51 protein-coding genes (1 of these 51 running past the window's edge) are annotated in these 56,497 nt (G+C 72.5%); 34 read left to right on the top strand and 17 right to left on the bottom strand.

All coding sequences use genetic code 11. The annotated features are described in order from the left end of the window. The first annotated feature begins 216 nt into the window (after positions 1 to 216). The 8 genes from ACIO92_RS05640 to ACIO92_RS05675 all read left to right on the top strand — a co-directional run bounded on the left by ACIO92_RS05640 (position 217) and on the right by ACIO92_RS05675 (position 8,387). The gene (locus tag ACIO92_RS05640) at positions 217 to 1,299 is read left to right on the top strand and encodes a nitronate monooxygenase (protein ID WP_366440532.1); all 1,083 of its coding nucleotides are present in this window, start codon (positions 217 to 219) and stop codon (positions 1,297 to 1,299) included. Beyond that, entirely contained in the window at positions 1,296 to 2,039 is a 744-nt protein-coding gene (locus ACIO92_RS05645; RefSeq protein ID WP_366440531.1) for a 16S rRNA (uracil(1498)-N(3))-methyltransferase, read from the top strand. Before ACIO92_RS05640 ends, ACIO92_RS05645 begins: the two co-directional genes overlap by 4 nt. A 515-nt stretch (positions 2,040 to 2,554) precedes the next feature. Further along, the gene (locus ACIO92_RS05650; RefSeq protein ID WP_402284343.1) at positions 2,555 to 3,976 is read left to right on the top strand and encodes an ATP-binding protein; all 1,422 of its coding nucleotides are present in this window, start codon (positions 2,555 to 2,557) and stop codon (positions 3,974 to 3,976) included. Continuing rightward, positions 3,973 to 5,046 carry a tetratricopeptide repeat protein gene (locus tag ACIO92_RS05655; protein ID WP_366440529.1) on the top strand — a complete coding sequence of 358 codons (1,074 nt, stop codon included), beginning with the start codon at positions 3,973 to 3,975 and terminating at the stop codon, positions 5,044 to 5,046. The genes ACIO92_RS05650 and ACIO92_RS05655 overlap by 4 nt, the downstream gene beginning before the upstream one ends. 79 nt (positions 5,047 to 5,125) lie before the next feature. Beyond that, positions 5,126 to 5,485: a histidine triad nucleotide-binding protein gene (locus tag ACIO92_RS05660; RefSeq protein WP_351796535.1), complete on the top strand. Its 360-nt coding sequence runs from the start codon at positions 5,126 to 5,128 to the stop codon at positions 5,483 to 5,485. Between the two features lie 3 nt (positions 5,486 to 5,488). After that, positions 5,489 to 6,394 (top strand): ribonuclease Z, encoded by a 906-nt coding sequence (locus ACIO92_RS05665; RefSeq protein ID WP_401238022.1) that lies wholly within the window; start codon positions 5,489 to 5,491, stop codon positions 6,392 to 6,394. A 2-nt stretch (positions 6,395 to 6,396) separates the two neighbouring features. Next, complete coding sequence (locus ACIO92_RS05670) at positions 6,397 to 7,395, top strand: adenosine deaminase (protein WP_366440527.1); 999 nt, start codon at positions 6,397 to 6,399, stop codon at positions 7,393 to 7,395. 551 nt (positions 7,396 to 7,946) lie between these two features. After that, positions 7,947 to 8,387 carry an RICIN domain-containing protein gene (locus ACIO92_RS05675; RefSeq protein ID WP_402055266.1) on the top strand — a complete coding sequence of 147 codons (441 nt, stop codon included), beginning with the start codon at positions 7,947 to 7,949 and terminating at the stop codon, positions 8,385 to 8,387. 89 nt (positions 8,388 to 8,476) lie between these two features. Here the strand turns inward: ACIO92_RS05675 and ACIO92_RS05680 are convergent, their stop codons facing one another. After that, on the bottom strand, positions 8,477 to 9,817 hold the full coding sequence (locus ACIO92_RS05680) for an MFS transporter (RefSeq protein WP_366440525.1): 1,341 nt from the start codon (positions 9,815 to 9,817) through the stop codon (positions 8,477 to 8,479). Positions 9,818 to 10,087: 270 nt separating this feature from the next. Here ACIO92_RS05680 and ACIO92_RS05685 point away from each other — a divergent pair, with 270 nt between their 5' ends. The 5 genes from ACIO92_RS05685 to ACIO92_RS05705 all read left to right on the top strand — a co-directional run bounded on the left by ACIO92_RS05685 (position 10,088) and on the right by ACIO92_RS05705 (position 15,601). Beyond that, on the top strand, positions 10,088 to 11,206 hold the full coding sequence (locus tag ACIO92_RS05685; protein ID WP_401238030.1) for a carbohydrate kinase family protein: 1,119 nt from the start codon (positions 10,088 to 10,090) through the stop codon (positions 11,204 to 11,206). Positions 11,207 to 11,335: 129 nt separating this feature from the next. Next, on the top strand, positions 11,336 to 13,441 hold the full coding sequence (locus ACIO92_RS05690) for a PhoH family protein (protein ID WP_402284348.1): 2,106 nt from the start codon (positions 11,336 to 11,338) through the stop codon (positions 13,439 to 13,441). A 12-nt stretch (positions 13,442 to 13,453) separates the two neighbouring features. After that, positions 13,454 to 13,951, top strand: a complete 498-nt coding sequence (gene ybeY / locus ACIO92_RS05695) for an rRNA maturation RNase YbeY (protein ID WP_366440522.1) — start codon at positions 13,454 to 13,456, stop codon at positions 13,949 to 13,951. A gap of 4 nt (positions 13,952 to 13,955) precedes the next feature. Then, entirely contained in the window at positions 13,956 to 15,248 is a 1,293-nt protein-coding gene (locus ACIO92_RS05700) for a hemolysin family protein (protein WP_402284351.1), read from the top strand. Next, a complete protein-coding gene (locus tag ACIO92_RS05705) occupies positions 15,248 to 15,601 on the top strand; it encodes an MmcQ/YjbR family DNA-binding protein (RefSeq protein WP_351796562.1) in 354 nt (117 codons plus the stop codon). Before ACIO92_RS05700 ends, ACIO92_RS05705 begins: the two co-directional genes overlap by 1 nt. A 1-nt stretch (position 15,602) precedes the next feature. Here the strand turns inward: ACIO92_RS05705 and ACIO92_RS05710 are convergent, their stop codons facing one another. Further along, a complete protein-coding gene (locus ACIO92_RS05710) occupies positions 15,603 to 17,006 on the bottom strand; it encodes an MFS transporter (RefSeq protein WP_402284354.1) in 1,404 nt (467 codons plus the stop codon). Between the two features lie 196 nt (positions 17,007 to 17,202). Between ACIO92_RS05710 and ACIO92_RS05715 the strand changes: the two genes are divergently transcribed. The 6 genes from ACIO92_RS05715 (at position 17,203) to era (ending at position 22,981) form a co-directional block, all read left to right on the top strand. Then, positions 17,203 to 18,087 (top strand): helix-turn-helix transcriptional regulator, encoded by an 885-nt coding sequence (locus ACIO92_RS05715; RefSeq protein ID WP_366440519.1) that lies wholly within the window; start codon positions 17,203 to 17,205, stop codon positions 18,085 to 18,087. Positions 18,088 to 18,115: 28 nt separating this feature from the next. Further along, the gene (locus ACIO92_RS05720) at positions 18,116 to 18,478 is read left to right on the top strand and encodes a cytidine deaminase (protein WP_366440518.1); all 363 of its coding nucleotides are present in this window, start codon (positions 18,116 to 18,118) and stop codon (positions 18,476 to 18,478) included. Between the two features lie 398 nt (positions 18,479 to 18,876). Further along, positions 18,877 to 19,353, top strand: a complete 477-nt coding sequence (locus ACIO92_RS05725; protein WP_401238044.1) for a hypothetical protein — start codon at positions 18,877 to 18,879, stop codon at positions 19,351 to 19,353. A 219-nt stretch (positions 19,354 to 19,572) separates the two neighbouring features. Further along, complete coding sequence (locus ACIO92_RS05730) at positions 19,573 to 20,913, top strand: beta-xylosidase (protein ID WP_402284356.1); 1,341 nt, start codon at positions 19,573 to 19,575, stop codon at positions 20,911 to 20,913. 68 nt (positions 20,914 to 20,981) lie between these two features. After that, positions 20,982 to 22,001 carry a WxL protein peptidoglycan domain-containing protein gene (locus tag ACIO92_RS05735; protein ID WP_366440515.1) on the top strand — a complete coding sequence of 340 codons (1,020 nt, stop codon included), beginning with the start codon at positions 20,982 to 20,984 and terminating at the stop codon, positions 21,999 to 22,001. Positions 22,002 to 22,030: 29 nt separating this feature from the next. Continuing rightward, entirely contained in the window at positions 22,031 to 22,981 is a 951-nt protein-coding gene (gene era, locus ACIO92_RS05740) for a GTPase Era (protein ID WP_401238050.1), read from the top strand. 117 nt (positions 22,982 to 23,098) lie between these two features. On the opposite strand, the gene ACIO92_RS05745 is transcribed toward era, so the two are convergent. The 3 genes from ACIO92_RS05745 to ACIO92_RS05755 all read right to left on the bottom strand — a co-directional run bounded on the left by ACIO92_RS05745 (position 23,099) and on the right by ACIO92_RS05755 (position 25,742). Next, the gene (locus tag ACIO92_RS05745) at positions 23,099 to 24,271 is read right to left on the bottom strand and encodes a teichoic acid biosynthesis protein C (protein ID WP_402055282.1); all 1,173 of its coding nucleotides are present in this window, start codon (positions 24,269 to 24,271) and stop codon (positions 23,099 to 23,101) included. 145 nt (positions 24,272 to 24,416) lie between these two features. Beyond that, positions 24,417 to 24,680: a protealysin inhibitor emfourin gene (locus tag ACIO92_RS05750; RefSeq protein WP_366440513.1), complete on the bottom strand. Its 264-nt coding sequence runs from the start codon at positions 24,678 to 24,680 to the stop codon at positions 24,417 to 24,419. A gap of 21 nt (positions 24,681 to 24,701) precedes the next feature. Continuing rightward, positions 24,702 to 25,742 (bottom strand): M4 family metallopeptidase, encoded by a 1,041-nt coding sequence (locus ACIO92_RS05755; RefSeq protein WP_366440512.1) that lies wholly within the window; start codon positions 25,740 to 25,742, stop codon positions 24,702 to 24,704. Between the two features lie 320 nt (positions 25,743 to 26,062). Between ACIO92_RS05755 and leuA the strand changes: the two genes are divergently transcribed. From leuA to ACIO92_RS05770, 3 genes are all read left to right on the top strand, one after another. Beyond that, on the top strand, positions 26,063 to 27,826 hold the full coding sequence (gene leuA, locus ACIO92_RS05760; RefSeq protein WP_366440511.1) for a 2-isopropylmalate synthase: 1,764 nt from the start codon (positions 26,063 to 26,065) through the stop codon (positions 27,824 to 27,826). A gap of 263 nt (positions 27,827 to 28,089) precedes the next feature. Next, positions 28,090 to 29,421: a choice-of-anchor A family protein gene (locus ACIO92_RS05765; protein WP_401238060.1), complete on the top strand. Its 1,332-nt coding sequence runs from the start codon at positions 28,090 to 28,092 to the stop codon at positions 29,419 to 29,421. 121 nt (positions 29,422 to 29,542) lie between these two features. Next, entirely contained in the window at positions 29,543 to 30,235 is a 693-nt protein-coding gene (locus ACIO92_RS05770; RefSeq protein WP_366440509.1) for a TerB family tellurite resistance protein, read from the top strand. A 288-nt stretch (positions 30,236 to 30,523) separates the two neighbouring features. On the opposite strand, the gene ACIO92_RS05775 is transcribed toward ACIO92_RS05770, so the two are convergent. Next, positions 30,524 to 31,894, bottom strand: coding sequence for an FAD-dependent oxidoreductase (locus ACIO92_RS05775; protein ID WP_402055289.1), 1,371 nt, complete (start codon positions 31,892 to 31,894; stop codon positions 30,524 to 30,526). Positions 31,895 to 32,427: 533 nt separating this feature from the next. Between ACIO92_RS05775 and ACIO92_RS05780 the strand changes: the two genes are divergently transcribed. The 4 genes from ACIO92_RS05780 to ACIO92_RS05795 all read left to right on the top strand — a co-directional run bounded on the left by ACIO92_RS05780 (position 32,428) and on the right by ACIO92_RS05795 (position 35,093). Beyond that, positions 32,428 to 32,643, top strand: coding sequence for a hypothetical protein (locus ACIO92_RS05780; protein WP_351789314.1), 216 nt, complete (start codon positions 32,428 to 32,430; stop codon positions 32,641 to 32,643). A 227-nt stretch (positions 32,644 to 32,870) separates the two neighbouring features. After that, positions 32,871 to 33,620 carry a DNA repair protein RecO gene (gene recO / locus ACIO92_RS05785; protein WP_366440506.1) on the top strand — a complete coding sequence of 250 codons (750 nt, stop codon included), beginning with the start codon at positions 32,871 to 32,873 and terminating at the stop codon, positions 33,618 to 33,620. Positions 33,621 to 33,639: 19 nt separating this feature from the next. After that, on the top strand, positions 33,640 to 34,464 hold the full coding sequence (locus tag ACIO92_RS05790) for an isoprenyl transferase (RefSeq protein WP_351789351.1): 825 nt from the start codon (positions 33,640 to 33,642) through the stop codon (positions 34,462 to 34,464). A 44-nt stretch (positions 34,465 to 34,508) separates the two neighbouring features. After that, positions 34,509 to 35,093 (top strand): YcxB family protein, encoded by a 585-nt coding sequence (locus ACIO92_RS05795; RefSeq protein ID WP_402279813.1) that lies wholly within the window; start codon positions 34,509 to 34,511, stop codon positions 35,091 to 35,093. Between the two features lie 55 nt (positions 35,094 to 35,148). Here ACIO92_RS05795 and ACIO92_RS05800 read toward each other — a convergent pair whose 3' ends face one another. The 4 genes from ACIO92_RS05800 to ACIO92_RS05815 all read right to left on the bottom strand — a co-directional run bounded on the left by ACIO92_RS05800 (position 35,149) and on the right by ACIO92_RS05815 (position 38,306). Beyond that, positions 35,149 to 35,559: a Fur family transcriptional regulator gene (locus tag ACIO92_RS05800; protein WP_351789307.1), complete on the bottom strand. Its 411-nt coding sequence runs from the start codon at positions 35,557 to 35,559 to the stop codon at positions 35,149 to 35,151. 70 nt (positions 35,560 to 35,629) lie between these two features. Then, a complete protein-coding gene (locus tag ACIO92_RS05805; protein ID WP_366440504.1) occupies positions 35,630 to 36,523 on the bottom strand; it encodes a metal ABC transporter permease in 894 nt (297 codons plus the stop codon). Positions 36,524 to 36,525: 2 nt separating this feature from the next. Continuing rightward, positions 36,526 to 37,290, bottom strand: coding sequence for a metal ABC transporter ATP-binding protein (locus ACIO92_RS05810; protein ID WP_366440503.1), 765 nt, complete (start codon positions 37,288 to 37,290; stop codon positions 36,526 to 36,528). Between the two features lie 26 nt (positions 37,291 to 37,316). Then, positions 37,317 to 38,306, bottom strand: coding sequence for a metal ABC transporter substrate-binding protein (locus ACIO92_RS05815; RefSeq protein WP_402279810.1), 990 nt, complete (start codon positions 38,304 to 38,306; stop codon positions 37,317 to 37,319). Positions 38,307 to 38,482: 176 nt separating this feature from the next. On the opposite strand from ACIO92_RS05815, the gene ACIO92_RS05820 reads away from it, so the two are divergent. Continuing rightward, on the top strand, positions 38,483 to 39,865 hold the full coding sequence (locus ACIO92_RS05820; RefSeq protein ID WP_366440501.1) for a glycine--tRNA ligase: 1,383 nt from the start codon (positions 38,483 to 38,485) through the stop codon (positions 39,863 to 39,865). A gap of 198 nt (positions 39,866 to 40,063) precedes the next feature. On the opposite strand, the gene ACIO92_RS05825 is transcribed toward ACIO92_RS05820, so the two are convergent. Both ACIO92_RS05825 and ACIO92_RS05830 read right to left on the bottom strand, forming a co-directional pair. Continuing rightward, complete coding sequence (locus ACIO92_RS05825; RefSeq protein WP_351789297.1) at positions 40,064 to 40,651, bottom strand: TetR family transcriptional regulator; 588 nt, start codon at positions 40,649 to 40,651, stop codon at positions 40,064 to 40,066. 20 nt (positions 40,652 to 40,671) lie between these two features. Then, positions 40,672 to 41,709, bottom strand: coding sequence for an aldo/keto reductase (locus ACIO92_RS05830; RefSeq protein WP_366440500.1), 1,038 nt, complete (start codon positions 41,707 to 41,709; stop codon positions 40,672 to 40,674). A gap of 198 nt (positions 41,710 to 41,907) precedes the next feature. Here ACIO92_RS05830 and ACIO92_RS05835 point away from each other — a divergent pair, with 198 nt between their 5' ends. Further along, the gene (locus ACIO92_RS05835; RefSeq protein WP_402055300.1) at positions 41,908 to 42,192 is read left to right on the top strand and encodes a DUF6243 family protein; all 285 of its coding nucleotides are present in this window, start codon (positions 41,908 to 41,910) and stop codon (positions 42,190 to 42,192) included. A gap of 162 nt (positions 42,193 to 42,354) precedes the next feature. Here ACIO92_RS05835 and ACIO92_RS05840 read toward each other — a convergent pair whose 3' ends face one another. Further along, positions 42,355 to 43,797, bottom strand: coding sequence for an MFS transporter (locus ACIO92_RS05840; protein ID WP_402279807.1), 1,443 nt, complete (start codon positions 43,795 to 43,797; stop codon positions 42,355 to 42,357). Between the two features lie 52 nt (positions 43,798 to 43,849). Between ACIO92_RS05840 and dusB the strand changes: the two genes are divergently transcribed. The 3 genes from dusB to ACIO92_RS05855 all read left to right on the top strand — a co-directional run bounded on the left by dusB (position 43,850) and on the right by ACIO92_RS05855 (position 49,754). Then, the gene (gene dusB / locus ACIO92_RS05845; RefSeq protein ID WP_366440497.1) at positions 43,850 to 44,986 is read left to right on the top strand and encodes a tRNA dihydrouridine synthase DusB; all 1,137 of its coding nucleotides are present in this window, start codon (positions 43,850 to 43,852) and stop codon (positions 44,984 to 44,986) included. A 355-nt stretch (positions 44,987 to 45,341) separates the two neighbouring features. Beyond that, positions 45,342 to 48,053 carry a pyruvate, phosphate dikinase gene (ppdK, locus tag ACIO92_RS05850; RefSeq protein ID WP_401238084.1) on the top strand — a complete coding sequence of 904 codons (2,712 nt, stop codon included), beginning with the start codon at positions 45,342 to 45,344 and terminating at the stop codon, positions 48,051 to 48,053. Between the two features lie 687 nt (positions 48,054 to 48,740). After that, positions 48,741 to 49,754, top strand: coding sequence for a winged helix-turn-helix domain-containing protein (locus tag ACIO92_RS05855; protein ID WP_366440495.1), 1,014 nt, complete (start codon positions 48,741 to 48,743; stop codon positions 49,752 to 49,754). A 59-nt stretch (positions 49,755 to 49,813) separates the two neighbouring features. Here the strand turns inward: ACIO92_RS05855 and ACIO92_RS05860 are convergent, their stop codons facing one another. Beyond that, entirely contained in the window at positions 49,814 to 50,971 is a 1,158-nt protein-coding gene (locus ACIO92_RS05860) for an alkaline phosphatase PhoX (RefSeq protein ID WP_366440494.1), read from the bottom strand. Between the two features lie 221 nt (positions 50,972 to 51,192). Between ACIO92_RS05860 and ACIO92_RS05865 the strand changes: the two genes are divergently transcribed. The 3 genes from ACIO92_RS05865 (at position 51,193) to ACIO92_RS05875 (ending at position 53,435) form a co-directional block, all read left to right on the top strand. After that, positions 51,193 to 52,284: a hypothetical protein gene (locus tag ACIO92_RS05865; protein WP_402055305.1), complete on the top strand. Its 1,092-nt coding sequence runs from the start codon at positions 51,193 to 51,195 to the stop codon at positions 52,282 to 52,284. A gap of 165 nt (positions 52,285 to 52,449) precedes the next feature. After that, a complete protein-coding gene (locus ACIO92_RS05870) occupies positions 52,450 to 52,911 on the top strand; it encodes a group III truncated hemoglobin (protein ID WP_402279804.1) in 462 nt (153 codons plus the stop codon). Between the two features lie 110 nt (positions 52,912 to 53,021). Further along, positions 53,022 to 53,435 (top strand): VOC family protein, encoded by a 414-nt coding sequence (locus ACIO92_RS05875; protein ID WP_366440491.1) that lies wholly within the window; start codon positions 53,022 to 53,024, stop codon positions 53,433 to 53,435. A gap of 11 nt (positions 53,436 to 53,446) precedes the next feature. On the opposite strand, the gene ACIO92_RS05880 is transcribed toward ACIO92_RS05875, so the two are convergent. From ACIO92_RS05880 to ACIO92_RS05890, 3 genes are all read right to left on the bottom strand, one after another. Then, entirely contained in the window at positions 53,447 to 54,211 is a 765-nt protein-coding gene (locus ACIO92_RS05880; protein WP_366440490.1) for an SDR family oxidoreductase, read from the bottom strand. Positions 54,212 to 54,296: 85 nt separating this feature from the next. After that, on the bottom strand, positions 54,297 to 55,829 hold the full coding sequence (locus ACIO92_RS05885) for an MFS transporter (protein ID WP_402279801.1): 1,533 nt from the start codon (positions 55,827 to 55,829) through the stop codon (positions 54,297 to 54,299). 95 nt (positions 55,830 to 55,924) lie between these two features. Then, positions 55,925 to 56,497, bottom strand: the 3' portion of a protein-coding gene (locus ACIO92_RS05890) for a TetR/AcrR family transcriptional regulator (RefSeq protein WP_401238098.1). The gene runs 12 nt beyond the window's last position; only the last 573 of its 585 coding nucleotides appear in the window; the start codon falls outside the window, past its right edge — the gene reads right to left on this strand; the stop codon is at positions 55,925 to 55,927.

A 56,497-nucleotide genomic window follows, 5' to 3' on the forward strand; every position in this document is an offset into this window, starting at 1 on the left:
AGGGGCGGCATCCGGGGGACCGGATGCCGCCCCTCGCCGTGTCCGGAGCCGTGTCCGGAGCCGTGTCCGGAGCCGTGTCCGGAGCCGTGTCCGGAGCCGTGTCCGGAGCCGTGTCCGGAGCCGTGTCCGGAGCCGTGTTCGGCGGAGGATCCGCTCACTGACCGAGGAGCCGCTCATGGATTCGGCGCCGGAGCAGGGGCATGACACGATGCCCATATGTCCACCACCGCACTGAACGATCTCTCTCGGTACCCGATCGTGCAGGCCCCCATGGCCGGTGGCGCCTCCTGTCCGGAGCTGGTCGGGGCCGTCTGCGAGGCCGGGGCCCTCGGCTTCCTGGCCGGCGGCTACAAGACGGCCGGCGGCCTCTACCAGGAGATCAAGCAGGTCCGCGGGCTCACCGCCCGTCCCTTCGGCGTCAACCTCTTCCTGCCGGGGACCGGCAGGCCCGCCGACCCCGCCGCCGTCGAGGTCTACCGCCACCAGCTGGCGGGCGAGACCACCTGGTACGACACCCCGCTCGGCGAGACCGACGACAGCCGCGACGACGCCTACGACGCCAAGCTGGCCATCCTCCTGGAGGACCCGGTCCCCGTCGTCTCCTTCACCTTCGGCTGCCCCGCGCCCGAGGTCCTGGCCTCCTTCGCCCGTGCCGGCACCTACACGATCGTCACCGCCACCTCCGTCGAGGAGGCCCTCGCCGCGCAGCACGCCGGGGCCGCCGCCGTCTGCGTCCAGGGCACCGAGGCGGGCGGCCACCAGGGCACCTTCCGTGACGACCCGGCCGACGACGACGCCCACGGCACCGGACTGCTCGCCCTGCTCACCCAGGTCCGCGAGAGCGTCCCCCTGCCGCTCGTGGCGGCGGGCGGGATCATGCGGGGCGCGCAGATCGCGGCGGTCCTCGCCGCCGGGGCGGACGCGGCCCAGCTCGGCACCGCCTTCCTGCCCTGCCCCGAGTCCGGCGCCCACCGGCTCCACAAGGCGGCCCTGACCGACCCGCTGTTCACCCGGACCGCCCTCACCCGGGCCTTCACCGGACGCCTCGCGCGCGGCCTGGTCAACCGGTTCCTGCACGAGCACGGGCCGTACGCCCCCGCCGCCTACCCCGAGATCCACCACCTCACCGCGCCGCTCCGCAAGGCCGCCGCCGCCACGGGGGACGCCCAGGGCATGGCCCTGTGGGCAGGCCAGGGCCACCGCCTCGCCCGGGACCTCCCCGCCGGACAGCTGGTCGGGGTGCTGGCCGCCGAACTCGACACCGCACTCGCCCAGCAGGCCCACAGGAGCACGTCATGACCGCACCCGTCTTCGTCGTCGAGACCGTTCCCGGCCCCGGGAGCTTCCTCCTGGACGGCCCCGAGGGACGGCACGCCGTCTCCGTGAAGCGGCTCCGTGAGGGCGAGGAGCTCGTCCTCGTCGACGGGCGGGGCCGCTGGGCCGCGTGCGCGGTGCTGGCCGCCGAGGACCGGGACCGGCTGACCGTACGCGTCGACGAGGTCCACGAGGATCCCGAGGAGCAGCCGCGCGTCACCGTCGTCCAGGCGCTCCCCAAGGGCGACCGGGGCGAACTCGCCGTCGAGACCATGACGGAGACCGGGGTGGACGCGATCGTGCCGTGGGCCGCGTCCCGGTGCGTCACCCAGTGGAAGGGCGACCGGGGCCTCAAGGCGCTCGGCAAATGGCGGTCCACCGCGCGCGAGGCCGGGAAGCAGTCGCGCCGCACCCGGTTCCCCGAGGTCGCGGACCCGATGACGACCAAGCAGGTCGCCGCGCTCCTCGCGGAGGCCGACTTCGCGGCGGTGCTGCACGAGGACCGGGCGCACCCGAGCGGCGCGCTCGCCACCGCCGGACTTCCGGCGAAGGGCTCGATCGTGCTCGTCGTCGGCCCCGAGGGGGGCGTCTCACCGGACGAACTGGCCGCGTTCGAGGCGGCCGGGGCGAAGCCGTACCGGCTGGGCCGCAGCGTTCTGCGGACCTCCACGGCGGGCACCGCCGCGACGGCCCTCGTACTGGGCCGCACGGGCCGCTGGAGCTGACGGGCGCGGGGCCCGGCCGGGGGCCGGGAGCAGCGGTGCGGGGATCGGGCGCGGGGGCCCGGCCGGGCCCGCTTCGACCGGTGACCCGCCCGGCCCCGCCCGGTCGCGTGGCCGACGCCGACCAGTGGGATTCCGGCCCTGGCCAGCGGACTTCCGGCCCTGACCGGTGGGCTTCCGGTCCTGGCCAGCGGACTTCCGGCCCTGACCGGTGGGCTTCCGGTCCTGGCCAGCGGGCTTCCGGCCCTGACCGGTGGGCTTCCGGTCCTGGCCAGCGGACTTCCGGCCTGACCGGTGGTGCTTCCGGTCCTGACCGGTGGCGCGGCCCGCGCCGACCGGTGGTGCTTCCCGTCCTGACCGGTGACGCGACCAGCCTCAGCCGGTGAGGCTTCCCTGCCCCGTGAGGCTTCCCCGGCCGGTGACGCGACCAGCCCCGGCCGGGTGAGGCATCCGGCTCCGTCCCGCCCCGGCCGTACCCGGTGGACAGGGCGCTGGACGGCCTTTCTAGGCTGGCCCGCATGGCCGACGACTCCCCCCTGATCCGTAGTCTGCGCGCGGCGGTCGCCGCCGCGCCCGACGACGTACCCCTGCGCCTCCACTTCGCCGAGCTGCTCCTCGCCGAGGGCCGGAACGACGAGGCGGTCGCGGAGGCGGCGGTCTCGCTCCAGCACGCGCCGGGGGACGCGGCGGCCCGCGCGCTGATGATCCGCGCGATGGGTCTGCCCGCGACGGCCCCGGCCGCTCCGACGGCCCCGACGGCCCCGGTGTCCCCAGCGGTTCCGGTGAAGCCCACCGAGACCGAGGGCACCACTGGCCTCACGGGCACCACCAGCCCTGTGACCCCCACTGAGGAGCTCCGACCCACCAATCCCGCAGATCACACAGCCCCCACAGATCCGGCAGGCCCCACCACCCCCACCACCCCCCAGCCCCCGGACTCCCCCGCCGACGGTCCCGCCTTCGACTGGGCCGCTGCCGAGCAGCAGGTGCGGGACGTCGTAGGGCCCCGCTTCCTGACGGAGCCGCAGGCCGAGGGCGGGGACGCCCCCGCCGCCTGGGACGTCGACGCGCCCGGCGCGGTGCGCCTGGCCGACGTCGGCGGCATGGACGAGGTCAAGGACCGCCTGGAGGCCGCCTTCCTCGCCCCCATGCGCAACCCGGAACTGCGCAGGCTGTACGGCAAGTCGCTCCGCGGCGGACTGCTGCTGTACGGGCCGCCCGGCTGCGGCAAGACGTTCATCGCACGGGCCGTCGCGGGCGAGCTGGGCGCGAACTTCCTCACCGTCTCGCTCTCCGACGTCCTCGACATGTGGATCGGCGCCTCCGAGAAGAACGTCCACGACATCTTCGAGACGGCCCGCCGCCAGGCCCCCTGCGTGGTCTTCCTCGACGAGCTGGACGCACTCGGCGCCAAGCGCTCCCGCACCCACCACAGCGGCCTCCGCAACGTCGTCAACCAGCTCCTCACCGAACTGGACGGCATCGCGAGCGGCGCGGGCAACGAGGGCGTGTTCGTGCTCGCCGCCACCAACGTGCCCTGGGACGTGGACATCGCGCTGCGCCGCCCCGGCCGCCTCGACCGCACCCTGCTGGTGCTCCCGCCGGACGCCACCGCCCGCGAGGCGATCCTCCGCTACCACCTGCGGGAACGCCCCGTCGAGTCCGTCGACCTCGGCAAGCTCGTCAAGGCCACCGAGGACTTCTCCGGCGCCGACCTCGCGCACGTCTGCGAGTCGGCGGCCGAGACCGCGCTCCTCGACTCCGCCCGCAGCGGCTCCGTACGCCTGATCACCACCAAGGACCTGCTCGGCGCGGCCAAGCAGATCAAACCGTCCACGGAGCCCTGGTTCGCGGCCGCCCGGAACGTCGCCATGTTCGCCAACGAGGGCGGTCTCTACGACGACCTCCTCACCCACCTCAAGCGGAAGCGCAAGCTGTGACCGCGCTGCTGCGCGCCGAGGCCCTCTACGACACCGGCCGGTACGCCCAGGCCGGGGAACTGGTCGCCCGGCACCTGGCGACGGAACCGGAGGACGCCGAGGCGCTCGTCCTGCTGGCCCGCTGCCACCACCGGGCCGAGGACCATCCGGCGGCCCTGGACGCCGTGGAACGGGCCCTGCGCGCCGAACCCGAACTGCTGGCGGGCGTCCTGATGCGGGTCCAGATCCTGCTGGGCCTCAAGCGCTACCCGGAGGCGGAGGCCACGGCCCGGCACTCCGTCCGGCTAGCCCCGCAGCACTGGGGCACCCACTACGCCCTCGCCACCGTCCTCTCCCGGTCCGTGTCGCGCGCCCGGAACACCGAGGCGTACGAGGCCGCGCGGACCGCCGTCCGGCTGGCGCCCGAGGAGGACGCGGCCCACTTCCTGGTGGGCCTGACCGCACAGCGCCGACGTGACCACGCCACCGCGCGGCGGGCGTACGAGACGACGCTGCGGCTCAACCCGCAGAGCAGCGAGGCCCACAACAACCTGTCGCTGCTGCGGCTGCGGCGCCGCTGGTTCCGGCGCGGCGCCTGGACCCAGGCGGCCGAGGGCTTCGTCGCCTCCGCCGCGCTCGACCTCCAGGACCGCAAGGCCCGCCACAACCTGGAGGCGATGGCCTGGAACACCGTCGCCGGGGCCCGCTGGGTCGCCCTGGCGGGTTTCCTCGCCTCGGCGTTCGGGGCCGCGCCCGTCCGGGACGGCGCCACCGGCGCGGACGCCGTCGTACCGTTCGTGATCGGCGCGGCCGTCCTCCTCGGCGCCTGGGGCGGCTGGGCGCTGTGGATGTCCCGCCGGGTGCCGTCCCGGCTGCGCCGCCCGCTGCTCCTGGTGGCCCGGTCCTGCCGTCCGGTGATCGCGATGGCGGCCGCGGTGGGGCTGCTCGGGCTGTACTCGGTGGTGACGATGGCCCTGTGGTCGTTCGGCACCGGGGTGGTCGGCGGTCTGGGGACGCCGCTGTTCTGGGCCGTGATCATCACGTACTGGGTGAGCCGTTCCGCCCTGAACCGGCGGGCGCCCAAGGACTGACCGGGGGCGCGCCCGGGGGCGGGCGGCGGCCGATAACATGCGGGGGTACCAGCCGATCAGACGAGCGAGGAGCGGGGCCATGGCCGGAGAGCCGCAGGACGACTGCCTGTTCTGCAAGATCGTGGCGGGTGAGGTGCCGGCGACGATCGTGCGGGAGACGGCGACCACCGTCGCCTTCCGTGACATCAACCCGCAGGCGCCCGTGCACGTCCTGGTGATCCCGCGCCTCCACCACCCGGACGCCGCCTCCCTCGCCGCCGCCGCGCCCGAGGTCGCCGCCGACGTGCTGCGCGAGGCGGGCGAGGTCGCCGCCCAGGAGAAGGTGGACGGCTCCGGCTACCGGATCGTCCTCAACACCGGCTCCGGCGCGGGCCAGACCGTCTTCCACGCCCACGCGCACGTGCTGGCCGGCCGCGGTCTCACCTGGCCCCCCGGATAGCCCGTGTCCGTCCGCGAACTCGTCGTGCTCGGGACCGCAAGCCAGGTCCCGACCCGGCACCGCAACCACAACGGCTATCTGCTGCGCTGGGACGGCCGGGGCATCCTCTTCGACCCGGGCGAGGGCACCCAGCGGCAGATGCTGCGGGCCGGGGTCGCGGCGCACGACCTCGACCGGATCTGCGTGACGCACTTCCACGGCGACCACTCGCTGGGCCTCGCCGGGGTGATCCAGCGGATCAACCTCGACCGGGTGCCGCACCCCGTCACCGCGCACTACCCGGCGAGCGGACAGCACTTCTTCGACCGGCTGCGGTACGCCACGGCGTACCGCGAGACGGTGGACCTCGTGCAAGCGCCCGTCTCCGCCGACGGGCCGCTCGCCGTCACCGACGCCTTCACCCTGGACGCGCGGCTGCTCTCGCACCCCGTCGAGTCGTACGGCTACCGGCTGACCGAGCCCGACGGGCGCAGGCTGCTCCCCGAGCGGCTCGCCGCGCACGGCATCGTGGGCCCCGACGTCGGCCGCATCCAGCGCGAGGGCTCCCTGAACGGCGTGCCCTTCGAGGAGGTCAGCGAGGTCCGGCGCGGGCAGCGCTTCGCCTTCGTCATGGACACCCGGCTCTGCGACGGGGTGCACGCCCTCGCCGAGGACGCCGATCTGCTGGTCATCGAGTCGACCTTCCTCGACGAGGACGTCCGGCTCGCCACCGACCACGGCCATCTGACGGCCGGACAGGCCGCCGCGGTCGCCCGGGACGCCCGGGTGCGGCACCTGGTGCTGACCCACTTCTCGCAGCGCTACTCCGACCCCTCGGAGTTCGCGCGGCAGGCGCGGGCGGCCGGATTCGACGGCGAACTGAGCATCGCCCAGGACCTCATGCGGGTCCCCGTACCGAAACGACTGTGACCATGCCCGTACCCAAGGCCGAACTGCACCTCCACATCGAAGGCACCCTCGAACCCGAGCTGGCCTTCGCGCTCGCCGAACGCAACGGCGTCACCCTGCCGTACGCGGACACCGCCGCCCTGCGCGAGGCGTACCGCTTCGGCGACCTCCGGTCCTTCCTGGACCTCTACTACGGCCTGATGGCGGTGCTGCGGACCGCCGAGGACTTCACGGAGCTGGCCGAGGCCTATCTGGAGCGGGCCGCGGCGCAGGGCGTCCGGCACGCCGAGATCTTCTTCGACCCGCAGGCCCACACCGCGCGCGGGGTGCCCTTCGCCACCGTGGTCGAGGGGCTGGGCGCCGCGCTCGACCGCTCCGAGGAGCGGCACGGGATCTCCACCCGGCTCATCATGTGCTTCCTGCGCGACGAGTCCGCCGAGTCGGCGCTCGCCACCCTGGAGCAGGCGAAGCCCCACCTGGACCGGATCACCGGCGTCGGCCTGGACTCGGCGGAGGTCGGCCACCCGCCCGCCAAGTTCCGCGAGGTGTACGAGGCGGCCGGGGCGCTCGGTCTGCGCAAGGTCGCCCACGCGGGCGAGGAGGGCCCGGCGGCGTACGTCCGCGAGGCGCTCGACGTCCTCGGGGTGGAGCGGATCGACCACGGGCTGCGCTGCGTGGAGGACCCGGAGCTGGTCGAGCGGCTGGCCCGCGAGCGGGTGCCGCTCACCCTCTGCCCGCTGTCGAACGTACGGCTCCGGGTCATCGACACCCTCGCCGACCATCCGCTGCGGTCGATGATGGCGGCGGGCCTGCTGGTCACCGTGAACTCCGACGACCCCGCGTACTTCGGCGGCTACGCCGGAGACAACTTCGACGGGGTCCGCGACGCCCTCGGCCTGACCCCGGACCAGCTCCGCGAGCTGGCCCGCAACTCCTTCCTCGCCTCCTTCCTGGACGACGACGAGGAGCGCAGGGCCCGGTACCTCGCCGAGGTCGAGGCGTACGACTTCGACACCGCCTGAGGCCGTACGGGCCGGGCCCCGACCCGGACGGGACTCGGCCCCGGACAGGACTCGGCCCCTCCCCGCACCCTGTTCCCCGGCCGACCGCGCGGTGATGCCGGAGCCCGCGCGGTTGTCCCGGGGGGAGCGACGGGGTGTCCCACACGAACGGCCCCACGGGTCCACGGACGGTTCTTCCGGTACGGCGGGTCCGCCCGGGGCCGCACCTCCGGCGGCGCCGGTCCCGCACCAGCCGCCCCGGTGGGCGTGGTGGGCCGCCGGGATCGCGGTACCCCTGACGGGCGTCGTGGCGACGCTCGCGATCGGCGCGCAGCGGCCCGGCCCACCCCGCCGGTCTCGTCCGCCGCACCCCGGGAGCCGAGGCCCCGCCGGTGCCGTCCGCCGTCCCCGTCACCTCGGCGCCACCCTCCCGGCCCTCCGCGACGGACTCACCGTCCGCGTCCGCGCCACCGGCCCCGCCGCGCACCACCGCCCCATCGCCCCGGACCTCCGCGCCGCCCCGGGAACCACCCGCTCCCGGAACCGCCGTCACACCCCCCGCCGAGCGCCCGGTGCGTCTGGTCAACCACCGCAGCGGCCTGTGCCTGGCGGTGCCCGGCGCCGCGACCGGGGTCGTCCGGCTCAACCAGTTCGGATGCGGCCCGTACCCCGACCACCTCTGGCGGCTGATGCCCGAGGGACGGGACGCGGCGGGACGGCCGTTGCACCGGATCGTCAACGGCTACAGCGGACTGTGCGCCGCCGTGCCCGCCGGAAGCCGGAAGGCGGCGGCCGAGGTCGACCAGTATCCGTGCGGCGCCCACCTGGACCACCTCTGGCGGTTCGCGTACGAGCGCGGCGACACGGCGGGACGGCCCCTGTTCCGGGTCGTCAACGGCAACAGCGGGATGTGCCTCGCGGTGCCCGGGGGCAGCCGCCGGGAGACCGCGCCGGTCAACCAGTTCCCCTGCGGCCCCTACGACGACCACCTGTGGCGGGTCGTTCCCGGCTGAGCGTCCGCGGTCTGCTCCGTGTCCGCCGTCCGGTTCGTGTCCGGTTCGCGTCCGTCCCGCTTCGGTCCCTCGCCCCGCCGGGCGGGGCCTCAGCCCCGGTCGCCCGGCCTCGCCAGACCGAACCTCGCCCGTGTCGGACGCCGACGGCCCACCGGCGCCGGGACCAGCGCGACCTCCTGCTCCGGGGCGCCCATCTGGGGGACCGTCGGCGGGGTCGCCGCCGCCGTGCCCGCCAGGACCGCCGCCGGGGCGCCACCCCGGCGCCGCACCGAACCGGGCACCAGCGGACGCCCGGAGACATGCCGCGCCACCGCCGTCATCGGGACCGCGACCAGCAGCAGCAGCGCGCACAGGACCACACCCATCCCCGGATATCCGGCGCCCTCCGAGAGCAGGCTGCCGGTCACCGGACCGCACGCCACGCCGAGCGACGACGCCGAGCCGACGAGGACGGCCCAGCGACCGCGCGGGTCGAGCGAGGCGGCCAGACCCAGCAGGTACGACAGGACCACCGGGTAGACGGCGTTCCACAGGACCTCGCCGGTGGCGAACGCGACCAGGCTCCCGGCGGCCGAACTGAGCAGCACACAGCCCGCGATGAGGACCGTGCCCGCGCCGATGGGCACCGCACGGCCGAGCCGGGCGCCGAGCGCCCCCGCCGCCGTCACCCCGGCGAGCCCGGCGCCGAGCGCCACCGCGAAGACCGCGCCGACGGTCACCTCGGTGAGGCCCGCCTGAGTCACCCCGATACGACCGCTCACCCCCCACAGCGCGTTCTGCGCGAGGGACCAGCACAGGATGCCCGCGGCGAGCACGCCCCCGGCCCGGCGCCGGGGGAGCGGACCGGTCGGACCGCCCCCGCGCCCCGCTCCGTGCCCGGCCCGGGGAATCCCCGGCAGCCGTCCGGTGACCGGCCACACCAGGACGGCCGCGCAGGCGAGGGCGAGCAGCGGCGGCGTGTGGCCGCCCGCCAGGTGCGGCAGGCTCAGGTAGAGGGCGCCCGCGGTCGCGGAGACGGTGAGCAGACCGAGGGTGGCGGCCCGGTGCGGATCGCGCTGTCCGGCGATCCCGGCGGCGGCGACCGCCGTCGCGGTGCCCGAGCCGACGCCCCCGAGGACGGCGCCCGCGACGACCAGCGGCACCAGACCGGTCGCGGCGGCGGAGCCGTAACCGACCGTCATCGCGAGGAGCCCCGCGCGGGCGGCCGTGCGGGGCGCGATCCGGTCACCGCGTGCGGCCAGGGTGAATCCCGCCGACGAGGAGCCGAGGAGCAGGAAGGAGCCGACGAACCCGGCCTGCGCCGGACTGAGGCCGAGCCCGGCGGAGAGCCGGCCGACGACGGTGGGCAGCAGGTACGGGGCGAGGTAGCCGGCGGTGAAGAGGGCGACGAGGGCGACAGGGGCCCCCGGGACGCGCGGGCGCGACGACATGGGCGTTCCAGGAACTGAACGGGGAAATGAGATGGCGCCCGGTGATCCACGGGGTCGCGGCACCATGTGTATCAAGCATCCGACTGGGCGGAGAAGACACTGTCCCCCGTTTCGACCTGTGAGGTGAGTCACTATCGGTTTGGCTTCGCTCCTACGGGGTAACGCGCGACGGCCAAGTGGCGTCGCAGCCGTCTCTCCACCCCCGTCGGGCACACTGTCCAGATCAGCACCACGGTGCCGATGCACCGCACCACGACCGGGGAGTCCGCCGTGACCACAGCCAGGGGAGAGCAGCCGCAACACGACGCCGAGGTCGACCCCTTGGAGTGCCTGCGCGAACCCACCGACCCCGCCCGCGACGTCTTCCTGACCGGAACCGTCTTCCTCGACATCATCTTCACCGGCCTCGACAGCGCCCCCGTGCGCGGCACGGAGTCCTGGGCCCGGGGCATGGGCTCCAGCCCCGGCGGCGTCGCCAACATGGCCACCGCCCTCGCCCGCCTCGGCCTGCGGACCTCCCTGGCCGCCGCCTTCGGCGACGACCACTACGGCGAGTACTGCTGGGACACCCTCGAACAGGGCGAGGGCATCGACCTCTCCCTCTCCCGCACGGTCCCCGGCTGGCACTCCCCGGTCACCGTCTCCATGGCCTACGAGGGCGAACGGACCATGGTCTCCCACGGCCACCAGGCCCCCGACCTCGACAGCACCCTGCCCGCCTACCCGCCCCACGCGCGCGCGGCCGTCGCCTCCCTCGTCCCCGGACGCGCCGAGGAATGGGTCGAACGGGCCGCCCTGGGGGGCGCCAAGGTCTTCGCCGACGTCGGCTGGGACGACACCGGCCACTGGGACCTCAGGGGCCTCACCGACCTCGAACACTGCGAGGCCTTCCTGCCCAACGCCACCGAGGCGATGCGCTACACCCGCACCGACTGCCCCCGGGCCGCCGCCCGCGCCCTCGCCGACAAGGTCCGCTACGCCGTCGTCACCCTCGGCTCCGAGGGCGCCTACGCCGTCGACGGCGCCACCGGCGAGACCGCCGAGGTCCCCGCCATCCGGGTCGCCGCCCTCGACCCGACCGGCGCCGGGGACGTCTTCGTCGCCGGATTCGTCACCGGCACCCTCGCCGACTGGCCCCTCGCCGACCGGCTCGCCTTCGCCGGACTCACCGCCGCCCTCTCCGTCCAGGAGTTCGGCGGCTCCCTCTCCGCCCCGACCTGGGGCGAGATCGCCGCCTGGTGGCAGCGGGCCCAGCACCACGAGGGCCAGGACCCGGAGGCCCTGCGCGCCCGCTACGCCTTCCTCGAACGGCTGCTGCCCGCCCCCGCGCGCGCCTGGCCGCCGCGCCGCGCGGTACCCACCATCGGCTTCCGCGCCGCCCACACCTGAGCGGTCCGTACGACGAACCGCTAAACCACTACGGCCCCGTGGCACCCAGGTCGTAGGCTTGAGGATCAGAGGTTGTCGAGCGGCGAGAACCCCGCAACAGGAGGTATGCGCAGGCCACAGTGCCGGCCCATGACTCAGACACCCACAGCCCGTGACGGATCGCCCCAGGACGGGGCGCCCGGACAGGCCCGCGTCCACTTCGCCGTCCCCGCCAAGCATCCGATGGTGAGCCTGCTCGGCTCCGGCGACGCACTGCTCCGCGTGATCGAGCGGTCGTTCCCGAAGACCGACATCCACGTCCGGGGCAACCAGGTCAGCGCGGTCGGCGACGCGGCGGAGGTCGCCCTGATCCAGCGCCTGTTCGACCAGATGATGCTGGTGCTCCGCACCGGTCAGCCGATGACGGAGGACGCAGTGGAACGCTCGATCGCCATGCTCAGGGCCGGGGAGAACGGCTCGGGGAGCGACGAGGAGACCCCCGCCGAGGTGCTCACCCAGAACATCCTCTCCAACCGGGGGCGCACGATCCGCCCCAAGACGCTCAACCAGAAGCGGTACGTCGACGCCATCGACAAGCACACCATCGTCTTCGGCATCGGCCCCGCGGGCACCGGAAAGACCTACCTGGCCATGGCCAAGGCGGTCCAGGCCCTCCAGTCCAAGCAGGTCAGCCGCATCATCCTGACCCGCCCCGCCGTCGAGGCGGGCGAGCGCCTCGGCTTCCTGCCCGGCACCCTCTTCGAGAAGATCGACCCCTACCTGCGCCCGCTCTACGACGCGCTGCACGACATGCTCGACCCCGACTCCATCCCCAAACTGATGGCGAGCGGCACGATCGAGGTCGCCCCCCTGGCCTACATGCGGGGACGTGCCCAGCCCGTCTTCACCAACGTCCTGACGCCGGACGGCTGGCGCCCCATCGGCGACCTGGAGGTGGGCGACCTGGTCATCGGATCTGACGGCGAGCCGACCCCGGTGCTCGGCGTCTACCCCCAGGGGGAGAAGGACGTCTACCGCGTCAGCGCCCAGGACGGCTCCTGGACCCTGTGCTGCGGCGAACACCTTTGGACCGTCCGTACGGCCTCCGACAAGCGGCGCGACAAGCCGTGGCGGGTCCTGGAGACCCAGGACATGATCGGCGACCTGCGGGCCGCGCACGCCCACAGGTACGAACTGCCGCTGCTGACCGCACCCGTGGCCCTGCCCGAGCGCGAGGTCCCGATGGACCCCTACGCACTGGGACTGCTGCTCGGGGACGGCTGCCTGACCGGCTCGACCACGCCGTCGTTCTCCAGCGAGGACCGTGAACTCGCCGAGGCGCTGGAAGCGGCCCTGCCCGGCATCGCCGTACACGCCAAGGGAGGACCGGACTACGTCCTGAACCGGATCGCCGCCCCCGGCGACGTCATGACCACGGAGAACCCGGTCACCGGAGTGCTGCGGCAGCTCGACCTGATCGGTACGCGCTCGCACTCCACGTTCGTTCCCGACGACTACCTGTACAACACGGCCGAGGTCCGCCTCGCCGTGCTCCAGGGACTCCTCGACTCCGACGGCGGCCCGGTCACGCAGAAGGACCGCACCTGCCGGATCCAGTACACGAGCACCTCGATCATGCTCCGTGACGACGTGATCGCGCTGGTCCAGTCCCTCGGCGGCGTCGCCTACACGCGACGGCGGGCGGCGGAGGGACGGCCCCAGGGCACTGCCCTGGGCAAGCACCGCCATGACGCCCATGTCGTCGACATCCGCCTCCCCGAGGGCATCGAGCCCTTCCGGCTCGCCCGCAAGCGCGACGCCTACCGGGCTGCGGGAGGCGGCGGCCGGCCGATGCGGTTCATCGACTCCATCGAGCCCGCCGGGCGCGAGGAGACGGTCTGCATCCAGGTCGCGGCCGAGGACTCGCTGTACGTCACACAGGACTACCTGCTGACGCACAACACCCTCAACGACGCGTTCATCATCCTCGACGAGGCCCAGAACACCAGCCCCGAGCAGATGAAGATGTTCCTCACCCGGCTCGGATTCGACTCGAAGATCGTCATCACCGGTGACATCACCCAGGTCGACCTGCCGAACGGGGCGAAGAGCGGGCTCCGGCAGGTGCGGGACATCCTCGAAGGGGTCCCGGACGTCGCCTTCTCGTCGCTCACGTCGCAGGATGTCGTCCGGCACCGGCTCGTCGGCCGTATCGTCGACGCGTACGAGCAGTACGACAGCCGCAACGGGAAGTAGTACACGAGCACCATGTCGATCGACGTCAACAACGAGTCCGGGACCGAGGTCGACGAGCAGTCGATCCTCGACATCGCCCGCTACGCGCTCGCCCGGATGCGCATCCACCCCCTCTCCGAGCTCTCGGTGATCGTGGTGGACGCGGAGGCGATGGAGCAGCTCCACATCCAGTGGATGGACCTGCCCGGACCGACGGACGTCATGTCCTTCCCGATGGACGAGCTGCGCCCGCCGTCGAAGGAGGACGAGGAGCCCCCGCAGGGCCTCCTCGGTGACATCGTGCTCTGCCCCGAGGTCGCCACCCAGCAGGGCAAGGACGCGCCGACCGAGCACTCCATGGACGAGGAGCTCCAGCTGCTCACCGTCCACGGGGTGCTGCACCTCCTCGGCTACGACCACGAGGAGCCCGACGAGAAGGCCGAGATGTTCGGCCTCCAGGCGGCGATCGTCGACGGCTGGCGCGCGGAGAAGGGCCTGACCGGCCCGTCCCCGGCGCCGACCGTCTCCTGACCCGATGGACGTCTCGCTGATCCTCGGGGCGGTCGCCCTGGTCGTCGTGGCCTGGCTGGCCGCGTGCGCCGAGGCCGGTCTGGCCCGGGTCTCCAGCTTCCGCGCCGCCGAGGCCGTACGGTCCGGGCGGCGCGGGGCGGAGAAGCTCGCCCAGGTCGCCTCGGACCCCACCCGCTACCTCAACGTGGCGCTCCTCGTGCGCGTCGCCTGCGAGACGGCGGCGGGCGTCCTCGTCACGTACGTCTGCCTCGAAGCCTTCCCGGAGACCTGGGAGGCGCTCCTCGTCGCCATCGCGGTGATGGTCCTCGTCTCCTATGTGGCCGTCGGCGTCTCGCCCCGTACGATCGGCCGCCAGCACCCGCTGAACACGGCGACGGCCGCCGCGTACGTGCTGCTGCCGCTGGCCCGGATCATGGGGCCGATCCCGCAGCTGCTGATCCTCATCGGCAACGCGCTGACACCGGGCAAGGGCTTCCGCAAGGGTCCCTTCGCCTCCGAGGCGGAGCTGCGGGCCCTGGTGGACCTCGCCGAGAGCGAGTCGCTGATCGAGGACGAGGAGCGCCGGATGGTGCACTCGGTCTTCGAGCTGGGCGACACCCTCGTGCGGGAGGTGATGGTGCCCCGGACCGACCTGGTCTGCATCGAGCGGTACAAGACGATCCGTCAGGCCCTCACCCTCGCGCTGCGCTCCGGTTTCTCGCGCATCCCGGTCACCGGGGAGAACGAGGACGACATCGTCGGCATCGTGTATCTGAAGGACCTGGTCAGGAAGTCGCACATCAACCGGGAGTCCGAGGCGGACCTGGTGTCGACGGCGATGCGGGCCGCCGCCTTCGTCCCCGACACCAAGAACGCCGGTGACCTGCTGCGCGAGATGCAGCTGGAGCGCAACCACGTCGCCGTCGTCATCGACGAGTACGGCGGCACGGCGGGCATCGTCACCATCGAGGACATCCTGGAGGAGATCGTCGGGGAGATCACCGACGAGTACGACCGGGAGCTGCCGCCGGTCACGGACCTCGGCGGGGGCCGTCACCGGGTGACCGCCCGGCTCGACATCGGCGACCTCGGCGAGCTGTACGGCCTGGGGCCCGACGAGTACGACGACGAGGACGTGGAGACCGTCGGCGGTCTGCTCGCGAAGGCGCTCGGCCGGGTGCCGATCGCGGGCGCGAAGGCGGTCGTGGAGCTGCCGGACGGGCGTTCGCTGCGGCTGACGGCCGAGTCCCCGGCCGGCCGCCGGAACAAGATCGTCACCGTTCTGGTGGAACCCCTGGAACCGGAGGAGACCCCGTAGTGACCCCCGACGAGCTGCGCGCCTTCTGCCTGGACCTCAACGACGCGACGGAGGAGTTCCCGTTCACCCCGGAGACCTCCGTCTTCAAGGTCGCCGGGAAGATGTTCGCGCTCTCGGCGCTGGACTCCGAGCCGCTGCGGGTCAACCTCAAGTGCGATCCGGACGAGGCGGTACGGCTCCGCGAGGAGCACCCCGGCGTCGCGCCCGGCTATCACATGAACAAGCGGCACTGGAACACGGTGAGCGTGGGAGAGCTCCCGGACCGGATGGTCCGGGAGCTCGTCGAGGACTCGTACGACCTCGTGGTCGCCGGTCTTCCCCGCGCGGTACGGCTCCGCCTCGACCGCCCCTGAGTCACTGGCGCCGCAGTCCGAGGCCCACCAGGGCGGCGGCGCCGAGCAGGATGGCCGCGTCCAGGACGAGGACGGTGCGGACACCGCCGTACAGGTCGCCGCCGGTGGTGGCGAGGACCCCGAGCAGCGGGATGCCGATCGTGAGGCCGACCTGCTGGGTGGTGGTCACCAGTCCGGTCGCCAGGCCCTGCTTCCCGTCGGGTACGCCGGAGGTGGCGGTCAGCCCGTACGCGATGATCGCGCCGAGGTGGCACATCGACGCCAGTGAGACCGCGACGGTCGCCAGGACCGCGCCCGACTCCCGGCCGAGCCCGAGCAGCGCGGCGGTCAGCAGGCCCTGTCCGGCGAGCGAGCCGACGAGGACGCGGCGGGCGCCGATCCGGCCGATCAGCTTCGGCGCCAGTGTTCCCGCGATCACGGACATCACGCCCTGCACACCGAAGACCAGGCCGGTGGCGAACGCCGAGAGGCCCAGGGTGTCCTGGAGGTACAGGGTGAGGACGAAGACGACGGTCGACATCATCGAGAAGGTGACCAGTCCGCCCAGGTTGCCGAAGGCGACCGTGGGCCGCCGCAGCATCGGCAGCGAGACCAGCGGCGCCGCCGCGCGGGACTCGACCCGCACGAACAGCCCGAGCAGCAGTACGCCCGCCACCAGCGTGACCAGGACGTCCGCGCCGCCGAAGCCGCGCTCGGCGGCCGTGGACAGGGCGTAGATCAGGGAGAGCAGTCCGAGGGTGACGGTCACCGCGCCGGGCACGTCGAGCCGGGGCCGTTCGGGGGTGCGGGACTCGGGGAGCAGCCGGGGGGCGAGCGGCAGCACGATCGCGCTGAAGAGGGCGAGCAGGCCCATGGTGGAGCGCCAGCCGAGGGTGTCGGTCATGACGCCGCCGAGGACCATGCCGACGGTGAAGCCGAGCGAGAGCAGGGTGCCGGAGATGCCGAGCGCCCGGTCGCGCAGCGGGCCCTCGGGGAAGGTGGTGGTCAGCAGGGACATGCCGGTGGGCACGATCGCGGCGGCGCCGAGGCCCTGGAGGGCGCGGGCGGTGAGGAAGGAGGCCGGGTCCCAGGCGAAGGTGGCGAGCAGCGAGGCCGCGCCGAAGAGGGTGAGCCCGGCGAGGAACAGCTTCTTGCGTCCGTAGAGGTCGCCGACGCGGCCGAAGAGCAGCAGGAAGCCGCCCGAGGGCAGGGCGAAGGCGGTGACGGCCCACTGGAGGGCGGTCCGGTCGAGGCCGAGGTCGGCGCCGAGGACGGGCAGGGCGACGTTCAGTACGGAGAAGTCGAGCGCCACCATGAACTGGGCGGCGCACAGCACGAAGAGGACGAGCCGGGTGCGGCCGGTGAGGGCCGGGGGAGCGGGGGCGGGGTTCCGGGCGGGGGCCTCGGCGGAGGTCAGGGTCGGCATGTCCCCACCTTCGGTGTCCGGGAACAACGGTGGGGAGCGGGAACTTATCCTGTTGGCCGTACCACCAGGCACGACCGGGCACGACCGGGCACCACGAGGCACGACCAGGCACGACCGGGCACCACGAGGCACGACCAGGCACGACCGGGCACCACGAGGCACGACCGGGCATCACCACGCATCCAGGGGGAAGTACGTGGCCACCGCCGTCGAGAGCGTCACCGCGAAGCAGCACCGGCTGGGGCAGCTCCGTGAGTTCCTGATGAGCCGCCGGGCCCGGGTGAGCCCGGCCGAGGCGGGGCTGCCGGACGGCGGGCGCCGCAGGACCCCGGGGCTGCGCCGGGAGGAGGTGGCCGTCCTCGCGGGTGTCGGGGCCAGCTGGTACCAGTGGCTGGAGCAGGGCAGGGACATCACGGTCTCGCCGCAGGTGCTGGACTCGGTGGCGCGGGTGCTGCGGCTGAGCCCGGCGGAGCGGCGCCATCTGTACGTCCTGGCGGCGCTGAACCCGCCGGTCGCGGAGACCGCCCCGGAGGACCTGGACATGTGCGAGGGGCTGCGGCGGCTGATCGACGCGTGGACGCCGTTCCCCGCGCACATCATGGACGCCTACTGGAACACGGTCGTCCACAACGACGCGGCGGCGATCGTGCTGGGGATGCGGCCGGGCGTCCCGCAGAACTGCCTGGTGAGCTTCTTCACCGATCCGCTGTACCGGACGCGGGCGGCGCACTGGGCGCGGAGCGCGCCGAAGGTCGTCGCGCAGTTCCGTTCGGCCTGCTCGGAGTCCCCGGAGGACGAGGGGTTCCGGGTGGTGGTCGAGGGGCTCAAGGAGCTGAGTCCGGAGTTCGCGGAGCTGTGGGAGCGGCAGGACGTCAGGCCGGGCGGCCAGAACCGCAAGGAGCTGGAGCATCCGCTGGCGGGCACCCTGATGATGGAGGCGACCCAGCTGCGGGTCCCGGCCCGGCCGGACCTGGTGATCGTGCTGCACACGCCGCTGCCGGAGGCGCACACGGTGGAGAAGCTGGAGTGGCTGGCGTCACCGGAGGGGCGCCGGGGGGCGATGTACCCGGTCGCGGGCTGATCCCCGGGGCGGACCTATGCTCAGGGGCATGACACTCAGCAGCGAGCACGGCGACCTCGGCGCCGAGGACTTGAAGATCATCACGCTGGCGCGCAGCGCCCGCGCCCGCAACGGTGTGCCCGAGGGCGCCGCGGTGCGCGACGAGACCGGTCGGACGTACGTGGCGGGGACCGTGGAGCTGGAGTCGCTCCGGCTGAGCGCGCTGCGGACCGCCGTCGCGATGGCGGTGGCCAGCGGGGCCCGGTCCCTGGAGGCGGCGGCCGTGGTGTCGAGCGCGCAGGCCGCGTCGGACGAGGACCGGGCGGCGGTCCGGGACCTCGGCGGCCCGGAGACCCCGGTGCTGCTCGCGGGTCCCGACGGGCAGTTGCGCGCGGCGGTCACGGCGGGCTGAACGCGTCCCGTCCGGGCGCGGGTTCCCGCGGCGCGGTGCGGGACGGCCGTACGGAAGGCCGCGTGGACGGCCGTACGGGAAGGCCGCGTGAAGAACGTACGCAAGGCCGCGTGGACGGCCGTACGGGAAGGCCGCGCGCACGGTCGTGACGGACGGCCGCGCGGACGGCCCGGCCCGGCGGTGGGGCCGTACGGCGAGAACAGGACACGGAGGGGCCCGGTGGTGTGCCGGGCCCCTCCGTCTTGTGTCCTTGTGAACGATCACCGCGTCTTCTCTTGCCTTCCCCGGCGGTCTGCGTCTCAATGAACACCGGTCCGCCCGACGGACCGTCAGATCTCTCGTCCTCCACGCAGTGTCCGCACCCCTGCGTTCGTCATCGGAAGGGGTTCGAACTAGCCATGAGAAGAAGAAGCACCACGGGGACCGTCGCGGTCCTCGCCGGGGGCCTCGCCGCCGCCGGACTCGCCTTCGCCCCGTCGGCCGCCGCCGTCTCGCCCGGCTCGGCCACGGCGACGTACGACTGCGGCAGCTGGGGCGGCGGCACCGCCACCCTCGCCGCCACGCAGAGCGGCACGGCCGCGACCATCACCCTCACCTCGGGCATCACGACGCCGATCGCGGTCGGCGCCGACCAGATCGGCGCGACGCTGACGATGGCCAAGGGCGGCGGTGGCACCCGGGTCTTCACCGGCAAGAAGAACCCGGCGCTCCCCGCCGGCGGGACGGTGAAGATCGGTCCGCTCGCCGGGACCGTGGCCTCGGGCGACAGCCTCAACTCGTACTTCGCGGGTGTCGCCCTCAAGATGGTGATCTTCGGGGTCACGGTGAACTGCGACGCCGTCACCTCGCAGACGCCCGGCCCGTTCGTCTTCTAGCCGAGCACGCTCCGCCCCGGACCGGTGTCGCCCTCGGGCGGCACCGGTCTCCGTCGTGTTCCGGCTCCGGCCGTCCCGCCGGTGACCTGCGAAAAGTCCCGGCCGGGACGATCTTGACAGTATCTGACGGGACATCAGTCGATGTCTCCCGCGTGCCTTGACTTCTCTTCACCGACGGCCGTCAATGGCGCCCACTCATTCCTCAGGAGGGGGCACACCATGGCACTCACCCGATCCCGGGCGGCCGTCCGAAGACGGCGCTGGACCGCCGTCCTCGGCGCCACCGCCCTCGCGTTCGCGGGCGGCGGCGCGCTCGCCACCCCCGCCGGTGCGACCAGCAGTTCCGTGGAGGTGCAGTACCAGACCCGCTGCATCCCGCCGCCGATCGCGGGCATCCCGCCCATCCAGGGCACCACCACCGCCCTCGTCTCGGTCGACAAGAGCAGCCCCAAGGTCGGCGACGTCGTGACCGTCACCTACACGATCACCAAGCCCGCCGCGTCCAACCCGGTCGACCTCGCCCTCCCGGCCGACATCATGACGCCCAGCGGCAAGGTCGTCCTCGGCGGCGCCCAGAGCGGCGCCGTCACCGTCACCGGCCCCAAGAAGAACCCGCCGGTCCCCGGCAAGGGCTCCTTCCCGGCCTTCTCCATGACCGGCACCTTCACGGTCACCCAGGCCGGAACGATCACCCTGTCGCCCGGCGACTACAACATCCACACCAGCTACATCATGGAGCTGGACACCCCCTGTACGGTCCTCGACCCGCCCGCCCCGGTCTCCGACACGGTCACCGCGAGCCCGGTGACCAGCCCCAACACCCGGGCCCTCCAGCTGGAGACGCCCTCCGGCGCCCCCGGCGTCCGGGTCACCGTCAACGGCTCCCGCTTCACTCCGCTCACCGACGTCACCGTCGTCGGCCGCGCGGGAGCGGCCGAGACCGCCGACCGGATGACCGTCACCACCGACAGCGAGGGCTCCTTCGCGGCCCGCCTCAAGGTCAACGACAAGGCGACCACCGGGATCGTGGCCTACGAGGGCGCCTCCTGGAACGCCGAGAAGGGCGCGGGCCCGGCCGCCTACACCGTCGTCGACGACACCCCCGATCCGCCGGGCAGCCAGCGGATCACCGCGTCCGTCACGGCGGGCGAACTGTCCATGACCCAGGCGGGCGACGCCGTGCAGCTCTCCGCCGTGGACTTCGGCCAGGGCGGCGCCGCCACCGGCAACCTCCAGACCGTGACCGTCAAGGACTTCCGCGGCGGCCCCGCGGGCTGGTCCCTCACCGGCAAGGTCACCGACTTCACCGGCCCCGGCGGCTCCCTCGGCGCCGGGAACCTCAGCTGGACCCCGTCCTGCACCGCCAAGGCGGGCAGCCCCAGCACCTGCGCGGCCGGGTCCGCAGGACCCGTCGGCAGCGGCGGCGCGACCCTCGCCTCCACCCCGAACGGCGCCCTCACGGGCGGCGAGTTCACCGTCGACGCGGGCCTCTCCCTCGACGTCCCGGCGTTCACCGCGCCCGGATCGTACGCGGGCGTGCTCACGCTGACCCTGTCCTGACCGCACGGCGGGCCGGGCGCGCACCCGGCCGGTCCGCCGCCGATCCGCACCCCGGGAGGTTCCGCACCGTGCGCGTCGAACCGTACGTCCTCCGCGTCAAGCCGTACGCCCTCCTCCTGAGCGCCCTCCTCCTGCTCCTGGGCCTCGCGCCGCGCGCCGGGGCGGCGGAGAACGGCGAATGGGCGGTCTATCCGGCGTCCGCCCGGCCGGGCAGCCGCCCCTACTTCTTCCTCACCGCCGACCCGGGCGCCACCGTCACCGACCGGGTCACCGTCACCAACCGGACGAACGGCCCGCTGACCTTCCGGCTCTACGGCGCCGACGCCTACAACACCGACCGCGACGGCGGCTTCGCCGTCCGCACCCGGCAGGAGAGGCAGACCGGTGCCGGAGCCTGGATCACCCCAGAGAAGACCCGGATCACCGTCCCGCCCCGCTCCGCCGTCACCGTCCCCTACACGCTGACCGTCCCCGCCGACGCCGACCCCGGCGACCACCCCGGCGCCCTCGTCGCCCTCGACGAACGGATCGGGCCCGCCACCGGGGGCACGGTCGCCGTCGGCGTCCAGCGGGCCGTCGCCGCCCGCGTCTACCTCCGGGTCACCGGCCCGACCGTGCCCGCCCTCGCCGTCGAGGACATCACCCTCGACCAGGACCTGCCGCTGGTCCCCGGCACCCGCGACGGCAGCGCCCTCGTCTCGTACACCCTGCACAACCGGGGCAACGTCACCCTCAGCCCCGAGGTCGCGCTCCGCGCCGAGGGGCTCTTCGGCCGCACCCTCCTCGCCCGCGGCCTGACCGGGGTGCCCGCCGAACTGCTGCCCCGGCAGAAGATCCGGCTCACCGCGCGGTGGAACGGCTCCCCCCAGTTCGACCGGGGGGACATCACCCTCACCGCCACCGCGAAGGACGTACGGGAGACCGGCACCGTCTCCTTCCTCGCCGTGCCCTGGACCGCCCTCTGCGCCCTCCTCGCGGCGGGCGCCGCCACCGTCCTCGGCCTGCGGCTCCGCCGCCGCGGGACGGCCCGCCGGGACCCCCGTACGGACCCCGTGGAGGAGGCTCCGGTACCCGTGGGCACGCACTGAGTGCGTACGGCGGGCGCTCATCGGGGACAATGGCCTCCATGAGCGCTCGCAACCAAGAATCCGAAGCCGTCCACCGGGCCGGCTTCGCCTGCTTCGTCGGCCGCCCCAACGCGGGCAAGTCCACCCTCACGAACGCTCTGGTCGGTCAGAAGGTGGCCATCACCTCGAACCGGCCGCAGACCACCCGGCACACCGTCCGGGGCATCGTGCACCGCCCCGAGGCCCAGCTGATCCTGGTCGACACCCCGGGCCTCCACAAGCCGCGCACCCTCCTCGGCGAGCGGCTCAACGACGTGGTCCGCGCCACCTGGGCCGAGGTCGACGTGATCGGCTTCTGCCTGCCCGCCGACCAGAAGCTCGGACCCGGCGACCGGTTCATCGCCAAGGAACTCGCCGGGATCAAGAAGACCCCCAAGATCGCGATCATCACCAAGACCGACCTGGTCGACTCCAAGACCCTCGCCGAGCAGCTCATCGCGATCGACCAGCTCGGCAAGGAGCTGGGCTTCGAGTGGACGCAGATCGTGCCCGTCTCGGCCGTCGGCGACAAGCAGGTCCAGCTCGTCGCCGACCTGCTGATCCCGCTGCTCCCCGAGTCCCCGCCGCTCTACCCGGAGGGCGACCTCACCGACGAGCCGGAGCAGGTCATGGTCGCGGAGCTGATCCGCGAGGCCGCCCTCGAAGGCGTCCGGGACGAGCTGCCGCACTCGATCGCGGTGGTCGTCGAGGAGATGATCCCGCGCGAGAACCGCCCGGCGGACCGGCCGCTGCTCGACATCCACGCCAACGTGTACATCGAGCGCCCCAGCCAGAAGGGCATCATCATCGGCCCGAAGGGCAGCCGCCTCAAGGAGGTCGGCATGAAGTCCCGCAAGCACATCGAGGCGCTGCTCGGCACCCCGGTCTTCCTCGATCTGCACGTGAAGGTCGCCAAGGACTGGCAGCGCGACCCGAAGCAGCTGCGGAAGCTCGGCTTCTAGCGACGGGCCCCGGAAGGGGCGCGGACCGCGACGAGGGCCGCGCCCGGGACTTCTCCCCGGACGCGGCCCCTTCTCATGCCGTGACGCCGCCCTGCGGTGACGTCGTGCCGTCCCGCCCTACGGCTGGATCAGCGAGTCCTTGTAGTAGACCGAGGCCGTGCGCTGGCCCGGGGTGTCCCCCGAGGCGAAGCCCATGCAGAGGCGGAACACCTCGGGCTCGGACGCCTTCGGGATCTGGACGGCCAGGCCCTCCGGCTCCCGGAACGGCAGCGTGTAGCCCGCCTTCGAGTGGAAGGTCCTGATGATCTGGCCGGTGTTCAGGTCCACCGAGGTGAGGTGGGTGTTCCCCACGCCCGGCGGGGAGATGACGATCTTGGGAGTGGACGGATCGCCGTCATGGTCCTGGGTGTAGCCGTACGAGTTGCCGTGCAGCATGTAGAGGTACTGGCCGGCCACCGCGTACCCCTGGAACGAGGGCTTTCCGTAGAGGTCGCGGTCGATCTGGACCGCGGGCTCGGCGATCTCGGCCAGCGGCGCGCCGAAGTCGCCCGCCCGCGCCGCCGCCAGGTCGAAGATCCGGTAGCGCATCCCGTTCAGGCTGTAGCGGACCACCAGGCGGTTGTTGAGCGGGTCGACGCCCGCGGTGTTGTTCACGCTGCCGGGTACGGGGGTGAACTTCTGGAGCGAGGTGCTGGTGGCGTCCAGGGGCGTGTGGGAACTGCTGAACTTGAAGCGGCAGAGGCGCCGCCCCCGGCTGGTCCCCTCCTCGGTGTCCTGGACGGCGTCGACCTCGGTCCACAGGTAGGTGCCGCTCCCGGACGGCTCGACGCCGATGCCGACGCCGTGGCCGAAGCCCCGCAGATACATGTGGCCCGTGAGGCTCGCGCTTCCGGCGCCCTCCGCCGTGTCGGGGCCGAGGGTCCACTCGGTGATCGCCAGGTCGCCGTGGAGGTCGCGGGTGGCGGCGGGGACCGGCGCGGACTCGCCCGCGAGCTGGAGTCCGCCGCCGATGAGCTGGGCGAAGTAGAGACGCCGGTTGACGTTGTCGAAGCCGAGGGACTGGATGACCGTCCCCCGCTGCACGGCTTTCTCACGGAAGTAGGCCGGGCCGGTGTTGCCCTCGACCCGGATCAGTTTCGACGGCGGCAGTGCCAGGGCGGCGCCCGTCGCCCCGGTGCGCGGGCCCACCGCGCTCGCGGTTGCGGCGGTCGCCCCGATCCCGGCGACGGACAGGGCGGCGACACCGCTCAACGAGAGGAAGCCGCGTCGGCCGAGCTGACTGTCGTTCATGTGTGCTCCATTTTCGCGGGGTTGACGGAGGTGGCGCCATCCTCGCAGGACACGGCCCGGCCTTCGAACAACAGAGCGATATGGGGCGACATGGGGGGCCCGGCGTTCGGCGGCGCCCGCGCGCGGCGCGCGCCGTCCCTCTCGACTACGCGCCTTCCTTGAGGACCCTCGTGATGAGGGTCCGCTGCGCCTCGGTCAGCCGCGGGTCGCCGCAGTGGACCGTGCGGCCGTCGACGGTGATCTCGTACCGGAAGCCGTCCGGGACGCCCCGGCCCGTGTCGTCGCCGTCCGCGAGCACCCGGTCGGCGAGGGCGTGCCACTCGGCGGCGTCCGCCAGTGCGCCGGTGTCCACCTCCGCCGACCGCTCGATCCCCGCGAAACCGCCCGTGCGCCGCACTCGAATCCGCATGGGACCTGTGTACCAGCCGGATCAGTCGGACGGCAGCCCGACCGCGGACCAGGCCTTCAGGACGGCCTGGAGCTCCGTCCCGTCGCCGTACCGGGCGCGCGCCGCCGCCACGGTGGCCGCCGCGAACTCCGCGAACCGGTCCTCGGGGGTGAGGGTCCCGCCGGTCATCACGTCGTACCAGATCTGCCCGGCCCGCTCCCAGGCGTTGCCGCCCAGCTCGGTCGCGAGCAGGTAGAAGGCGTGGTTGGGGATGCCGGAGTTGATGTGGACGCCGCCGTTGTCCCGGCTGGTGCGGACGTAGTGGTCCATGTGGCCGGGCTGCGGGTCCTTGCCGAGGACGTCGTCGTCGTACGCGGTGCCCGGCGCCTTCATGGAGCGCAGCGCCGTGCCGTGGTCGACTCCGGGGCCGAGCAGCCCCGCGCCGATCAGCCAGTCGGCCTGGGTGGTGCTCTGGCCGAGGGCGTGCTGCTTGACCAGGACGCCGAAGACGTCGGAGACGGACTCGTTGAGGGCGCCCGACTGGCCGTAGTACTCCAGGTTCGCCGTGTGCTGGGTGAAGCCGTGGGTGAGTTCGTGCCCGATGACGTCCACCGGGATGGTGAAGTCGAGGAAGAGGTCCCCGTCCCCGTCGCCGAACACCATCTGCTGGCCGTCCCAGAAGGCGTTGTTGTACCGCTCGCCGTAGTGGACGCTCGCGTGCAGGGGCAGCCCCGCCCCGTCCAGCGAGTCCCGTCCGTAGACCGCCCGGAAGAGGTCGAACGTGGCACCGAGACCGGCGTGGGCGCGGTTCACGGTCGCGTCGGTGCCGGGCGCGTCGCCCTCGCCGCGGACCTTCCTGCCGGGCAGGACCTCCTGGTGCCCGGCGTCGTAGATCGTGCGGTTCGGCTTGGAGGAGTCCGAGGGCGCCGGGGCGGCCACGTCCCGGACACCGGTCACCCGGCGGCGGGTCCGCAGGGCGGCGTCGGCCTCCAGGGTGCGCAGGGCCGCGTCGTTCCCGTCCCGGGCCAGCTTGTCCAGGACGTGCGGCGGGATGATCGAGCAGAAGACGGGAGTGTGGGTCATCTCTGCAATGTGGCACTGCGTGACCCCGCTGTCACGGGCTGAGACGGGAATTGGCGAAATGGAGTGATGCGTCACCGTTGGGTCTTGACGTGGAGGCCGTCCCGCATACTGGAACGGCACGTCCGCCTCCGTCGTCCTCGGCTAGGCTGCGGGACATCATGCGTTTCGGGCTGCTTCTCCTTAGCTGCCGCGGCGAGGGCCTGTAGTCGTAGGCCGACCCCCTCCCCGCGGGACCTGGTGTTGCGTTCGACAGTCGGCCTCCCCCGAGTCCCGTGAAGGACGGGGGAACCCCCTCCCGCTGTACCGAGGAGCCCAACGCCATGTCCCAGTCCCCCTTCGTCAGCCGTCCCACGCCCGTCACCAACGCGACGCGGCTGCAGAAGCCGTCCGGGATGCCGATCCACAAGTACGGCCGGTACGAGGCCGTCGAGATCCCCGACCGGACCTGGCCCGAGCAGCGGATCACCCGGGCTCCGCGCTGGCTCTCCACGGACCTGCGCGACGGCAACCAGGCACTGATCGACCCGATGTCCCCGGCCCGCAAGCGAGAGATGTTCGACCTGCTGGTCCGCATGGGCTACAAGGAGATCGAGGTCGGGTTCCCGTCCTCCGGCGAGACGGACTTCGCGTTCGTGCGCTCGATCATCGAAGAGGGCGCGATCCCGGACGACGTCACCATCTCCGTACTGACCCAGGCCCGCGAGGACCTGATCGAGCGGACCGTGGAGTCGCTGATCGGCGCGAAGCGCGCCACCGTCCACCTGTACAACGCGACCGCGCCCACCTTCCGCCGGGTCGTCTTCCGCGGCTCGAAGGAGCAGATCAAGCAGATCGCGGTGGACGGCACGCGGCTGGTGATGGAGTACGCGGAGAAGCTGCTGGGCCCGGAGACGGTGTTCGGCTACCAGTACAGCCCCGAGATCTTCACCGACACCGAGCTGGACTTCGCGCTGGAGGTCTGCGAGGCGGTCTGTGACGTCTGGCAGCCGGGTCCGGGCCGCGAGATCATCCTCAACCTGCCCGCCACGGTGGAGCGTTCGACGCCGTCCACCCACGCGGACCGGTTCGAGTGGATGTCCCGGAACCTGACCCGCCGGGAGTACGTGTGCCTGTCGGTGCACCCGCACAACGACCGGGGCACGGCGGTCGCGGCGGCCGAGCTGGCGCTGATGGCGGGCGCCGACCGCGTCGAGGGCTGCCTGTTCGGACAGGGCGAGCGCACCGGCAACGTGGACCTGGTGACCCTCGGGATGAACCTGTTCAGCCAGGGCGTGGACCCGCAGGTCGACTTCTCGCAGATCGACGAGATCCGCCGGACCAGCGAGTACTGCAACCAGATGGAGGTCCACCCGCGCCACCCCTACGCGGGCGACCTGGTCTACACCGCCTTCTCCGGCTCCCACCAGGACGCCATCAAGAAGGGCTTCGACGCGATGGAGGCCGACGCCGCCGCGGCGGGGAAGACGGTCGACGACATCGAGTGGGCGGTGCCGTACCTGCCCATCGACCCGAAGGACGTGGGCCGCTCCTACGAGGCGGTCATCCGGGTCAACTCCCAGTCCGGCAAGGGCGGCATCGCGTACGTCCTGAAGAACGACCACAAGCTGGACCTGCCCCGCCGGATGCAGATCGAGTTCTCCCGGATCATCCAGCAGATGACCGACAGCGAGGGCGGCGAGGTCACCCCGGCCGCGATCTGGTCGGTCTTCCAGGACGAGTACCTGCCCAACCCGGACAACGCCTGGGGCCGTGTGCAGCTCCGCTCCGGCCAGTCCACCTCGGACACCGACGGCACGGACACGCTGACCGTCGAGGCGGTCGTGGACGGTACGGAGACCGTGCTGACGGGCTCGGGCAACGGCCCGATCTCCGCGTTCTTCGCCGCGCTCCAGGCGGTCGGCGTCGACGCCCGGCTGCTGGACTACCAGGAGCACACGATGAGCGAGGGCGCCTCCGCGCAGGCCGCCTCGTACATCGAGTGCGCCATCGACGGCAAGGTCCTGTGGGGCATCGGCATCGACGCCAACACGACCCGCGCCTCCCTGAAGGCGGTCGTCTCGGCGGTCAACCGCTCCGCCCGCTGACGCTTCCCACCGTCGCCGCCCCGTACCTCTCCGTCAGGTGCGGGGCAGCGGCACATGTGAAACGCGTCACAGTTTCAGCTTCGCTTAAGGTGAGTGATCCCTCTATGTCGGATTGACCGCCATATGAGATGAGTTGACGGTAGATCAGGGAATGGCGGAAAGTCGGGGCGTCCCTTCGGATACATCCCCCACACACTCCCCACGCACTCCCCGCACATCCCCCCACGCGCCCCTTTCGCACCTCCCCTGAGCTGGAGTTTCGTATGCGCACGACCGCTGCCGTGGCCGCCGCCCTCGCGGTGACCGGTGCCGCCCTCGGCTGGGCCCCCGTCGCTTCCGCCACGACCACGGCGGAGTGTGTGACGAATCCGCTCGGCATCGCCGGCCACTACGCCGAGTTCGTCGAGAAGGACTCCGTCCGGCACTCGGACTCCGAGGGCGCGGTCGCCGTCGGCGGCGACGCCACCTTCGGCGACCCCAAGAGGCCCTCGGGCTTCTCCATCGGCCACAAGCTGACCGCAGCCGACCTCGCCCGGCTGCCCGGCGGCCACAGCCTCGTCGTCGGCGGCACCCTGTACGCCAACCAGGTCGTCCTCGACAACGGCACCGGCATAGCCGGGAAGGTCGTCAACCGCTCCACGCCCGGCCAGGGCTTCGGCGTCGACGGCGACAAGGTCAAGGAGGGCTCCTCGCCGATCGACTTCGGCAAGGAGTTCACCGAGCTGCGCGCCCTGTCCACCGGCTGGGCGGGCGTCAAGCCGAACGGCGAGGCCGCCGTGGACGGCAGGAGCCTCCTGCTGACCGGCACCGACGCCCGGCTGAACGTCTTCGCGGTGAGCGCCGCCGACCTCCAGAAGGCGGGCGAGATCTACGTCAAGGTGCCCACCGGCGCCTCCACCCTGGTGAACGTCGTCGGCGGCTCGTACGACATGCACACCCGCCCCACCTCCAGCGTCTGGCTCTGGGACGCGCAGGTGAAGAACTTCGTGATCGACGACTACGCCTCCGGCAGCGCCGACTTCAAGGAGGTCCGCTCCAAGCTGCTGTGGAACTTCCCGGAGGCCACGAGCGTGAAGAAGAACTACACCTCCTGGCCCGGCACGATCCTCGCGCCCAACGCGGCCGTCTCCATGGGCAGCTCGGCCTACGGCCCCGGTCACGTCAACGGCTCCGTCATCGCCGGGTCCCTCGACACCGTCCCCGGCGCCGAGACCCACCAGATGAACTTCACCGGCTGCCTCCCCAAGGAGACGAAGCCGGGCCCGGTCGTCACCCCGGAGACCCCGAAGCCCACCGAGACCACCGTCCCCACCCCGACGGTCACCCCCTCGGCCACTCCCAGCGAGGGCGGCGCGACGCCGAGCGCCTCCGAGACGCCGGGCGGTTCCGCCTCCCCGTCCACCCCGGCCGGCCCCGGCGAGTCCACCACCGCCCCGGCCGCGACGCCGACCCCGGCGCCGTCCGCCACCCCGGAGGGTGATCTCGCCTCGACCGGTTCGGCCATCGGACCGGGCACGATCGCCGCCGCGGCGGCCGCCGTCCTCGTCGGCGGAGGCTTCCTGGCCTTCGCAAAGCGCCGCCGCCGCACTTCCTGAGCGGTGACGTGTCTCGGCCATCCGCACGACGAACTCATGACGGGGTGCTGACGCCACATCGAGGATGTGGCTAACATCACGCCAACGCCGGCAGTGCAGCCGGGCCGTCGAGGAGGTGCGTGTGCGGTCTGCCCGGGATTCACGTGGTGGGAAAGTGGGCGTATGCGGGATCCGCACCTCCTGGAACACCGTCGGGGACGGTGAGTTCTTCTGCGAGGAGTGCGGAGGCGACCGCAACTACCGGCGGCGCACCGGCCGCCGCCGGTTCGCCGTCCTCGGGGTGCCGGTCCTGCCCCGCGGGTGTACGGGGCCGGTCGTCGAATGCGCCGCCTGCCACACGCACTTCGGCACGGAGGTGCTGGACTCCCCGACGACCGGCCGGTTCTCCGCGATGCTGCGGGACGCCGTGCACACCGTCGCCCTCGCCGTCCTCGCGGCGGGCGGCACCGACTCGCGCGAGGTCCTCGACCGGGCCGTGAGCGCGGTCAGGTCCGCCGGATTCGCCGAGTGCACGGCCGTCCAGCTCGTCGACCTCGTGGCGGCCCTGGAGGCCGACACCGGGCGCTTCATGCCCGAGGTGAACCCGGAGGGCGCGCTCCTCGCGATCGAGCTGCACGAGGCCCTGGAGCCGCTCACACCGCACCTGGCGCCCGCCGGACGGGAGGCCCTGCTGCTCGGGGCCGCCCGGATCGCCCTCGCGGACGGGGTCTACAGCCCGGCCGAGCAGGAGGTCCTGGGCACCGTGGGGAACGCGCTCGCGCTCGCCCCCGACGACGTCGCCCGGCTCCTCGCCTCGGCGCGCACGGTGGCCTGACCGGCGCCCCGGACACCGTACGGGCACATACGACGGCTCCGGCCCCCGGCCCCGCCCCCCCCCGGGGGGGGGGGGGCGGGGGCGGGGGCGGGGGGGGGCCCGGGGGCGGGGGCGGCCGGGAGGGTGGCCACGGGCTGGGGGCCGTGGGCGGGGGGCCGGCCCGGGCGCCCCCCCCCCCCCCCGCCCCCCCCCGGGGGCGCCGCCCCCCGCCCCCCCCCCCCCGGGGGGGGGGGGGGCCGGGGGCCGGAGCCGTCGTGCGCACGGGGCGGGGTCCGCCGTGCGCGGAGGTCAGCCGATGGCGCCGCTGGCGCGCAGCATGTCCTCGCGCTCGACTATCTTCACGCGCTCGCGGCCCTGCGGCTCGCCCAGCGCCTTCTCGGCGGCGTCCAGGGCGTACCAGCCCTCCCACGTCGTGTACGTGAGGCCCCGGCCCTCCAGGAAGGACACGACCGCGTCCGGCTCGGGGGTGGCGGGGGCGAGCAGGCGCCCGTTCGCGAAGTCGTCCAGGAGGTTCGCCACGGTCTCGTTGGCGTCGCCCTTGGTGTGGCCGATGAGGCCGACGGGACCGCGCCGGATCCAGCCCGTGACGTACGTGGAGGCCAGGTGCTCGCCGGTCTCCTCGACCACCCGGCCGCCCCGGTCGGGGACGGTGCCGCTGGCGGTGTCCCAGGGCAGCTTGGGCAGTTCGTCGGAGAGGTAGCCGACCGCGCGGTAGACCGCCCGGACGTCCCAGTCGGTGGTGGCGCCGGTCCCCTTCACCTTGCCCGTGCCGTCCAGTTCGGTGCGCTCGGTGCGCAGGCCGACGACCCGGCCGTCCTCGCCGAGGATCTCGACGGGCGACTCGAAGAAGTGCAGGAAGAGCTTGTGCGGGCGGTCGCCGGCATCGCGGATCGCCCAGTTCTCCAGCGTCTTGGCGACCATGTCGGTCTGCTTGTTCTTGCGCCGCTCGGCGATCGAGCCCTCGTCGTAGTCGATGTCCTCGGGGTTGACGATGACCTCGATGTTCGGCGAGTGGTCCAGCTCGCGCAGCTCCATGGGGCTGAACTTGGCCTGGGCCGGGCCGCGACGGCCGAAGACGTGGATCTCGACGGCCTTGTTGGCCTTGAGGCCCTCGTGCACGTTGGCGGGGATCTCGGTCGGCAGCAGTTCCTCGGCGGTCTTGGCGAGGATGCGGGCGATGTCGAGGGCCACGTTGCCGACGCCGAGGACGGCGACCTTCTCCGCGTGGAGCGGCCAGGTGCGCGGGACGTCCGGGTGGCCGTCGTACCAGGAGGCGAAGTCGGCGGCGCCGTACGAGCCGTCCAGTTCCACGCCCGGGATGCTCAGCGGGCGGTCGGCCATCGCGCCGGTGGAGAAGACCACGGCGTCGTAGAAGGCGCGCAGGTCGTCCAGGTGCACGTCGGTGCCGTAGTCGATGTTGCCGAAGAGGCGGACCTGCGGCTTGTCGAGGACCTGGTGGAGGGCGGTGATGATGCCCTTGATGCGGGGGTGGTCGGGGGCGACGCCGTAGCGGATGAGGCCGAAGGGGGCGGGCATCCGCTCGAAGAGGTCGATGGACACACCCGGCTCTGCGGCGGCCTCGGACTTCAGCAGCGCATCGGCGGCGTAGATTCCGGCGGGGCCGGCGCCGACTATCGCGACCCGGAGGGGGCGGGGCATGAGTGGGTTCCCTTCGCAAACGACGTGGCGGCGAAGCCGCCGACACTTAGGTCACCCTAAATATCGCACGGTGCGCGGCGGTACCCGCCCCCGGCCTATGGACCCATAAGGCGAACTTATGACTTCTCCAAGGGTGGCTAGGTTTCGGAGGTCCCGCGGGGAGGTGCCGACCGGGCCCGCCGTCGCCCTTTCCGTCCGGTCGGAAGCGTGGCCGGAGCCGGGCCCGCGCCCGGTCCGCGCCCCTCCTGCGCCCGTTCCGCCTCCGTTCCGCGCCCGCTCCGTCTCCGTTCGAAAAGCGCGTGAATTTTCCGCGTCCCATTCGATTTCCCGCACCGCATTCCCTCACTGCTTTCGAATTGGCTGCTCGAACAGGGTAACTTCCCTGACTCCTACGGCACTTGCGTGACCTGCGGGTCTGCTGATTCCACGGATGCGCTTCCGCTCTGGTGAGGCGAAGCGGGAAATGGATTCAGAAAGGCATACGTTGGTGGGAGAAGACACGGAGAAGGCGCCCACGGGGAGGAGAACCGGTCATGACACTGCCCATCGGGTCGTACGTCGTGGAGATCCGCACAGGGCGGGTCGGAAGGGTCATGGGCCACGAGGGGCCCTACGTCCAGGTCCGCCCGCTGGGCGGCGGACGCGAATGGGACGTCGAGCCCGAAGGCGTGCGGGAGGCCACCTCCGCCGAGCGGATCAGCGCGGCCACCGCGCACGCGAACGCGCGGAGCCGGGGCGAAGTGTCCTGACCGGACGCGGACCGGATGCCCGGGGCCGGTGCGGTGGAGACGGAAGCGCCCCGACGCGGCCCCGGGCGTGAGCGCGGACCCGGGTGGGCGCGGGCGTACGGGCCCCCGGGGCCGGTACCCCTTCCCGTGCGGACGGAGAGAACCCGCCACCCCCGGTCCCGCCACCCCCGGTCCCGGTCCCGGCACCCCCGGTCCCGGCGCCCCCTCCCGTACGCGAGAATGGGCCCATGAGCCTGTTCCGCGACGACGGCATCGTGCTGCGCACCCAGAAGCTGGGCGAAGCGGACCGCATCATCACCCTCCTCACCCGAGGTCACGGACGCGTACGGGCGGTGGCCCGGGGCGTCCGGCGGACCAAGTCCAAGTTCGGCGCGAGGCTCGAACCGTTCTCCCACGTCGACGTGCAGTTCTTCGCCCGGGGGAGCGAACTCGTCGGACGCACCCTGCCCCTCTGCACCCAGAGCGAGACCATCGCCCCCTACGGCGGCGGCATCGTCACCGACTACGCCCGCTACACCGCCGGCACCGCCATGCTGGAGACGGCCGAACGCTTCACCGACCACGAGGGCGAACCCGCCGTCCAGCAGTACCTGCTGCTCGTGGGCGGACTGCGGACCCTCGCCCGGGGCGAGCACGCCCCCCACCTCGTCCTCGACGCCTTCCTGCTCCGCTCCCTCGCCGTGAACGGCTACGCGCCCAGCTTCGGGGACTGCGCCCGCTGCGGGCTCGACGGCCCCAACCGGTTCTTCTCGGTCGGCGCGGGCGGAGTCGTCTGCGCCGACTGCCGGGTGCCGGGAAGCGTCGTACCCTCTGCGGAGGCCATCGGCCTGCTCAGCGCGCTGCTCACGGGCGACTGGGCGACTGCGGACGCGTGCGAGCCGCGTCACGTCAGGGAGGGCAGCGGGCTGGTGTCCGCCTATCTGCACTGGCACCTGGAGCGCGGCCTGCGCTCCCTGCGGTACGTAGAGAAGAGCTAGGAGATCCATCGCCATGGCCATCGCACGACGCGGAATCCTCGGACGGCAGCGCCGCGAGTACAAGCTCCCCGAGCCGCACCCGTCCGGCGCCCGCCCGCCGAAGCTCCCGTCGGAGCTGGTGCCGAACCACATCGCCTGTGTGATGGACGGCAACGGCCGCTGGGCCAAGGAGCGCGGTCTGCCCCGCACCGAGGGCCACAAGGTCGGTGAGGGCGTCGTCCTCGACGTGCTCAAGGGCTGCCTGGAGATGGGCGTCAAGAACCTCTCCCTCTACGCCTTCTCCACCGAGAACTGGAAGCGGTCGCCCGACGAGGTCCGCTTCCTGATGAACTTCAACCGGGACGTCATCCGCCGCCGCCGCGACGAGATGAACGAACTGGGCATCCGCATCCGCTGGGTCGGCCGGATGCCCAAGATGTGGAAGTCGGTCGTCCAGGAGCTCCAGGTCGCCCAGGAGCAGACCGTCGACAACGACGCCATGACCCTGTACTTCTGCCTCAACTACGGCGGTCGCGCCGAGGTCGCCGACGCCGCCAAGAAGCTCGCGGAGGACGTCGCCGCGGGCAGGCTGGACCCGTCGAAGGTCAACGAGAAGACCTTCCAGAAGTACCTGTACTACCCGGACATGCCGGACGTGGACCTCTTCCTGCGCCCCAGCGGCGAGCAGCGCACCTCCAACTACCTGATCTGGCAGAGCAGCTACGCCGAGATGATCTTCCAGGACGTGCTGTGGCCCGACTTCGACCGCCGCGACCTGTGGCGCGCCTGTGTCGAGTACGCCTCCCGCGACCGGCGTTTCGGCGGGGTGGACCCGGCCGACCTGGCCGTCCTCGACAAGGCCTGACCGCCCAGGCCGGGCCCCCGCCGGGCCCGGTTACGATCACCGCCGTGAGCGAAGCGACCGGCGACACCGCGTGGGACGGGCTCGAACTCGTCTACCCGCCCCTGTACGAAGACGTCAGCGAGGCCGTGCGGATCAGGCTGCGGGCCGCCCCCTGGTGGCGGGCGCTGCGCCGGACGGCCCGGGGGGCCTGTGCGCTCGCCCTCGTGATCGCGGCCCTGGCCCTGCTGCCGCCCGAGCCGGAGCCGCGTACCGCGGCCCTGGCCCTGCTGCCGCCCGAGCCGGAGCCGCGTACCGCGGCCCTGTTCGCCGGGCTCGGGCTGGTCGCCGTCCTCGCGGCGGAGCTGATTCCCGTGACGACCGCCCGGAGCGTCTTCCGGGCGGTGCGCGGCCAGGGCGAGGGCCGGGCGCTGGTCGACGAGAGCGGCGGGCGGTGGATCACCCGTGACACCGACACCGTCATCCGCTGGCCGATGCTGCCCCGGTACGTGGAGACGCCCCGGCTCTTCGTGCTCCTCACCGCCCGGGGGGCCTCCACCGGCTTCGCCTACCTGCCCAAGAGCGGGCTCGCCGGTCCGGCCGACGCCGACCGGCTGCGGGCGCTCCTGGACCGGCACCTCACCCGCGTCTGACGGGGGACGCGCGAAGGGCCCGTACCGACCCGGTACGGGCCCCGACCGCGTCAGGTCACTTCCGCGCGCACTCCGCGCAGGTGCCGAAGATCTCCACGGTGTGCGCCACGTTCACGAAGCCGTGCTCCGAGGCGATCGTCTCGGCCCACTGCTCCACCATCGGCCCCTCCACCTCCACGGCCTTGCCGCAGACGCGGCAGACCAGGTGGTGGTGGTGGTCACCGGTCGAGCAGCGGCGGTAGACCGTCTCGCCCTCGCTGGTGCGCAGCGCGTCGACCTCGCCCGCGTCCGCGAGGGACTGGAGGGTGCGGTAGACGGTGGTGAGGCCGACCGAGTCGCCACGGTGCTTGAGCATGTCGTGCAGTTCCTGGGCGCTGCGGAACTCGTCCACCTCGTTCAGCGCGGCCGAGACGGCGGCCCGCTGTCTGGTCGAGCGGCCTCGTACGGGGGGTCCTGCCGTCACCACGGGGGCCTCCTTGAATCTTTGTCTTCCCCCGCCATTCTGCCAGCACCCCGGCCCCCCGAGGGCTGGGTGATCAGACCCTGACGTCGTCCGTCGGCCGTCGTGTGGCCGGAACCGGTACGTCGCAGCCCGCCGCGGCCTCCTCGGCGGCGCGCGCCCGCCGTTTGGCGAGCGGTGTGGCGAGCAGCGTCAGCAGGACGAAGACCCCGATCGCGTACAGGACGATCGTCGCGCCGGGCGGCACGTCCTGGTAGTACGAGGTGACCGTGCCCGTCAGGGTGACCACGACACCGGTCGCCACCGAGAGGACGAAGGTCGCGCGGAACGACTTCGTCAGCTGCTGGGCCGCCGCCACCGGCACCACCATGAGGGCGCTGACCAGGAGCAGGCCCACGACCCGCATGGCGACCGTGACGGTCACCGCGGCGGTGACCGCGATCAGCAGGTTCAGGGCGCGCACCGGCAGACCGGTGACCCGGGCGAACTCCTCGTCCTGGCTGACCGCGAAGAGCTGGCGGCGCAGGCCGACGGTGACCAGGACGACGAAGGCGGCGAGGACCGCGATCGCGGTGATGTCCTCGGGGGACACCGTGGAGAGCGAACCGAAGAGGTACGAGCTGAGGTTGGCGTTGGAGCCGGTCGGCGACAGGTTGATCAGCAGCACGCCGCCTGCCATGCCGCCGTAGAAGAGCAGCGCGAGCGCGAGGTCGCCGCGGGTCTTCCCGTACGCCCTGATCAGCTCCATCGCCACCGAGCCGACGACGGCGACCAGGGTCGCCATCCAGACGGGGCTGGAGTTGAGGAGGAAGCCGAGGCCGACTCCGGTCATGGCGACATGGCCGATGCCGTCGCCCATCAGCGCCTGGCGGCGCTGGACGAGGTAGAGGCCGACGGCGGGGGCGGTGATGCCGACGAGCACGGCGGCGAGCAGCGCCCGCTGCATGAAGGCCGGTTCGAGGAATTCCATGGTCAGGTCAGCAGTCCCGTGCGGAGCGGCTCACCGGCCGCGTGCGGATGTACGTGGTCGTGGCCGGGCAGGGCGTGCTGTCCGACGGCCTCCGGCGGCGGGCCGTCGTGGACGACACAGCCGTCGCGCAGGACGACCGCCCGGTCGATCAGCGGCTCCAGGGGGCCCAGTTCGTGCAGGACGAGGAGGACCGTGGTGCCGCCCGCGACCTGTTCGCGCAGGGTCGCGGCGAGGATCTCCTGGCTGGCGAGGTCCACGCCCGCCATCGGCTCGTCCATGATCAGCAGTTCGGGTTCGGAGGCGAGCGCGCGGGCGATCAGGACCCGCTGGTGCTGGCCGCCGGAGAGCGCGGAGACGGAGTCCCGGGCGCGGTCGGCGAGGCCGACCAGTTCGATGGCCCGGTCGACGGCGGCGCGGTCGGCCCGGCCCGGCGGGCCGAACCTGCGGCGGGCGAGCCTGCCCGAGGCGACGACCTCGCGGATCGTGGCGGGGACACCGCCCGCGGCCGTGGTGCGCTGCGGCACGTAGCCGACCCGGGCCCAGTCGCGGAACCGCTTCCGGTCGGTGCCGAACAGCTCGATCGTGCCGCCGGTCAGCGGCACCTGGCCGATGACCGCGCGGACGGCGGTGGACTTGCCGGAGCCGTTGGCGCCGAGCAGGGCGACGACCTCGCCGCGGTGCACGGTGAGGTCGACGCCGCGCAGCACGGGCCGGGCGCCGAGGGCCGCGGAGGCTCCGCGGACGGAGATGACGGGTTCCGCGTCCATGGCGGACACCTCCTGGGGTGCGGGGGTCACTTGGCGCCGAGGGCCTTCTGCAGCGCGTCGAGGTTGGCGCGCATGACCTGGAGGTAGTCGTCGCCCTTCGACTTGTCCGTGATGCCTTCCAGCGGGTCGAGCACATCGGTCTTCAGGCCGGTGTCGTCCGCGAGGGTCCTGGCGGTCTTGTCGCTCGCGAGGGTCTCGAAGAAGACGGTGCTGACCTTGTCCTTCTTCGCGATGTCCTGGATCTCCTTGATCCGGGCGGGGCTCGGCTCGGACTCGGGGTCGACGCCGGAGATGCCCTCCTGGTCCAGGCCGTACCGCTCGGCGAGATAGCCGAAGGCGGAGTGGGTGGTGATGAAGGTCTTGGTGGTGGTGTTCTTCAGGCCGTCGCGGAAGTCGGCGTCCAGGTCGCCGAGCTTCTTCACCAGGGCGTCGGTGTTCTTCGTGTAGTCGGCGGCGTGGGCCGGGTCGGCCTTCGCCAGGGCGGCGCCCACACCACGGGCGACCTCGGCGTACTTCACGGGGTCGAGCCAGATGTGCGGGTCGGTTCCGGCCTCGGAGCCGTGGTCGTGGCCCGATTCCTCCGCCGCGTGGCCCTCCTCCCCGTGCCCGTGGCCGGTGCTGCTGCCGTGGGTCTCCAGGGTGGTCAGGGTGGCCGCGTCGACCGTGTTCTTCACGCCGGCCTGGGCGATGGCCTCGTCCACGGCGGGCTGGATGCCCTTGAGGTAGAGGACGACGTCGGCGTCGCCGAGCTCGCCGATCTGCCGGGGCTTGAGCTCCAGGTCGTGGGGTTCGACGCCGGGCTTGGTGAGGGTGTCGACGGCGACGTGGTCGCCGCCTATCTGCTCGGCCAGGTACTGCATGGGGTAGAAGGACGCCACGACGTCCAGCCCGCCGCTGCCGCCCTTGTCGCCCTTGTCGGCCGTGTCGGAGGTTCCGGCGCAGGCGGAGAGGGTGACGGCGCCGAGCGCGACGGCTCCGGCGAGGGCGGTGCTGGGTATCAGGCGGCGTACGTTCATGACACTCATTTTCAACAAAACTGGAAACGATTGTCAATTGTCCTTGGGTGTGGGCCACCCCACGTCGCCGTCCCGCGCTCTCGCGCGGGCCGCTCTCCGAACCGATTTGATACGGGGGGTACGGGCGCCGGTAACCTGTGGCATTCGCACTTCGTCGTCGTAATGAAGAGAGCACCGTGGCCGCCGACAAGATCGACACCATCGTCAGCCTGAGCAAGCGCCGTGGCTTCGTCTACCCGTGCAGTGAGATCTACGGTGGCCAGAAGGCCGCCTGGGACTACGGACCGCTCGGTGTCGAGCTGAAGGAGAACCTCAAGCGTCAGTGGTGGCGTTACATGGTCACCGCGCGTGAGGACGTCGTCGGCATCGACTCGTCGGTCATCCTGGCCACCGAGGTCTGGGAGGCCTCCGGTCACGTCGCCACCTTCAGCGACCCGCTCACCGAGTGCACCTCCTGCCACAAGCGCTACCGCGCGGACCACCTGGAGGAGGCGTACCAGGAGAAGCACGGCCGTCCCCCCGAGAACGGTCTCGTCGACCTCAACTGCCCCAACTGCGGCAACAAGGGCACCTTCACGGAGCCCAAGCAGTTCTCCGGCCTGCTCTCCACCCACCTCGGCCCGACCCAGGACACCGGCTCCGTCGCCTACCTGCGCCCCGAGACCGCCCAGGGCATCTTCACCAACTTCGGCCAGGTGCTGCAGACCTCGCGCAAGAAGCCCCCGTTCGGCATCGCGCAGATGGGCAAGTCCTTCCGGAACGAGATCACTCCGGGCAACTTCATCTTCCGCACCCGCGAGTTCGAGCAGATGGAGATGGAGTTCTTCGTCAAGCCGGGCGAGGACGAGCAGTGGCAGGAGTACTGGATGCAGCAGCGCTGGAACTGGTACACGGGCCTCGGTATGCGCGAGGAGAACATGCGCTGGTTCGAGCACCCGCAGGAGAAGCTCTCCCACTACTCCAAGCGCACCGCCGACATCGAGTACCGCTTCTCCTTCGGCGGCAGCGAGTGGGGCGAGCTGGAGGGCGTCGCCAACCGCACCGACTACGACCTGAACGCCCACTCCAAGGCCTCCGGCGCCAACCTGACCTACCTGGACCAGGAGTCCGGCGAGCGCTGGACGCCGTACGTCATCGAGCCCGCCGCCGGTGTCGGCCGCGCGATGCTGGCCTTCCTCCTCGACGCCTACACCGAGGACGAGGCCCCCAACGCCAAGGGCGTCATGGAGAAGCGCGCCGTGCTGCGCCTCGACCCGCGACTGGCCCCGATCAAGGTCGCGGTCCTGCCGCTGTCCCGGAACGCGCAGCTCTCCCCGAAGGCCAAGGGCCTGGCAGCCGACCTGCGCCAGAACTGGAACATCGAGTTCGACGACGCCGGAGCCATCGGCCGCCGCTACCGTCGCCAGGACGAGATCGGCACCCCGTTCTGCGTCACCGTCGACTTCGACACCCTCGACGACAACGCGGTGACCGTGCGCGAGCGCGACACCATGAAGCAGGAGCGCGTCTCGCTCGACCAGATCCAGAGCTACCTCGGCAGCCGCCTGCTCGGCTGCTGACCCGCCCCACGCTCACGGCGAAGCCCCCGGTCCCGGAAACGGGTGCCGGGGGCTTCGTCGTGGTGCGGGAGACCGAAGGCCCGGGTGCGGAAGGCTCAGGGCGCCGGAAGGGCCGGGTGCCGCATCCGGCGGGTGGCCGGTGATGGTGTCCCGGTGGTGGTGTCCGGTCGTGGTGCCGTGCGGGCGGGGGCCGTGGGGTCAGGCGCGCAGGCCGCGGAGCAGGAGGTCCACCACGGCCTCGAACTCGGTCTCGATCGTGGGGCGCCGCCACTCCGGGGCGTAGGCCGGGTCGTGGAAGCGGGAGGTCGCGTCGAACAGGGCGCGGGCCGTCGCCTCGGGGTCCTCGGCGCTGAACTCCGCGTCCCTCGCCCCCTCCTCGACGATCGACCGGACCTGGCCGATCAGGACGTCCACGTGCCGGTCGACCACCCCGCTGTTCTCGTCGATCAGCACCCCGTACGTGGCGAACAGCTCGGGGTCGCCGCCCGCCTTGTGCCGCTTGGCCTCGAAGAGGGTCGCGAACCAGTCGTGGAGCTTGGCCCGTGCCGGTCGTCCGGCCGCCGTCGTCAGCGCGGCGAGGTCGGTCTCGGTGCGCGAGAGCCACCGCTCGGTCACCGCCTCGCGCAGCGCCGCCTTCGTCCGGAAGTGGCGGTAGACGCTGCCGTGGCTGACGCCGAGGACCCGCGCCACGTCCACCACGGTCGCCTTCGCGGGGCCGTAGCGCCGCAGGACCTCCTCGGTGGCTTCGAGGATGCGCTCGGCGGTCAGGGTCTCGGTGGCGGCCATGGAAGGACAGTACCCGCCGGTCAGCGCTCGCTGTCCAGGTGCTCCATCTGCGACTCCGGGTACCGCTCGCCCGCCGCCGCGCCCGCCGGGACGGCCTCCTCGATCGCTGCCAGGTCGGCCGTGTCGAGCCTGACGTCCAGGGCACCGAGCGCCTCCGCGAGCCGGTCCCGGCGCCGGGCGCCGACCAGCGGCACGATGTCCGCGCCCTGCCGCTCGGCCTGGGCGAGGACCCAGGCGACGGCGGTCTGCGCGACCGTCGCGCCCTTCGCCTCGGCGATCACTCTCAGCCGGTCCACCAGGTCCAGGTTCCGCTGGAGGTTCTCGCCCTGGAAGCGGGGGCTCATGCCCCGGAAGTCGTTCGCCGCCAGCTCCCGGTCCCGGGCGAAGTGGCCGCTGATGAGCCCGCGCGACAGCACCCCGTACGCCGTGACGCCGATGCCCAGCTCGCGCGCGGCGGGCAGGATCTCCTTCTCGATCGACCGGGAGATCAGCGAGTACTCGATCTGGAGGTCGGAGACCGGGGTCACGGCCGCCGCCCGGCGCAGGGTGTCCGCGCCGACCTCCGAGAGCCCGACGTGCCGCACGTGCCCCGCCTCGACCAGCTCGGCGATGGCGCCGACGGTCTCCTCGATCGGCACGTCCGGGTCCACCCGGGCGATCCGGTAGATGTCGATGTGGTCGACGCCGAGGCGCTGGAGCGAGTACGCCACGAAGTTCTTCACGGCCTCGGGCCGCCCGTCGTACCCCGAGAAGCCGCCCTCGACCGTGCGCAGCGCGCCGAACTTCACGCTGGTCAGCGCCTGCTCCCGGGCGCTCGCGGGGGCTTTTCGCAGGGCTTCGGCGATCAGCAGTTCGTTGTGCCCCATCCCGTAGAAGTCGCCCGTGTCGAGCAGGGTCACCCCGGCGTCCAGGGCGGCGTGGATCGTCGCGATCGACTCGGCGCGGTCGGCCTCGCCGTACAGCGCGGACATCCCCATGCAGCCGAGGCCGAGGGCGGAGACGCGGGGGCCGGTGGCGCCGAGGGGGCGGGTGGGGACGGGGCTCTGGTTCGTCGTCATGCGGCAACCATGGCATGTGCGATGACAGATTTCAATATCTGTCATTCGATCGAGTGGTCCGGGTGAAAACCGGATGCCTCCGCCGGAAGGGCGCCGGTAGCGTCGTCGGCATGTCCTCGTTCTTCCAGATCTACGAGTGAGCGCCGTCGTGAGCGGACCGCGTTGGACCACCACCCACCTCACCGACGGGAGAACACCGTGGCCAAGAGCCGCAACAACCTCCTCGGCGTCGGAGGGCAGCGCAAGAAGCTGTCCCGCGCCGACCAGCACGGCAACCCCCAGGGCCGCTCGGGCGCCCGCCGTACGGCGGACGACCAGAAGCGCGAACTCCTGAGAAAGATGCGTGAGCGCGCCCAGGTGGCCGACACCGCCGGACACCCGGCCGACACCACCGGACGAGCCGCTGAGGGCGCCGGACACCCGGCCGCCGACGTCACCGCCACCACCGGCCCCGCGGACCCCACCGCCACCGGCCGGGACTGACCTCCCTCCGGCCGGGACCGATCCCACCGGCCGGAGGTCGGTCGGCACCGCATGAGGGGCCGGGGGCTTCCCGCCCCCGGCCCCTCCCTGTTCCGTCCCGGGCCTCCCCGCCCCGGCCCCTCCCGCACACCGGCCCCGCCGGCTCGGGCCCGAGCCCTCCGTTCAGGCCGAAGGCGTCCGCACCGGGGAGTCCGGCTCCTCCGCCGACAGCCGCCGGGCCGTCCGCTCCGCCGTTCCACGGGCCCACTTCCCGCTGGTCAGCGCCCCCGCGACGAACACCACCAGCCCGCACGCCGTCACCACCCAGTACCCCGACCGGGCCGCCGCCGCGAAGTCGGACAGGGAGCCCCCGCCACGGGTCCCCGCCGCCAGCAGCGCGCCCACGACCGCCACTCCCAGCGTCTGCCCCACCTGTCTGCTCGTCGAGGCCACCGCCGACGCCACCCCCGCCTGCGCCAAGGGCATCCCGGAGACGGCCGTGTTGGTGATGGGCGTGTTGACCAGACCGAAGCCGATGCCGAACACCACGTACCCGGTGAAGAGCAGCGCATCGTCCGTCTCCGCCCCGAAGGCCGCGAAGAGCAGCGCCCCGGCGGTCATCGCGGCTCCGGAGAACAGCAGCGGGAGCCGTGGCCCGCGCGCGCCCGTCAGTCGCCCGGACAGCGGCGCGAAGACCAGGGTCATGCCCGCCATCGGCAGCATGAACAGGCCCGCCCGCAGCGGTGTGAGGCCGCGGACGTCCTGCAGGTACAGGGTGTTCAGGAAGAGGAAGCCGCCGAGGGCCGCGAAGGCGGCGACCGCGATCACGGTGGCCCCGCTGAACGGCGCGCTGCGGAAGAACCGCAGGTCGATCAGGGGCTCGCGGCGCCTGGGCTCGTAGAAGAGCAGTCCGGCGAGCGCCCCGGCGGCGATCCCGGCGAACAGCGGGTCCGTCTCGATGATCGCGTACGTCAGCGAGCCGAGGAGCGCCGCCACCAGGAGCTGTCCGACGGGGTCGGGGCGCCGGGGCCGGGGCGCCCGGGACTCGGGGACGTACCGCAGGGTGAGGAGCAGGGCGACGAGGGCCACCGGCAGGTTGATCCAGAAGATCGCCCGCCAGCCGACGGTCTCCACGAGGAGTCCGCCCACCAGCGGTCCCGCGGCCATGGACACACCGACGACCCCGCCCCAGGCGCCGATGGCACGCGCGCGTGCGGCGGGTTCCGTGAAGGTGTTGGTGATGATCGACATGGCGACCGGGTTGAGCATCGAGCCGCCGACCGCCTGGAGCGCGCGGAAGGCGATCAGGGCCTCCAGGTTCGGCGCGAGGGAACAGAGCAGGGAGCCGAGCGCGAAGACGACGAGTCCGGTGACGAAGACCTTGCGGCGGCCGATGCGGTCGGCGGTGGAACCGGCGAGCATCAGGAGGGAGGCGAGGACCAGCGTGTACGCGTCGATCGTCCACTGGAGTCCGGAGACGGAGGCGCCCAGATCGCGCCGGATGGACGGCAGGGCGACGTTGAGCACGGTGTTGTCCAGGCTGACGATGAGCAGGCTCATGCAGCAGACGGCCAGGACGAGCAGTTGCCTGCGCCGGGGGAGCGGTGAGCGTGTGAGCTCGGACATGTGCGGATAGTACGGCCGACCCATGACCGGCGCAGTGCGCGACAATGGCGCCATGACCGCGTTCTCCCCCCTCGCCATCGGGCCGCACATCGTGCAGCCGCCGGTGGTGCTCGCCCCCATGGCCGGCATCACCAACGCCCCTTTCCGGACCCTCTGCCGTGAGTACAGCGGTGGCAAGGGGCTGTTCGTGAGCGAGATGATCACGACCCGCGCCCTGGTCGAGCGCAACGAGAAGACGATGCAGCTCATCCGCTTCGACGCGACCGAGCGCCCCCGCTCGATCCAGTTGTACGGGGTGGACCCGGTGACGGTCGGCAAGGCCGTACGGATGATCGTGGACGAGGACCTCGCCGACCACATCGACCTGAACTTCGGCTGCCCGGTCCCGAAGGTGACCCGGAAGGGCGGCGGCTCGGCGCTGCCCTACAAGCGGCCGTTGCTGCGCGCGATCCTGCACGAGGCGGTGTCCAACGCGGGCGACCTGCCGGTGACCATGAAGATGCGCAAGGGCATCGACGACGACCACATCACGTATCTGGACGCGGGCCGGATCGCGGTCGAGGAGGGCGTCACGGCCATCGCCCTGCACGGGCGGACGGCGGCGCAGCACTACGGCGGTACGGCGGACTGGGACGCGATCGCGCGCCTCAAGGAGCACGTGCCCGAGATCCCGGTGCTCGGCAACGGTGACATCTGGTCCGCCGACGACGCCCTGCGGATGATGCGGGAGACGGGCTGTGACGGCGTGGTCGTGGGGCGGGGCTGCCTGGGCCGCCCCTGGCTCTTCGGCGACCTCGTGGCGGGCTTCGAGGGCACCGACGCCTACGCGCAGCCGGGGCTCCGGGAGGTCGCGGACGCGATGGTGCGGCACGCGCGGCTGCTCGGGGAGTGGCTGGGTGACGAGGCGCGAGGTGTCATCGACTTCCGGAAGCACGTGGCCTGGTACCTGAAGGGCTTCTCGGTGGGCTCCGAGATGCGCAAGAAGCTGGCGATCACCTCCTCCCTGGACGAGCTGGGCGCTCAGTTGAGCGAGCTGGACCTGGACCAGCCGTGGCCGGTGGGCGCGGACGGTCCCCGGGGCCGTACGTCCGGAAACAACCGTGTCGTCCTGCCGGACGGCTGGTTGAAGGACCCGTACGACTGCGCGGGTGTGAGCGAAGAGGCCGAGCTGGACACGTCCGGCGGCTGAGATCGGACCATTCCCGGGGAGTGATCCTCGCCACCCTTGAGGGGGGTGGTGCTCAGATGAGCAGGTTACGCAAGGATGTACACCCTGAAGGGTGGCACTGGGTGCCACCCTTTTTGCGTTGAAGAAGTGAACGCAGATGCTCGAATGTATGCTCATGTGAGCGACTTGTCTCTGTGTGGAGTCATGTCGCCTTCGGGGCCTGAAAGCGGAAGCTACCGGTCGGTTACTTTCGAAGTGCTGGCGGACGGGTGGTTAAGGCCACGTGACCGCTAGGCGTACCTCCCCAGAAGCCTTCGATCTGGGTATGTTCCTCGCCGTCAGGGCAGCCAACCGAGTCATCGAGGAGTCGGGACCCGTGTCGGAAAACAATGATCAGAAGTTCGTGTACGACTTCACCGAGGGCAACAGGGACCTGAAGGACCTGCTCGGTGGCAAGGGCGCGAACCTGGCCGAGATGACCAACCTCGGCCTGCCGGTCCCTCCCGGGTTCACGATCACCACCGAGGCGTGCAAGGTCTACCTCGAGAGCGGCTCGGAACCGGCCGCGCTGCGCGACGAGGTGAGCGCGCACCTCGACGCCCTGGAGCGGCGGATGGGCAAGCGGCTCGGCCAGGCGGACGACCCGCTCCTGGTCTCCGTCCGCTCCGGCGCCAAGTTCTCCATGCCGGGCATGATGGACACCGTCCTCAACATCGGGCTCTCCGACGAGTCCGTCGCCGGGCTCGCCCGCCAGGCGGGCAACGAGCGCTTCGCCTGGGACTCGTACCGCCGTCTCATCCAGATGTTCGGCAAGACCGTCCTCGGCGTCGACGGCGAGCTGTTCGAGGAGGCCCTCGACGAGGCCAAGGCCGCCAAGGGGGTCGCCAGCGACACCGACCTCGGCGCCGCCGACCTCCAGCGGGTCGTCGAGCACTTCAAGAAGATCGTGAAGACCGGGACCGGCCGCGACTTCCCCCAGGACCCGCGCGAGCAGATGGACCTCGCCATCCAGGCCGTCTTCAACTCCTGGAACACCGATCGCGCCAAGCTCTACCGCCGCCAGGAGCGCATCCCCGGCGATCTCGGCACCGCCGTCAACATCTGCTCGATGGTCTTCGGCAACCTCGGCCCCGACTCCGGCACCGGCGTCGCCTTCACCCGCGACCCCGCCTCCGGCCACGAGGGCGTCTACGGCGACTACCTCCAGAACGCGCAGGGCGAGGACGTCGTCGCGGGCATCCGCAACACCGTGCCGCTGGCCGACCTGGAGTCCATCGACAAGGCGTCGTACGACCAGCTCATGGAGATCATGAACACGCTGGAGACCCACTACAAGGATCTCTGCGACATCGAGTTCACCATCGAGCGCGGCCACCTCTGGATGCTCCAGACCCGGGTCGGCAAGCGTACCGCGGGCGCCGCCTTCCGCATCGCCACCCAGCTCGTGGACCAGGGCCTCATCGACGAGGCCGAGGCGCTCCAGCGGGTCAACGGTGCCCAGCTCGCCCAGCTGATGTTCCCCAAGTTCGACGAGGCCGCCAAGGTCGACCAGATCGGGCGCGGCATCGCCGCCTCCCCGGGCGCCGCCGTCGGCAAGGCCGTCTTCGACTCGTACACCGCGGTCAAGTGGTCCCGCTCCGGCGAGAAGGTCATCCTGATCCGCCGCGAGACCAACCCGGACGACCTGGACGGCATGATCGCCGCCGAGGGCATCCTGACCTCGCGCGGCGGCAAGACCTCGCACGCGGCCGTCGTCGCCCGGGGCATGGGCAAGACCTGTGTCTGCGGCGCCGAGGAGCTGGAGGTCGACACCAAGCGCCGCCGGATGACCACGGCCGACGGCCAGGTCGTCGAGGAGGGCGACGTCGTCTCCATCGACGGCTCCACCGGCAAGGTCTACCTCGGTGAGGTGCCCGTCGTGCCGTCCCCGGTCGTCGAGTACTTCGAGGGCCGGATGCACGCCGGGGCCGACGACGCCGACGAACTCGTCCAGGCCGTCCACCGGATCATGGCCTACGCCGACCGCGTCCGCCGGTTGCGGGTCCGGGCCAACGCCGACAACGCCGAGGACGCCAACCGCGCCCGCCGCTTCGGAGCCCAGGGCATCGGCCTCTGCCGCACCGAGCACATGTTCCTCGGCGAGCGCCGCCAGTACGTCGAGCGCCTGATCCTCGCCGACACGGACACCGAGCGCGACGAGGCCCTCGAAGCCCTGCTCCCGCTCCAGAAGACGGACTTCGTGGAGCTGTTCGAGGCCATGGACGGACTGCCCGTCACGGTCCGGCTGCTCGACCCGCCGCTGCACGAGTTCCTGCCCGACATCACCGAGCTGTCGGTCCGCGTCGCCCTCGCCGAGTCCCGCAAGGAGCCGCACGAGAACGACCTGCGCCTGCTCCAGGCCGTCCACCGGCTGCACGAGCAGAACCCGATGCTGGGACTGCGCGGCGTCCGCCTCGGCCTGGTCATCCCCGGCCTGTTCACCATGCAGGTCCGGGCCATCGCCGAGGCCACCGCCCAGCGCATCGACGCCAAGGGCGACCCGCGCGTCGAGATCATGATCCCGCTGGTCGGCACGGTCCAGGAGCTGGAGATCGTCCGCGAGGAGGCCGAGCAGGTCATCGCCGAGGTACGGGCCCGCACCGGCGTCGACCTGAAGCTCGCCCTCGGCACCATGATCGAGCTGCCGCGCGCCGCCGTGACCGCCGGACAGATCGCCGAGGCCGCCGAGTTCTTCTCCTTCGGCACCAACGACCTGACCCAGACGGTGTGGGGCTTCTCCCGCGACGACGTGGAGGCCTCCTTCTTCACCGCGTACCTGGAGAAGGGCATCTTCGGCGTCAGCCCCTTCGAGACCATCGACAAGGACGGCGTCGGCGCCCTGGTCCGCAGCGCCGTCGAGGCCGGTCGCGCCACCCGCCCCGACATCAAGCTCGGCGTCTGCGGCGAGCACGGCGGCGACCCGGAGTCGGTGCACTTCTTCCACGAGGTCGGCCTCGACTACGTCTCCTGCTCGCCCTTCCGCATCCCGGTGGCGCGCCTTGAGGCGGGCCGCGCGGCGGCCGAGGCGAAGGGCAGCGACAGCCGCTGACCCCCCCCGGGGGCCAGGTGCCCCCGCAGGACCCCCGGTGCCGCCCCCGCCGCCTCCACCCTCACCGGCGGGCGGCGGCACCGGAATCACAGGACGGGACGGACACCTCTGTGCGGAGGTGTCCGTCCCGTCGCCCGTCCGGCCGCCGGTCCCGCGACCCGGTCCCGCGACCCGGCTCCGCCGTCCGTCCCGGAGGCCGTGCGGGGCGGGTGCGGGGCGGGTGTGGCGTCGGGTGCGGGGCGGTGCGGCGGCGGGGCCGTACGAATCCCGTATGGACGCCGTACGGAAGCCATTCGCGCGGTCGTGAGTCGGTGTTCAATTTCGGCCGTTTGAATTATTCGTTGTTGAACTTCTTCGTGTGTGGCCGAAAAGAAGCGAAGAGGCGTGAAGAGGTACGGAGAATGGGGCGGGCGCGACCCCCGGATCCCCACCCGGAGGCCGCGCCCTTTACTGGTGCCGGGCAGGTGAGCCGTAACCTCGCCGACCGCCGCCGGACGGACTAAGCCCCCCACGGTCTTGGTCCGTCACCTCGGTCCTGAAGGTTTCCTGCCCGACCCGTACAGCTTTTCGTTTCCGCCCTGATTGCCGCGATGCTTTTCAACTGTGGCTGAAACACCCTGGTAACGTGCTGTGATGCTGTGCATACTCGTTGTCGGGGGTGGTTGATCGTGCACAGGTGGGGACGTCATGCTGCGGATTCATTTCACCGGAATCGACTTGGCGGGGGTGCGGACGGCCGCCCGGCCGGACGTTCTATGGGAAACGATTCTGAGTTTTCATCGTTTACGGGACCGGCGCGGCCCCGTGGTCTACGGGGAATGGCGCTCCGAAACACGGATGCGGCTCGGCGGTGAGACCCGCATCCTCTCGGCGCTCGTACCCGGCCGCGGATATTTCCCCGACTTCCTGACACCCGCGGAAGGCATCCAGGGACTCGAAGAGGGGCTCCAGGCGATCCGGGCCACCGACCCCCTGCGGCTCCACGACGAACTCGCCCTGCTCGCCGCGGACCGCTCCGGCGGCCGGACCGTGCCCCACTCGCTGCGGGCCCTCGCCGACGGCGCCGCCCAGCCCTTCGACCGGCTCGTGGGGGCCCTGCGGAGCTATCACCGGGCGGCCGTCGAGCCGTACTGGCCGCACATCCGCGCCAGCGTCGAGGCCGACCGGGCGCGCCGGGGCCGCGCCCTCCTGGACGGCGGCGCCGAGGAACTCCTCGACTCGCTGCCTCCGATGCTGCGCTGGCGCGCACCCGTCCTGGAGGCCGACTACCCCGTCGACCGGGACGTCCACCTGGACGGGCGGGGGCTGCTGCTCCAGCCCTCGTACTTCTGCCGGGGGACGCCCGTCGTGCTGCGCGATCCCGCGCTGCCGCCGGTCCTCGTCTACCCGGTCACGCACGGCGAGGCGCCGACGGTCCGCGCGCCCGGCGGCTCCTCGCTCGGCAAGCTGGTCGGACAGACCCGCTCGGTGGTCCTGCACGCCATCGGGGACGGCGGCACGACGAGCGAGCTGGCCCGCAGGGCCGGGGTGTCACTGGCCTCCGCGAGCCAGCACGCGGGCGTCCTGCGCGAGGCCGGGCTCATCGCGACCCTGCGCAACGGCAACGCGGTCCTGCACACCCTGACACCGCTGGGCGCCGCCCTCCTCGGCGGCGCCCAGCGGTCGGCGGACGGACGGTGCTACGCCCGGACGGGCCGGTGACGCGGGCACCCGCGCACGAGGGCGCGCGGTGACGCGACGGCCGTCCGGGGCGTCACGCGTCAGACGCGGAACGGGCCCTTGACCTCGTACGTGATGCCGCCGGAGGAACTGCCACCGGTGCCGCGCTGGCTGGAGAAGTACAGCCGCCGGCCGTCGGGGGAGAAGGCCGGGCCGGTGATCTCCGAGCCGGACTGGCCGCTGATCCGCAGGAACGGGGCGACGACGTCGTCCGGGGTGATGAGGCAGATCTCCATGGTGCCGCCGTCCTCGGCGACGAACAGGTCCCCGGAAGCGCTGCCGGTGATGTTGTCGACGCCGGTCAGCGGGGCGGCGCCGCCGGGGACCAGCGAGTCGTCGTAGGCCAGCTCGTAGGTTCCGGCGGCGAGGTTCACCTGCCAGACCCGGTTGTCGCCCTTGGTGGTGAACCAGACGGTGTCGTCCGCGTAGTGGCAGCCCTCGCCGCCGTTGAAGCGCTTGGCGCCGGAGACCTGGTTGCGGGTGGTGGTCGGGGAGCCGTCCGGGTCCGGCACGTTCTGCCAGGTGAAACCGCCCGAGGTGGCCGTGGACGCCTTGAGGACCTGGAGGGTGCCCGCCGACAGGTCGCCCCAGGTGGTGGGGAGGAAGCGGTAGAAGCAGCCGTCCGTCTCGTCCTCGGTCAGGTAGACCGCCTTGCGGACCGGGTCGGCGGCGGCTGCCTCGTGCTTGAACCGGCCCATCGCGTCCCGGCGGTACGCGGTGCCGCCCCACGGGTTGGACTCGTAGACGTAGCCGAGGGACACCTCCTCGCAGGACAGCCAGGTGTTCCACGGGGTGGCGCCGCCCGCGCAGTTCTGCCGGGTGCCGGAGAGGACGCGGTACGCGCCGGTGACCGTGCCCGCCGCGTCGAAGCGCACCGCGCTCGCGCCGCCGCTCGGGTTGACCTCCGAGTTCGACACGTAGATCCAGCCGGTGCCGTCGGCGAAGCAGGCGCCGCCGTCGGGGGCGCTGTGCCAGCTGTACGAGGTGCCGGGGACCGGCTGTCCGGACCGGGCGATCACCCGGCTGGTGAACCCGGCGGGCAGCAGGATGCCGTTGGCGTCGGCCGCGCCCAGCGCCCCGTAGGGGCCCGCGCCCGGCTGGGCGGGGGCGGCGAACGCCGCCCCGTGCCACAGGCTGCCGCCGAAGACGGCGGCCGAGGTGCCGATGACCGCTCCACGCAGGAAACCGCGTCGCTCCACGTCTCACTCCCGAGAAAGGATGGTGATCCGCCCCGCCGCGCCGGTCGGGCGACGGGGTCGCGCGTCTCCGGAACATAGGAGTACGGAGTTGACCGCGCGTCAACGGGCGGTGAAGCGGAGACGGCGCGCACCGGGCGGGGCCGCCTTCGGCCGCGGTCCGAGGGGCAGGAGCGGGGCTTCGGGCGTCCCCCGCTGTCGGTGGCACCCGATAGCTTCGGATCATGTCGATCTCCGCGCGTCTGCTCGACTCGCTCCGGCTGCCGGAGGGGCGGGCCCTGGTCCACGGTTCCGTCTGGGAGGGCCGGTCGGGGCGTCCGCACCGCGCCCTGCTGCTCCACGGCGACGACCTGGAGGTGCACGAACCGGACGCCCTGTTCGCCGGGGAGCAGGCGCCCGCCGCCGTCTTCCCTCTGCCCTGGCCGGACTTCGCCCGGGGCGGGGCGTCGGTGAGCCCCGACGGGAGCTTCGCCGTGTTCGCCGGACAGCGGGCGGTACGGGCGGTGACCGCCGACGGAGAGACGCTCTGGGAGTACGGGCACACCTGCTGGGGTTCCCCGCTCGGCCATCCGCACCCGGCGGCCGGGCGGGGCCCCTGCCAGGGGTACGAGCACGGCTCCTGCCGGGTCTCCGACGACGGCCGGTCCGTCTGGGCGCACGTCCTGGCCCCGGGGGAGGAGTACCAGGAGGTCTGGTCGGTCCTGGACGCGCGGGACGGCAGGGAGCTCGCCCGGATTCCGCTCGGTGACAGCGAGGCGACCGGTTCGCAGCACTTCTCCCACCCCGACGGCGTCCACATGGGGCTCTGCGTCGGCATGGGCCAGGACGGCGTCCTGCTGTTCTGGGCGCGCTGGGACGGCGTCCGGCCGACAGTGTGGGACCTCGACGGGGCCCTCGACCGCATCCTCGTGGACGTCCACCCGGCGCACGGGGGCTTCCTCACCGTCGAGCACTACGGCTCCGACCTGCGACTGCACGCCCTGGACGGTACGGTCCTGGCCGCGCGCGACCGGCTCCCGGCGGCGGAGGGGGCGGAGGCGGACGAACTGCCGTGGGACCACGAGCCCGGCTTCGTCGACGCGGACACGGTCGTCGTCTCCACGGGCGTCGAGTACGACGTGGACGACTCGGGCCCCCGGCACTGGCTCCTCGACGCCCGCACCCTGGAGATACGGGGCCCCGTCACGTACCCCGGCGGCCCCGTCGACAGCCCGGTCCGCCCGCTCGGTGACGGGAGCTGGCTCACGTACGACGCGGCGGCGGACGGCGGGACGCTCAGCCGGTGGACGGTCGGGAACGACCGGACGGGCGGCTGACCGGTCGAGCGGACGGGCGGACGGGCGGACCGGCGGTGGGCTGCGGGTGCGGTGGGGCCGGACCGGCGGTGGGGCCGGGCGGGAGCGGGGCGGGGGCCTCGCGGGCGGTGGCCCCGGGGACCTTCGGCACTTGGGGCGCGGGCGGACGGCGGGGAGACTGGGGCCATGCGTGCCACCCGGGACATCCGCGACCGTGCCGATCTCGACGTGCTCCTGCGCCGCTTCTACACCGCCGCCTTCGCCGACCCCCTCATCGGTCCCTTCTTCACGGAGGTCGCCGGGACGGACCTGGAGGCCCATCTGCCGCACATCACCGACTTCTGGGAGCGGGCCCTCCTGCGGAGCGCCCCGTACCGGCGCGACGCCTTCGCCCCGCACGCCGCCCTGCACCCCGTACGCCCGCTGACCGCCGCCCATTTCGGCCGCTGGACGCAGCTGTGGCGGGCGAGCGTCGACGGGCTGTACGCCGGGCCGCTCGCCGACCGGGCCACGGCGCAGGGCGAGCGGATCGCCCTCGCGCTGCTGCGGCGGCTCGCCGGGCCCGACGCGGTGGCGGGGGCGGCGACCGGCGGTACGTCCGTTGGATTCGTCCCCTTGGCCGCTTTCGAGCTGCGTACCGCCTCCTGAGCGGAAAAAGATCTCGGGAGAGCGATGAGTTCGGGGCGCGGCCCCCGTCCTACCTCTTGAAAGCGCGAGAACCGGAAGCGCGCGTACGCACCGAGGGAAGAGAGCACGCCATGGCCCAGAAGATGATCTTCGTGAACCTGCCCGTCAAGGATGTCGCCGCCAGCAAGACCTTCTTCGAGAAGCTCGGCTGGACGATCAACCCGCAGTTCAGCGACGAGTCCACCGGTTGTGTCGTCATCAGCGACACGATCTTCGCGATGCTGCTGGAAGAGTCCAAGTTCCGCGGTTTCATGGCGCCCGGCAAGGAGCTCGCCGACGCGACCCGGACCACGGAGGCACTGGTCACGCTGAGCGCCGAGAGCCGTGAGGAGGTCGACGCGCTGGCCGAGGCGGCGCTGGCCGCGGGAGGCACTCCGGCGAAGGAGCCGCAGGACCACGGCTTCATGTACGGCCGCTCCTTCACCGACCTGGACGGCCACCACTGGGAGATCTTCTGGATGGACCCGGCGGCCGTCCAGGGCTGAGCCCCGGTGCGTCAGGCGGAGACGCCGCCGTCGATCACCAGATCCGTGCCCACGGCGGAGCCCGCCGCGTCCGACGCGAGGTACAGCACGGCCGCCGCGACCTCGGCGGCCGAGGAGATCCTGCCGAGGGGAGAGTCCTGCTTCATCCGGACCTCCCGCTCGGCCTCCGTCTCCCCGGGCAGCAGCGACATCGACGACTCGGAGGCGCCGGGGCTGACCGCGTTGATGCGGACCCCGTCGGCGATGTGGTCCAGGGCGGCGGCCCTGGTCAGGGCCGACACGGCCGCCTTCGACACCTGGTAGCCGAAGACCCCGGGGACGCGCACGTGCGCGCCCAGGTTCGACGAGATGTTCACGATCGCCCCGCCGCCGTGCGCCCTCATGTGGGCCACCTCGGCCTGGAGGGCGTGCAGGACCCCCGTGACGTTGGTGTCGAGGAGCGCCTGCCAGTCCTCCAGCGGGAAGTCGGCGGCGCTGTGCCCGCCCCGGAAGATCCCCGCGTTGTTCACGGCCACGTCGAGCCCGCCGAAGCGCTGGACCGTGGCGCGGACCAGTTCCCGTACGGACCCGGCGGACGCCACGTCGGCGGTGACGGCGGCGGCCGTGCCCCCCGCGGCCTCGATCAGCGCGACCGTCTCCTCCAGCGGGCCCGAGGCGCGGCCCGCGACGACGACCTTCGCGCCCTCGGCGGCGAAGGCGAGCGCGACGGCCCGGCCGAGACCGGAACCGGCTCCGGTGACGAGTGCGACGCGGCCGGTGAAACGTGATGCGGACATGTGGGCCGACTCCCCTGTGATGGTTGCTGTGGTCTGTGGTCTGTGGTCTGTGGGATGCGGTGCGGGTGGTGGGTGGGTGGTGGTGTCACTTCGTGCGGGTCGCGGTGACCGCGAGGGCCGCGAAGAGGACGGTCGCCGCCGCCAGGGCCGCCGCGTCGCCGCCGAGGGTGAGCAGTGCGGCGAAGACGACGGTCGGGCCGAGTTCCATCGCCGTGTTCAGGACGCCTCCGGCCAGTCCCGCGCGGTGCGCCGGGATGCCCTCGGTGGCGAGGACGGCGGCGCCGGAGAAGGACAGGGCGCCGCCGAGCGGCAGCAGGACGAGCCCCGGCAGCAGCCCGTACGCGTACGGGACCGAGGTCCCGAGGCCGGTCGCCGCCAGCAGCCCCAGGCCCACGGCCGCCGTCCCGAGGCCCGCCGAGGTCACCCGGCCGGGGCCGTACCGTGCGATCAGCGGGCCCGTCAGCCGGCCCGCGCCCAGCAGCGCGACGGCGAAGGGCACGAAGGCGGCGGAGGTGCGCAGTTCGTCCCAGCCGCGTTCCCGCTGGAGCGCGAGGGACAGCAGGACGAAGACGGTGGCCGTGCCCGCCGCGGTGAGCCCGATCGCCGCCAGGCCCAGGGCGCGGCGCCGGTCGCGCAGGAAGTCCGGCGGCAGGAGCGGGTCGGCCGTCCGCCGCTCCACCGCCCCGAAGGCGGTGAGCAGGGCGGCTCCGGCGAGCAGCGGGACCAGGACCGGGGCGGACGCCCACGGGTGGGCGTCGGTGAGGACCAGTCCGTAGCTGGCGAGGACGATGCCGCCGGTGGCGAGCAGTGCGCCGGGCAGGTCGAGGGAGCGTCGCCCGGCCGCCCCGGTACGCGGCGCGGGCGGCAGCAGCCGGGGGGCGAGGAGCAGGGCGGCGACGGCCACCGCGACCGGTACCGCGAAGGTGCCGCGCCAGGAGGAGGCCGCCGCGATCACCCCGGAGAGCAGGTTCCCCGCGGTCGCGCCCAGCACGGAGAGCCCGCCCCAGGTGCCCATCGCCCTGCCGTACGCGCCCGGCGCCGGGAACAGGTCCCGGAGCGCGGCCATCGCCGCCGGGGCGACCAGCGCGGCGCCGGTGCCCTGCCCGAACCGGGCGGCGAGCAGGCCGCCGTACCCCTGGGTGAGAGGGGCGAGGGCGGATGCGGCGCCGAAGAGCAGCAGTCCGGCGGTGAGCGTCCGCCGTCCGCCGAAGCGGTCGGCGAGCCGTCCACCGAGGAGCAGCAGCCCGGCGAAGGTCAGCCCGTAAGCGGCGCTCAGCAGGATCAACCGGGACCGGTCGAGACCCAGTTCGACGCCGATGCGGGGGAGCGGCACGGCGAGCGAGGCGAGGGTGAAGACGAGCGTCATCTGTACGGCCCCGAGCAGCACGAATCCGGCGCGGACGCGGCGGACGCTGGTGCTGGTGCTGGTGCTGGTGCGGTCGTAGGTGTGGGTGTGGGTGTGGGTGCGGTGCCTCGTGTCCGCGCTCGTGTCTCTGGCCGCGGTCGCGCCCTGACCCGTACCCGAGCTCCGGCCCGTACCCGAGCCCTCGTCCCTGCTCCCGTCCCCGCCCTCCACCCCGCACCCCTCCGTGCCCTCGTCGGTGCTTCTCGCTGTCATCGACGACATGCCCGCCCCCGTTATATTTGACCGTACGTTCCAGTATGAGCGCCGAAGAAAAGGCGCCTCCCCCGTGGGCGCCTTTTCCGGGTCGTTCAGTCCAGCAGGGTCAGTGCCTGCTCCGTCGCGTCGCGGACCCGGGCCGGATCGCCCGACACCTTGCCGACCACCCGGATGCCCTGCATCAGGACGAGCAGCATCCGGGCGAGCGCCCGTGGGTCGCGGTCGGCCGGGAGCTCGCCCCCGGCGCGCGCCCGTGCGAGCGACGCGTGCAGGAGTGTCTCGATCTGCTCCCAGCTCAGCTCGACCCGGCGCGCCACCTTCGTGTCGTGCGGTCCCAGCTCCGCCGCCGAGTTGGTGACGAAACAGCCGTTCAGGCGCTCCCCCTCGGTCGACGCCTCGGCGGCGAAGCGGCGGACGAGCGCGCGGACGGCGGGCAGTGCCGGACCCGGCGCTGACAGTTCCTCGGTGAGGTCCGGGTCGCGGGTCTCCAGGTAGCGGTCCATCGCCTTCAGATACAGCTCGTGCTTGTTGCCGAAGGTCGCGTAGATGCTGGCCCGGCCGATGCCGAGGTGCTCCACGAGGTCCGACATCGCCGTCGCCTCGTAGCCGCGCGCCCAGAACAGGTCGAGCGCTGCCTGGAGCGCGGCGTCGGGATCGAATTCCTT

It is taken from the genome of Streptomyces sp. NPDC087215, assembly GCF_044744885.1.
In the GTDB taxonomy this organism is placed as follows: Bacteria; Actinomycetota; Actinomycetes; order Streptomycetales; family Streptomycetaceae; genus Streptomyces.

Coding starts and splice junctions, on each gene's coding strand:
- ACIO92_RS05640 (WP_366440532.1), top strand. CDS start 217: ATGTCCACCACCGCACTGAACGATCTCTCTCGGTACCCGATCGTGCAG.
- ACIO92_RS05645 (WP_366440531.1), top strand. CDS start 1,296: ATGACCGCACCCGTCTTCGTCGTCGAGACCGTTCCCGGCCCCGGGAGC.
- ACIO92_RS05650 (WP_402284343.1), top strand. CDS start 2,555: ATGGCCGACGACTCCCCCCTGATCCGTAGTCTGCGCGCGGCGGTCGCC.
- ACIO92_RS05660 (WP_351796535.1), top strand. CDS start 5,126: ATGGCCGGAGAGCCGCAGGACGACTGCCTGTTCTGCAAGATCGTGGCG.
- ACIO92_RS05670 (WP_366440527.1), top strand. CDS start 6,397: ATGCCCGTACCCAAGGCCGAACTGCACCTCCACATCGAAGGCACCCTC.
- ACIO92_RS05680 (WP_366440525.1), bottom strand. CDS start 9,817: ATGTCGTCGCGCCCGCGCGTCCCGGGGGCCCCTGTCGCCCTCGTCGCC.
- ACIO92_RS05690 (WP_402284348.1), top strand. CDS start 11,336: ATGACTCAGACACCCACAGCCCGTGACGGATCGCCCCAGGACGGGGCG.
- ybeY (WP_366440522.1), top strand. CDS start 13,454: ATGTCGATCGACGTCAACAACGAGTCCGGGACCGAGGTCGACGAGCAG.
- ACIO92_RS05700 (WP_402284351.1), top strand. CDS start 13,956: ATGGACGTCTCGCTGATCCTCGGGGCGGTCGCCCTGGTCGTCGTGGCC.
- ACIO92_RS05710 (WP_402284354.1), bottom strand. CDS start 17,006: ATGCCGACCCTGACCTCCGCCGAGGCCCCCGCCCGGAACCCCGCCCCC.
- ACIO92_RS05720 (WP_366440518.1), top strand. CDS start 18,116: ATGACACTCAGCAGCGAGCACGGCGACCTCGGCGCCGAGGACTTGAAG.
- ACIO92_RS05725 (WP_401238044.1), top strand. CDS start 18,877: ATGAGAAGAAGAAGCACCACGGGGACCGTCGCGGTCCTCGCCGGGGGC.
- ACIO92_RS05730 (WP_402284356.1), top strand. CDS start 19,573: ATGGCACTCACCCGATCCCGGGCGGCCGTCCGAAGACGGCGCTGGACC.
- era (WP_401238050.1), top strand. CDS start 22,031: ATGGCCTCCATGAGCGCTCGCAACCAAGAATCCGAAGCCGTCCACCGG.
- ACIO92_RS05745 (WP_402055282.1), bottom strand. CDS start 24,271: ATGAACGACAGTCAGCTCGGCCGACGCGGCTTCCTCTCGTTGAGCGGT.
- ACIO92_RS05750 (WP_366440513.1), bottom strand. CDS start 24,680: ATGCGGATTCGAGTGCGGCGCACGGGCGGTTTCGCGGGGATCGAGCGG.
- ACIO92_RS05755 (WP_366440512.1), bottom strand. CDS start 25,742: ATGACCCACACTCCCGTCTTCTGCTCGATCATCCCGCCGCACGTCCTG.
- leuA (WP_366440511.1), top strand. CDS start 26,063: ATGTCCCAGTCCCCCTTCGTCAGCCGTCCCACGCCCGTCACCAACGCG.
- ACIO92_RS05765 (WP_401238060.1), top strand. CDS start 28,090: ATGCGCACGACCGCTGCCGTGGCCGCCGCCCTCGCGGTGACCGGTGCC.
- ACIO92_RS05775 (WP_402055289.1), bottom strand. CDS start 31,894: ATGCCCCGCCCCCTCCGGGTCGCGATAGTCGGCGCCGGCCCCGCCGGA.
- ACIO92_RS05780 (WP_351789314.1), top strand. CDS start 32,428: ATGACACTGCCCATCGGGTCGTACGTCGTGGAGATCCGCACAGGGCGG.
- recO (WP_366440506.1), top strand. CDS start 32,871: ATGAGCCTGTTCCGCGACGACGGCATCGTGCTGCGCACCCAGAAGCTG.
- ACIO92_RS05805 (WP_366440504.1), bottom strand. CDS start 36,523: ATGGAATTCCTCGAACCGGCCTTCATGCAGCGGGCGCTGCTCGCCGCC.
- ACIO92_RS05810 (WP_366440503.1), bottom strand. CDS start 37,290: ATGGACGCGGAACCCGTCATCTCCGTCCGCGGAGCCTCCGCGGCCCTC.
- ACIO92_RS05815 (WP_402279810.1), bottom strand. CDS start 38,306: ATGAACGTACGCCGCCTGATACCCAGCACCGCCCTCGCCGGAGCCGTC.
- ACIO92_RS05825 (WP_351789297.1), bottom strand. CDS start 40,651: ATGGCCGCCACCGAGACCCTGACCGCCGAGCGCATCCTCGAAGCCACC.
- ACIO92_RS05830 (WP_366440500.1), bottom strand. CDS start 41,709: ATGACGACGAACCAGAGCCCCGTCCCCACCCGCCCCCTCGGCGCCACC.
- ACIO92_RS05840 (WP_402279807.1), bottom strand. CDS start 43,797: ATGTCCGAGCTCACACGCTCACCGCTCCCCCGGCGCAGGCAACTGCTC.
- dusB (WP_366440497.1), top strand. CDS start 43,850: ATGACCGCGTTCTCCCCCCTCGCCATCGGGCCGCACATCGTGCAGCCG.
- ACIO92_RS05855 (WP_366440495.1), top strand. CDS start 48,741: ATGCTGCGGATTCATTTCACCGGAATCGACTTGGCGGGGGTGCGGACG.
- ACIO92_RS05865 (WP_402055305.1), top strand. CDS start 51,193: ATGTCGATCTCCGCGCGTCTGCTCGACTCGCTCCGGCTGCCGGAGGGG.
- ACIO92_RS05870 (WP_402279804.1), top strand. CDS start 52,450: ATGCGTGCCACCCGGGACATCCGCGACCGTGCCGATCTCGACGTGCTC.
- ACIO92_RS05875 (WP_366440491.1), top strand. CDS start 53,022: ATGGCCCAGAAGATGATCTTCGTGAACCTGCCCGTCAAGGATGTCGCC.
- ACIO92_RS05880 (WP_366440490.1), bottom strand. CDS start 54,211: ATGTCCGCATCACGTTTCACCGGCCGCGTCGCACTCGTCACCGGAGCC.
- ACIO92_RS05885 (WP_402279801.1), bottom strand. CDS start 55,829: ATGACAGCGAGAAGCACCGACGAGGGCACGGAGGGGTGCGGGGTGGAG.